53 protein-coding genes (1 of these 53 running past the window's edge) are annotated in these 57,671 nt (G+C 57.4%); 28 read left to right on the top strand and 25 right to left on the bottom strand.

The window, feature by feature from the left end:
- The first annotated feature begins 197 nt into the window (after positions 1 to 197).
- The 4 genes from lhpI (at position 198) to QRN55_RS21175 (ending at position 5,621) form a co-directional block, all read left to right on the top strand.
- Positions 198 to 1,145 carry a bifunctional Delta(1)-pyrroline-2-carboxylate/Delta(1)-piperideine-2-carboxylate reductase gene (gene lhpI, locus QRN55_RS21160; RefSeq protein WP_284778203.1) on the top strand — a complete coding sequence of 316 codons (948 nt, stop codon included), beginning with the start codon at positions 198 to 200 and terminating at the stop codon, positions 1,143 to 1,145.
- A 13-nt stretch (positions 1,146 to 1,158) separates the two neighbouring features.
- Positions 1,159 to 3,639 carry an ATP-dependent helicase HrpB gene (hrpB, locus tag QRN55_RS21165; protein WP_284778274.1) on the top strand — a complete coding sequence of 827 codons (2,481 nt, stop codon included), beginning with the start codon at positions 1,159 to 1,161 and terminating at the stop codon, positions 3,637 to 3,639.
- A gap of 14 nt (positions 3,640 to 3,653) precedes the next feature.
- Positions 3,654 to 4,961, top strand: coding sequence for an ActS/PrrB/RegB family redox-sensitive histidine kinase (locus QRN55_RS21170; protein ID WP_284778204.1), 1,308 nt, complete (start codon positions 3,654 to 3,656; stop codon positions 4,959 to 4,961).
- Between the two features lie 69 nt (positions 4,962 to 5,030).
- Positions 5,031 to 5,621 (top strand): ActR/PrrA/RegA family redox response regulator transcription factor, encoded by a 591-nt coding sequence (locus QRN55_RS21175; protein WP_284778205.1) that lies wholly within the window; start codon positions 5,031 to 5,033, stop codon positions 5,619 to 5,621.
- A gap of 3 nt (positions 5,622 to 5,624) precedes the next feature.
- Here QRN55_RS21175 and QRN55_RS21180 read toward each other — a convergent pair whose 3' ends face one another.
- Positions 5,625 to 6,110, bottom strand: a complete 486-nt coding sequence (locus tag QRN55_RS21180) for an MmcB family DNA repair protein (protein WP_111841250.1) — start codon at positions 6,108 to 6,110, stop codon at positions 5,625 to 5,627.
- Positions 6,111 to 6,295: 185 nt separating this feature from the next.
- Between QRN55_RS21180 and QRN55_RS21185 the strand changes: the two genes are divergently transcribed.
- The gene (locus QRN55_RS21185; RefSeq protein ID WP_284778206.1) at positions 6,296 to 6,982 is read left to right on the top strand and encodes a L,D-transpeptidase; all 687 of its coding nucleotides are present in this window, start codon (positions 6,296 to 6,298) and stop codon (positions 6,980 to 6,982) included.
- 73 nt (positions 6,983 to 7,055) lie between these two features.
- On the opposite strand, the gene QRN55_RS21190 is transcribed toward QRN55_RS21185, so the two are convergent.
- From QRN55_RS21190 to hslV, 4 genes are all read right to left on the bottom strand, one after another.
- Positions 7,056 to 9,224: a malate synthase G gene (locus QRN55_RS21190; protein WP_284778207.1), complete on the bottom strand. Its 2,169-nt coding sequence runs from the start codon at positions 9,222 to 9,224 to the stop codon at positions 7,056 to 7,058.
- 123 nt (positions 9,225 to 9,347) lie between these two features.
- Entirely contained in the window at positions 9,348 to 10,304 is a 957-nt protein-coding gene (locus tag QRN55_RS21195; protein WP_284778208.1) for a DUF1402 family protein, read from the bottom strand.
- A gap of 149 nt (positions 10,305 to 10,453) precedes the next feature.
- Positions 10,454 to 11,761 (bottom strand): ATP-dependent protease ATPase subunit HslU, encoded by a 1,308-nt coding sequence (gene hslU / locus QRN55_RS21200; RefSeq protein WP_111841254.1) that lies wholly within the window; start codon positions 11,759 to 11,761, stop codon positions 10,454 to 10,456.
- A gap of 76 nt (positions 11,762 to 11,837) precedes the next feature.
- Positions 11,838 to 12,362: an ATP-dependent protease subunit HslV gene (gene hslV / locus QRN55_RS21205; RefSeq protein WP_112501142.1), complete on the bottom strand. Its 525-nt coding sequence runs from the start codon at positions 12,360 to 12,362 to the stop codon at positions 11,838 to 11,840.
- A gap of 199 nt (positions 12,363 to 12,561) precedes the next feature.
- On the opposite strand from hslV, the gene hisB reads away from it, so the two are divergent.
- The 7 genes from hisB (at position 12,562) to coaA (ending at position 17,224) form a co-directional block, all read left to right on the top strand.
- Positions 12,562 to 13,158 carry an imidazoleglycerol-phosphate dehydratase HisB gene (gene hisB / locus QRN55_RS21210; RefSeq protein WP_112501141.1) on the top strand — a complete coding sequence of 199 codons (597 nt, stop codon included), beginning with the start codon at positions 12,562 to 12,564 and terminating at the stop codon, positions 13,156 to 13,158.
- A gap of 73 nt (positions 13,159 to 13,231) precedes the next feature.
- Complete coding sequence (locus tag QRN55_RS21215; protein ID WP_284778209.1) at positions 13,232 to 13,726, top strand: DUF2628 domain-containing protein; 495 nt, start codon at positions 13,232 to 13,234, stop codon at positions 13,724 to 13,726.
- A 1-nt stretch (position 13,727) separates the two neighbouring features.
- The gene (hisH, locus tag QRN55_RS21220) at positions 13,728 to 14,378 is read left to right on the top strand and encodes an imidazole glycerol phosphate synthase subunit HisH (RefSeq protein ID WP_284778210.1); all 651 of its coding nucleotides are present in this window, start codon (positions 13,728 to 13,730) and stop codon (positions 14,376 to 14,378) included.
- A gap of 1 nt (position 14,379) precedes the next feature.
- Positions 14,380 to 15,114, top strand: a complete 735-nt coding sequence (gene hisA / locus QRN55_RS21225) for a 1-(5-phosphoribosyl)-5-[(5-phosphoribosylamino)methylideneamino]imidazole-4-carboxamide isomerase (RefSeq protein ID WP_284778211.1) — start codon at positions 14,380 to 14,382, stop codon at positions 15,112 to 15,114.
- Entirely contained in the window at positions 15,111 to 15,887 is a 777-nt protein-coding gene (gene hisF, locus QRN55_RS21230; RefSeq protein WP_284778212.1) for an imidazole glycerol phosphate synthase subunit HisF, read from the top strand. The genes hisA and hisF overlap by 4 nt, the downstream gene beginning before the upstream one ends.
- Positions 15,888 to 15,902: 15 nt before the next feature.
- Positions 15,903 to 16,226, top strand: coding sequence for a phosphoribosyl-ATP diphosphatase (locus tag QRN55_RS21235; RefSeq protein ID WP_284778213.1), 324 nt, complete (start codon positions 15,903 to 15,905; stop codon positions 16,224 to 16,226).
- 14 nt (positions 16,227 to 16,240) lie between these two features.
- On the top strand, positions 16,241 to 17,224 hold the full coding sequence (gene coaA, locus QRN55_RS21240; RefSeq protein WP_233123521.1) for a type I pantothenate kinase: 984 nt from the start codon (positions 16,241 to 16,243) through the stop codon (positions 17,222 to 17,224).
- Here the strand turns inward: coaA and arfB are convergent.
- Together arfB and QRN55_RS21250 are read right to left on the bottom strand one after the other, a co-directional pair.
- Positions 17,221 to 17,655 carry an alternative ribosome rescue aminoacyl-tRNA hydrolase ArfB gene (gene arfB / locus QRN55_RS21245; RefSeq protein WP_111841263.1) on the bottom strand — a complete coding sequence of 145 codons (435 nt, stop codon included), beginning with the start codon at positions 17,653 to 17,655 and terminating at the stop codon, positions 17,221 to 17,223. The genes coaA and arfB overlap by 4 nt on opposite strands.
- A gap of 110 nt (positions 17,656 to 17,765) precedes the next feature.
- The gene (locus tag QRN55_RS21250) at positions 17,766 to 19,340 is read right to left on the bottom strand and encodes a phosphoenolpyruvate carboxykinase (protein ID WP_502871358.1); all 1,575 of its coding nucleotides are present in this window, start codon (positions 19,338 to 19,340) and stop codon (positions 17,766 to 17,768) included.
- Positions 19,341 to 19,716: 376 nt separating this feature from the next.
- On the opposite strand from QRN55_RS21250, the gene chvI reads away from it, so the two are divergent.
- The 12 genes from chvI to trxA all read left to right on the top strand — a co-directional run bounded on the left by chvI (position 19,717) and on the right by trxA (position 37,252).
- Positions 19,717 to 20,442: a two-component system response regulator ChvI gene (gene chvI / locus QRN55_RS21255; protein ID WP_103587306.1), complete on the top strand. Its 726-nt coding sequence runs from the start codon at positions 19,717 to 19,719 to the stop codon at positions 20,440 to 20,442.
- Positions 20,443 to 20,491: 49 nt separating this feature from the next.
- Complete coding sequence (locus QRN55_RS21260) at positions 20,492 to 22,282, top strand: sensor histidine kinase (RefSeq protein WP_233135619.1); 1,791 nt, start codon at positions 20,492 to 20,494, stop codon at positions 22,280 to 22,282.
- Positions 22,272 to 22,736 (top strand): HPr kinase/phosphorylase, encoded by a 465-nt coding sequence (locus tag QRN55_RS21265; protein ID WP_284778215.1) that lies wholly within the window; start codon positions 22,272 to 22,274, stop codon positions 22,734 to 22,736. The genes QRN55_RS21260 and QRN55_RS21265 overlap by 11 nt, the downstream gene beginning before the upstream one ends.
- A 125-nt stretch (positions 22,737 to 22,861) precedes the next feature.
- Positions 22,862 to 23,263 carry a PTS sugar transporter subunit IIA gene (locus tag QRN55_RS21270; RefSeq protein ID WP_112501134.1) on the top strand — a complete coding sequence of 134 codons (402 nt, stop codon included), beginning with the start codon at positions 22,862 to 22,864 and terminating at the stop codon, positions 23,261 to 23,263.
- Between the two features lie 14 nt (positions 23,264 to 23,277).
- Positions 23,278 to 23,553 (top strand): HPr family phosphocarrier protein, encoded by a 276-nt coding sequence (locus QRN55_RS21275; RefSeq protein ID WP_111841266.1) that lies wholly within the window; start codon positions 23,278 to 23,280, stop codon positions 23,551 to 23,553.
- A gap of 130 nt (positions 23,554 to 23,683) precedes the next feature.
- Positions 23,684 to 25,084, top strand: coding sequence for an adenosylhomocysteinase (ahcY, locus tag QRN55_RS21280; RefSeq protein ID WP_284778216.1), 1,401 nt, complete (start codon positions 23,684 to 23,686; stop codon positions 25,082 to 25,084).
- Positions 25,085 to 25,436: 352 nt separating this feature from the next.
- The gene (locus QRN55_RS21285) at positions 25,437 to 27,872 is read left to right on the top strand and encodes a sensor histidine kinase (protein ID WP_284778275.1); all 2,436 of its coding nucleotides are present in this window, start codon (positions 25,437 to 25,439) and stop codon (positions 27,870 to 27,872) included.
- Entirely contained in the window at positions 27,869 to 29,377 is a 1,509-nt protein-coding gene (gene tsaE, locus QRN55_RS21290; protein ID WP_284778217.1) for a tRNA (adenosine(37)-N6)-threonylcarbamoyltransferase complex ATPase subunit type 1 TsaE, read from the top strand. Before QRN55_RS21285 ends, tsaE begins: the two co-directional genes overlap by 4 nt.
- A 15-nt stretch (positions 29,378 to 29,392) precedes the next feature.
- Positions 29,393 to 30,124: a nucleotidyltransferase family protein gene (locus QRN55_RS21295; protein WP_284778218.1), complete on the top strand. Its 732-nt coding sequence runs from the start codon at positions 29,393 to 29,395 to the stop codon at positions 30,122 to 30,124.
- A 9-nt stretch (positions 30,125 to 30,133) separates the two neighbouring features.
- Positions 30,134 to 33,310, top strand: a complete 3,177-nt coding sequence (gene addB, locus QRN55_RS21300; RefSeq protein ID WP_284778219.1) for a double-strand break repair protein AddB — start codon at positions 30,134 to 30,136, stop codon at positions 33,308 to 33,310.
- Positions 33,300 to 36,854 carry a double-strand break repair helicase AddA gene (gene addA / locus QRN55_RS21305; protein ID WP_284778276.1) on the top strand — a complete coding sequence of 1,185 codons (3,555 nt, stop codon included), beginning with the start codon at positions 33,300 to 33,302 and terminating at the stop codon, positions 36,852 to 36,854. The genes addB and addA overlap by 11 nt, the downstream gene beginning before the upstream one ends.
- A gap of 77 nt (positions 36,855 to 36,931) precedes the next feature.
- Entirely contained in the window at positions 36,932 to 37,252 is a 321-nt protein-coding gene (gene trxA, locus QRN55_RS21310; RefSeq protein WP_111841273.1) for a thioredoxin, read from the top strand.
- 99 nt (positions 37,253 to 37,351) lie between these two features.
- Here the strand turns inward: trxA and QRN55_RS21315 are convergent, their stop codons facing one another.
- The 8 genes from QRN55_RS21315 to QRN55_RS21350 form a co-directional block, all read right to left on the bottom strand.
- Complete coding sequence (locus QRN55_RS21315) at positions 37,352 to 38,695, bottom strand: bifunctional folylpolyglutamate synthase/dihydrofolate synthase (protein ID WP_284778277.1); 1,344 nt, start codon at positions 38,693 to 38,695, stop codon at positions 37,352 to 37,354.
- A 33-nt stretch (positions 38,696 to 38,728) separates the two neighbouring features.
- A complete protein-coding gene (gene accD / locus QRN55_RS21320) occupies positions 38,729 to 39,622 on the bottom strand; it encodes an acetyl-CoA carboxylase, carboxyltransferase subunit beta (RefSeq protein ID WP_284778220.1) in 894 nt (297 codons plus the stop codon).
- Between the two features lie 37 nt (positions 39,623 to 39,659).
- Positions 39,660 to 40,499, bottom strand: a complete 840-nt coding sequence (trpA, locus tag QRN55_RS21325; RefSeq protein WP_284778221.1) for a tryptophan synthase subunit alpha — start codon at positions 40,497 to 40,499, stop codon at positions 39,660 to 39,662.
- A gap of 2 nt (positions 40,500 to 40,501) precedes the next feature.
- Positions 40,502 to 41,722, bottom strand: a complete 1,221-nt coding sequence (trpB, locus tag QRN55_RS21330) for a tryptophan synthase subunit beta (protein ID WP_284778222.1) — start codon at positions 41,720 to 41,722, stop codon at positions 40,502 to 40,504.
- A 2-nt stretch (positions 41,723 to 41,724) separates the two neighbouring features.
- Entirely contained in the window at positions 41,725 to 42,381 is a 657-nt protein-coding gene (locus QRN55_RS21335; protein ID WP_284778223.1) for a phosphoribosylanthranilate isomerase, read from the bottom strand.
- Between the two features lie 103 nt (positions 42,382 to 42,484).
- Positions 42,485 to 43,252: a M48 family metallopeptidase gene (locus QRN55_RS21340; protein ID WP_284778224.1), complete on the bottom strand. Its 768-nt coding sequence runs from the start codon at positions 43,250 to 43,252 to the stop codon at positions 42,485 to 42,487.
- Between the two features lie 45 nt (positions 43,253 to 43,297).
- Positions 43,298 to 44,533 carry a polyhydroxyalkanoate depolymerase gene (locus tag QRN55_RS21345; RefSeq protein WP_284778225.1) on the bottom strand — a complete coding sequence of 412 codons (1,236 nt, stop codon included), beginning with the start codon at positions 44,531 to 44,533 and terminating at the stop codon, positions 43,298 to 43,300.
- 435 nt (positions 44,534 to 44,968) lie between these two features.
- Positions 44,969 to 45,811, bottom strand: coding sequence for a fumarylacetoacetate hydrolase family protein (locus QRN55_RS21350; RefSeq protein WP_284778226.1), 843 nt, complete (start codon positions 45,809 to 45,811; stop codon positions 44,969 to 44,971).
- A gap of 193 nt (positions 45,812 to 46,004) precedes the next feature.
- On the opposite strand from QRN55_RS21350, the gene QRN55_RS21355 reads away from it, so the two are divergent.
- Entirely contained in the window at positions 46,005 to 46,607 is a 603-nt protein-coding gene (locus QRN55_RS21355) for a nitroreductase family protein (protein ID WP_284778227.1), read from the top strand.
- 114 nt (positions 46,608 to 46,721) lie between these two features.
- On the opposite strand, the gene gyrB is transcribed toward QRN55_RS21355, so the two are convergent.
- From gyrB to QRN55_RS21380, 5 genes are all read right to left on the bottom strand, one after another.
- On the bottom strand, positions 46,722 to 49,157 hold the full coding sequence (gene gyrB, locus QRN55_RS21360; protein WP_112501119.1) for a DNA topoisomerase (ATP-hydrolyzing) subunit B: 2,436 nt from the start codon (positions 49,155 to 49,157) through the stop codon (positions 46,722 to 46,724).
- A 158-nt stretch (positions 49,158 to 49,315) separates the two neighbouring features.
- Positions 49,316 to 49,681: a helix-turn-helix domain-containing protein gene (locus QRN55_RS21365; RefSeq protein WP_111841283.1), complete on the bottom strand. Its 366-nt coding sequence runs from the start codon at positions 49,679 to 49,681 to the stop codon at positions 49,316 to 49,318.
- Positions 49,678 to 50,247, bottom strand: a complete 570-nt coding sequence (locus QRN55_RS21370; RefSeq protein ID WP_233123517.1) for a Smr/MutS family protein — start codon at positions 50,245 to 50,247, stop codon at positions 49,678 to 49,680. Before QRN55_RS21370 ends, QRN55_RS21365 begins: the two co-directional genes overlap by 4 nt.
- Entirely contained in the window at positions 50,247 to 51,365 is a 1,119-nt protein-coding gene (mltA, locus tag QRN55_RS21375) for a murein transglycosylase A (RefSeq protein ID WP_284778228.1), read from the bottom strand. Before mltA ends, QRN55_RS21370 begins: the two co-directional genes overlap by 1 nt.
- A complete protein-coding gene (locus QRN55_RS21380) occupies positions 51,362 to 52,060 on the bottom strand; it encodes a Tim44/TimA family putative adaptor protein (RefSeq protein ID WP_284778229.1) in 699 nt (232 codons plus the stop codon). The genes mltA and QRN55_RS21380 overlap by 4 nt, the downstream gene beginning before the upstream one ends.
- Before the next feature lie 254 nt (positions 52,061 to 52,314).
- On the opposite strand from QRN55_RS21380, the gene QRN55_RS21385 reads away from it, so the two are divergent.
- Positions 52,315 to 52,827, top strand: a complete 513-nt coding sequence (locus QRN55_RS21385; RefSeq protein WP_111841286.1) for an FxsA family protein — start codon at positions 52,315 to 52,317, stop codon at positions 52,825 to 52,827.
- An 83-nt stretch (positions 52,828 to 52,910) separates the two neighbouring features.
- Entirely contained in the window at positions 52,911 to 53,393 is a 483-nt protein-coding gene (gene secB / locus QRN55_RS21390; RefSeq protein ID WP_111841287.1) for a protein-export chaperone SecB, read from the top strand.
- Positions 53,394 to 53,441: 48 nt separating this feature from the next.
- Here the strand turns inward: secB and dnaQ are convergent, their stop codons facing one another.
- The 5 genes from dnaQ to QRN55_RS21415 are packed head-to-tail and all read right to left on the bottom strand — an operon-like array spanning position 53,442 to position 57,045.
- Entirely contained in the window at positions 53,442 to 54,140 is a 699-nt protein-coding gene (dnaQ, locus tag QRN55_RS21395; RefSeq protein ID WP_284778230.1) for a DNA polymerase III subunit epsilon, read from the bottom strand.
- On the bottom strand, positions 54,133 to 54,738 hold the full coding sequence (gene coaE / locus QRN55_RS21400) for a dephospho-CoA kinase (protein ID WP_284778231.1): 606 nt from the start codon (positions 54,736 to 54,738) through the stop codon (positions 54,133 to 54,135). The genes dnaQ and coaE overlap by 8 nt, the downstream gene beginning before the upstream one ends.
- A complete protein-coding gene (locus QRN55_RS21405; RefSeq protein WP_284778232.1) occupies positions 54,735 to 55,598 on the bottom strand; it encodes a shikimate dehydrogenase in 864 nt (287 codons plus the stop codon). Before QRN55_RS21405 ends, coaE begins: the two co-directional genes overlap by 4 nt.
- Positions 55,591 to 56,190, bottom strand: a complete 600-nt coding sequence (locus tag QRN55_RS21410) for a Maf-like protein (protein WP_284778233.1) — start codon at positions 56,188 to 56,190, stop codon at positions 55,591 to 55,593. The genes QRN55_RS21405 and QRN55_RS21410 overlap by 8 nt, the downstream gene beginning before the upstream one ends.
- A gap of 33 nt (positions 56,191 to 56,223) precedes the next feature.
- Complete coding sequence (locus QRN55_RS21415) at positions 56,224 to 57,045, bottom strand: pyruvate, water dikinase regulatory protein (protein WP_111841346.1); 822 nt, start codon at positions 57,043 to 57,045, stop codon at positions 56,224 to 56,226.
- Positions 57,046 to 57,452: 407 nt separating this feature from the next.
- Here QRN55_RS21415 and hemE point away from each other — a divergent pair, with 407 nt between their 5' ends.
- Positions 57,453 to 57,671, top strand: the 5' portion of a protein-coding gene (gene hemE / locus QRN55_RS21420) for a uroporphyrinogen decarboxylase (RefSeq protein ID WP_284778234.1). It continues 816 nt past the right edge of the window; 219 of the gene's 1,035 nt are visible here — the first part of the coding sequence; its start codon is at positions 57,453 to 57,455; its stop codon lies off the right edge, out of view.

Here is a 57,671-nt window from a genome sequence, read left to right on the forward strand (position 1 = left end):
ACTCACGAAACAAGTCAACAGCACCCCAGTAAAAAAATCGACATATTTTGTAAGTAATTGTTTTCGCTAGAAAATTTGCAATCCAAAGCTATCAACGCCCCAAAACGCCCCGAATTACCCAGCGCAAACAACGCCGCCACTTCACCAGCAACCGCCACGTTGATAAACTCCCGCACATATAATCAACGGGAGCTCTCATGCTGGTCCTAAATGAAGAAGAAACACGCCGCGCCCTGCCCTGGCCCGAACTGATCGACGCCATGGAGGCGATGTTTCGCGAAGGCTGTGTTGTCCCCGTCAGGCACCACCACGACGTCGAGGTGCCGGGTGAGAATGCAGCGACCCTGTTGTTGATGCCTGCCTGGGTGCCAGGCTCCTATATGGGCGTGAAGATACTCTCGGTCTTTCCCGATAACAGCGTCCGGTCACTTCCCGCGATTTTTGGGACGTATCTCCTATCATCCGGCACAACAGGCGAAATGCTGGCTGCGATAGAAGGTGGCGAGCTGACGGCGCGGCGAACGGCAGCGACATCTGCACTGGCTGCAAAATATCTTGCCCGTGCGGATGCCGCATCCATGTTGATGGTCGGAACCGGACGTCTTTCCCTCAATCTGATGCAGGCCCATGCGGTCGTTCGGCCATTGACATCTTTCCATGTGTGGGGACGCAATGCTTCGGCAGCGGAGAAGACTGTGCAAGAGGCACGTAAGCTGGGCTTCGACGCGCGGGTTGCCGATAATCTGGAAGGCAGCGCGCGGGTTGCCGACATCATTTCCTGCGCAACGCTCTCCAACGAACCGCTGATCAAAGGAGAATGGTTGAAGCCGGGAGCGCATCTCGATCTGGTCGGTGCGTTCAAACCCACCATGCGCGAAAGCGACGATAACGCCGTCCAGCGGGCTCATGTCTTTGTCGATACATTCGAAGGCGCGCTGAAGGAAGGAGGCGATATCGTCCAGCCTCTGGCTTCAGGTCTGATAGATCGCCAACATATCCGCGCTGAAATGTCTGATCTTGTTTCAGGTCGGCATAACGGTCGAGAAAAGGATAGCGACATAACCCTGTTCAAGTCGGTGGGTGCGGCGCTGGAGGATCTGGCGGGTGCTATTCTTGCCTATGAAAGCCTGAAGGTGAAACGCTGAGCGCATGAGTGGCATGAAGACGATATTGCAGCGCATGCTTCCTCCCCTGCCCGTCACGGATGTGCTTGCAGACATTGGCGAGGCGTTGTCCAGCCGCAGGCGGGCCGTGCTTTCTGCTCCGCCGGGTGCCGGTAAAACCACGCTCGTTCCCCTCCACTTGCTGGATCAAGCGTGGCGTGGAAACGGCAAGATCATCTTGCTTGAGCCGCGACGGCTGGCTGCGCGCGCTGCCGCGAGCCGCATGGCATCGCTGTTTGGTGAGGCCGTTGGCGAGACGGTGGGTTACCGGATGCGCCTTGATAATCGCATTTCCGGCAAGACACGGATCGAAGTTGTTACCGAAGGCGTATTTGTGCGCATGGTTCTGGATGATCCAGAACTCAAAGGCGTAGCTGTCGTAATTTTCGATGAATTTCACGAGCGGTCCCTTGATGGCGATTTCGGTCTTGCCCTGGCTTTGGACGTGCAAACCGGCCTTCGAGACGATTTGCGGATTCTCGTCATGTCGGCGACGCTCGATGTCGAGCGGGTGACGGCGCTTCTGGATGGCGCGCCTGTCATCAAGAGTTTGGGCCGCAGCTTTCCCATCGATATTCGCTATGATGACCGCGCCGGACAGGAGCGCGTTGAAGACCGGGTGGCGCGCGCCATTGTGGAAGCCCACAAAGCCGAGGAGGGTTCGATACTGGCCTTCCTGCCGGGGCAAGGCGAGATATTGCGCAGCGTCGAGCGGTTGGAAGGACGCTTCGGGTCTGACACAGCAGTCATTCCGCTCTACGGCAACCTGTCCCAAAAGGAACAGGACGCCGCGATAAAGCCGACCGAGGACGGCAAGCGCAAGATCGTTCTTGCGACATCGATTGCCGAGACATCGATTACCATCGATGGCGTTCGCGTGGTCATCGACAGCGGTTTACAGCGCCTGCCGGTTTTCGAGCCATCGACAGGCATGACACGGCTGGAAACGGTGAAGGTCTCCCGCGCGTCTGCGGATCAGCGGGCTGGTCGTGCCGGTCGAACCGAACCGGGCATTGCCATCAGGCTGTGGCACGCGGGCCAGACAAATGCCCTCCCAGCCTTCACGCCACCGCAGATTCTGGCGAGCGATCTTTCCAGTCTTGTCCTGGATCTTGCGCATTGGGGTGTCGGCGATCCGGCATCCATGGCTTTTCTGGATCAGCCTCCTGAAGCCGCCTTTCACGAGGCGCGTCAATTGTTGATGAGCCTCGGTGCGCTGGATGCGACGGGAGGAATAACGCCGCGTGGTCGCAAGATGCGCGCGCTTGCCCTGCCGCCTCGCCTCTCCGCCATGGTGATCGCGGCGCAGGAGGCTGGCCATGGGCAAGAGGGAGCAATGCTCGCGGTTCTGCTGACGGAGCAAGGGCTCGGCGGCAGCGATATCGATCTGGAGGAGAGGTTGCGGCGCTTCCGGCAGGAAAAGGGCGAGCGCGCGACCGCCGCCAAGGGCCTCGCCCGGCGAATCGTATCTTCGCTCGATGACGGCGCGCGTAACGCGCCCGCGATCCCTGCTACGGCAGGTGAACTTCTGCTGCATGCTTTTCCAGACCGCATTGCCTTGCAGCGCGGCGGACGTGGGCGCTATGTCATGGCCAATGGGCGCGGAGCAGAACTGAGCGAGACGGAACGCCTTGCCACGGAAAAGATGCTGGTCGTTGCCGATGCCACGGGCCGCGCCGCACAGCCTCGTATTCTCGCCGCAGCCTCGATCAGTCGCGAGGATGTGGAAGAGCACATGCCGGACAGTATTCGCAAAGAGGACCAGTTGTTTTTCGATAAGGCCAGCGGACAGGTCCGCGCGCGCCGTGTCACGCGGATCGGTGCGATCATTCTGGACGAAACGCCCCTTGGGAAGCCGACTGGCGAAAAGGCCGCTCTGGGCCTTGCAAACGGCATCAGGGACCATGGTCTCGATATCGTGCCCTTTTCCAAGGAGGTGCGACAGTTGCGCCAACGCCTCGGCTTCCTCAACCGCACGATCGGTGAACCGTGGCCGGATATGGATGACGAAGCGCTCATCGCGCGGCTGGATGAATGGTTTGTCCCCTTCCAGCATGATGCCAAAAGCACGCAGGACATCAGGTCTTCAGGCATCATGGATGGGCTTCTGTCGCTGGTTCCGCACGCTGCCCAGCGCGAGTTGACGAAACTTCTGCCGACACATTTTCAGGCTCCGACCGGCCAAAGACACGCCATCAGCTACGATGGTGAAGAACCCACGCTGACGATCCGGGTTCAGGAACTCTTCGGTTTGAAACAGCACCCGGCCGTTGCAGGCGGCAAATTGCCACTGCTTCTGGAATTGACCTCGCCTGCGCACAGGCCGATACAGACGACGCGGGATCTTCCCGGTTTTTGGGCTGGGTCCTGGAAAGACGTGCGTGCAGACATGCGCGGGCGCTATCCGCGCCATCCCTGGCCGGAAGACCCGGCCTCGGCAGAACCGACAAATCGCGTGAAGCCACGCGGCACATAGACAGGAGACGGTGGATGGCGCCCCAGCCAGAAGAAAGCACACGATTTGGCCGCGCCAGCCGTCATATTCGTTTGCAAACCATCGTCTGGTTGCGATGGCTGGCAGTCGTTGGACAGACGGCGACGATCCTGATCGTCGCCTTCGGGCTCAATTTTCCGCTGCCACTGCTGACCTGCGCGGTGCTGATCGGTGCACTTGCCGTCGCAAACCTGTTTCTATCCGCCCGTTTTCCGGCGACCTATCGTCTTGAACCCTGGGAAGCGACACTTCTTCTGGCGTTCGATCTGTTGCAGTTGACGGCCCTGATCTACATCACCGGGGGGCTGTCCAATCCTTTCGTGCCCTTGATCTGCGTGCAGGTCATCATTGCCTTCGCCTCGCAACCCATGAAGCATTCGCTGATGTTGCTCGCCTTTGCACTGGCCTGCGTGACAGCCATTGCGTTTTCGCCCTTTCCTGTTCCCTGGTACCCGGGAGAGACCCTGCCGATCCAGCTCATCATCCATGTCGGCATCTGGTGCTCCATCGTTGCTATGATGCTGTTTGCAGCGTTTTATGCCTATCGCGTTTCGCATGAGGCGAACCAGCTCGCGGATGCACTGGCGGCGACGGAACTGGTTCTGGAACGTGAAAAGCACCTTTCACAGCTGGATGGCTTGGCAGCGGCGGCGGCACATGAGCTTGGCACCCCGCTTGCGACCATCAGCGTCGTCGCAAAGGAAATGGAGCGCGAGCTTGGAAATGACGAACGTTTTCGTGAGGATGTCGCCCTGTTGCGCAGCCAGAGCGAACGTTGTCGCGATATTCTGCGCCGGCTAACCTCTCTATCTGCGGAGGGGGACGAGCATTTGCGAACGTTGCCGCTTTCGTCCCTGATCGAAGAGGTCATGGCCCCACACCGCGAGTTTGGCATCAAGCTTCGGTTGGTGGAAAAGAGCGAGCGGAGTGGCGAGCCTGTCGGTTCCAGAAACGCCGGGATCATCTATGGTCTCGGCAACCTCCTGGAAAATGCAGTCGATTACGCCCGCGAATCCGTGACGGTGACGACGCAGCATGACCCACAGCAGGTCCAGGTGATCGTGGAAGACGATGGGCAGGGCTATGCACCTGATATACTGTCACGCATTGGCGAGCCCTATGTCACCAAGCGTCAGAACGAAGCGCGCGCGGGTGGGCTGGGGCTTGGTCTCTTCATCGCCAAGACATTGCTGGAACGTTCCGGCGCGACATTGACATTCGAGAACCGCGGGCCAGATGCCGCCGGAGCCAGAGTAACGGTCGTCTGGCCACGCGACATCATGGACGACAAGAGACACCAGTGACTTTATTGCGCGCTTGAAAGCAGTAAGGTCGAACTCATATGGCTGAGACAGACCGCCGGAGACCAAAGGATGAGTGACGACACACAAAAAAACGAGGCTGAAGCCATCGTATCCAACGAAGGTGATGCGATCGGGCCGGACAAGTCGCTTCTTATTGTCGATGACGACGGCCCGTTTTTGCGGCGCCTGGCGCGCGCCATGGAAACGCGCGGTTTTGTCGTGGATACGGCGGAATCGGTCAGCGAAGGCATCACCAAGTCGCGGCTGGCCCCTCCGAAATATGCGGTGGTCGATCTGCGCCTCGGCGACGGCAACGGTCTTGAAGTGATCGAAGCCATACGCCAGCATAGGGATGACACGCAGATCGTGGTGCTGACCGGCTATGGCAACATCGCCACGGCGGTGACGGCGGTCAAACTCGGCGCCCTCGACTATCTGGCCAAACCCGCCGACGCGGACGATGTCTTCAACGCCTTGACGCAGCGCGAAGGCGACAAGATGGACCTGCCGGAAAATCCGATGTCAGCGGACCGTGTCCGCTGGGAGCATATTCAGCGCGTCTACGAGATGTGCGAGCGCAATGTTTCCGAGACGGCGCGGCGCCTCAACATGCATCGTCGCACGCTTCAGCGCATTCTGGCCAAGCGGGCGCCGAAGTAAGGCTCAGTCGGTGTAGCTGTCGCCGGTGGACCACTCGGCCATCATCAAGCGCCGGGCTGCGGTGCGGGAAAAGTCGAGCATAACGGACTTTCGTGTCGCGGGCGGCAGCCTGTGTTCCGGCGCATCCCGCAGCATGTGCGCGCCATAGCCATCCGAAACGAACAGACCGCAGTCCTCGGGGAAGATATCGAGCGGCACGGCGGCATGCGTTGCAAAAAACAGGCGGTCGCAGTGCTGTCGATAATCAGGCCATTTGCGATCGACCTTGAAATCCTCGATGGAGGATTTGATCTCGATGATCCATATTTCGCCCTTGACCGACAGGCTGATCAGATCGGCGCGGCGACCGCTTGAAAGCGGCAGTTCAGGCAAAACAGAATGGCGCATTTCGTGGAGCAATATCTGCACACCACGTCGCACCAGCATGGCGTTTGCCGACTGCCGTCCGTCGATTAACGGATTATTGTTGATGATGGAAAGAATAGTCATGGATAAAACCGGGGTACGGACCCCCTTTCATGTTGCAAAAAGACCATGAAGCCGCAATTTCGCGCGCCGTATTCTCTTGCTGCGGTGCAACGGCTTGCCAACGCAAGATTAATCGAAAATAACCCATCTATTCAATAGATCTTCATGCATCGCCTGATTTGGGCGATATTTCCCGCGAGAAAATCATGCGCATTCGCACATCATTGACTGCCCTCGGCCTGTCTTCGGTACTTGCTTTGACCGGTTGCGCCTCCACGACGACTGAGACCTCCTCTGCTCGTCCGGTTGCTGCCCCCGTCGTCGTCGAAACCACCCAGATCTTCGGTGACGAAGTTTACGGTGCGACGACCGATGCAGGCTACGCTCTGCCAGCCATTCCGATCAACCGCGTCGACAAGCGCTTTCACCGTCAGGTCGTCAGCTTCGAGACCCCTGAAAAGCCAGGCACGGTGATCGTCAACACCCGTGAACGCTTCCTGTACTACATCCTGCCAGGCGGCAAGGCTGTGCGTTACGGTATCGGCGTTGGCAAGCAGGGCTTTGCATGGGCTGGTGAAGCCTATGTCGCCTGGAAGCAGGAATGGCCCATGTGGCATCCGCCAAAGGAAATGGCCGTTCGCAAGCCGGAAATCTCCAAATACGTCGACGCAGGCATGGGCCCGGGCCTCACCAACCCGCTGGGTGCACGCGCCATGTATCTCTTCAACGAAAAGGGTCAGGACACGCTGTTCCGCATCCATGGTTCGCCAGAATGGGCTTCCATCGGCACGGCTGCGTCTTCGGGCTGCATTCGCATGATCAATCAGGACGTTATCGACCTCTACAGCCGCGTCCGCCCGGGCCGCAGCTCCAAGGTCATCGTGATCCAGTAAGGGTCGCAGATACGACGAATAAAAAAGCCGCCGAGGATTATCCCGGCGGCTTTTTTGTTGGGTTGAGATCAGCTTACGCTGTCTGTTTCGCCTTCAGTTCCAGGCGACGGCGGTGGAGAACGGGCTCGGTGTAACCGTTCGGCTGCTCCCTGCCCTTCAAAACCAGCTCAAGCGCGGCCTGAAACGCGACTGATTCATCGAAGTTTCCGGCCATGGCCATATAGGCGTGGTCGCCAGCATTCTGGCCATCAACCACAGCCGCCATGCGCTTCATCGTCTCGACGATCTGCGCTTCCGTGACCACGCCGTGGCGCAGCCAGTTGGCCATGTGCTGGGCGGAAATCCGCAGCGTTGCGCGGTCTTCCATCAGGCCGACATTGTTGATGTCGGGTACTTTCGAGCAGCCGACGCCCTGATCGACCCAGCGCACGACATAACCCAGAATGCCCTGCGCATTGTTGTCCAGCTCACGCTGAATCTCCTCGGCGCTCCAGTTTGGCCGCACCGCGACGGGCACGGAGAGAATATCGCCAAGCTTTGCGCGTTCGCGGTGCTTCAACCCGCTCTGGACTTCGGCGACATCGACGCTGTGATAATGCGTGGCATGAAGCGTGGCTGCGGTGGGAGACGGAACCCAGGCCGTGTTCGCACCCGCCTTGGGATGGGCGATTTTCTGTTCCAGCATCGCGGCCATTAGATCCGGCATGGCCCACATGCCCTTGCCGATCTGCGCGTGGCCGGAGAGACCGCATTCCAGACCGATATCGACGTTCCAGTTCTCATAGGCTGCGATCCAGGAAGCCTGCTTCATGTCGCCCTTGCGAATCATCGGGCCTGCTTCCATCGAAGTGTGGATTTCATCACCAGTGCGATCGAGGAAGCCGGTATTGATGAAGACCACGCGATCCTTGGCAGCGCGGATACATTCCTTGAGATTGACCGTTGTGCGGCGTTCCTCATCCATGATGCCCATTTTGATGGTGTTGGGCGCCATGCCGATCAGTTTCTCGACGCGGGAGAAAATCTCCGACGCAAAGGCGACCTCTTCCGGGCCGTGCATCTTCGGCTTTACGACATACATGGACCCCGCGCGCGAATTCTGACGGCGCCCGCCGGGGCCGACGTCGTAAAGCGCAATCAGCCCCGTGACGACGGCATCCATAATGCCTTCCGGGATTTCGTTGCCGTCACGGTCGAGAATGGCAGGGTTGGTCATGAGATGCCCGACATTGCGGACCAGCATCAGCGAGCGTCCGGGCACCGTCAATGCAGAGCGGTCAGGGGCGGTGTAATTGCGGTCGGGATTGAGGCGGCGCGTGAAGGACTTTCCGCCCTTGGAAACCTCCTCCGTCAGATCGCCGCGCATAAGGCCCAGCCAGTTGCCATAGGCCACGACCTTGTCCTCGGCATCCACTGCGGCAACCGAATCCTCGCAGTCCATGATGGTGGTGAGCGCCGATTCCAGAAGGATATCCGAAATCCCGGCAGCGTCATTCGAGCCGATGGCCGTCGATGGATCGATGACGATCTCGACATGAAGGCCATTCTTGACCAGCAGCACCGTGTCCGGCTTGGACACATCACCACCGAACCCGGCAAATTGCGCAGGGTCCTTCAAGCCATTCCATGTGTCGCTAAGTCTGATTTGGAGCACGCCATCGACGATTTTGACACCGTTTGCGACAGACCAGCTGCCATTGTCCAAGGGTGCGGAACGATCCAGAAAATCGCGTGCCCAGGCTATGACCTTTTCGCCACGCTTTGGATTATAGCCCTTGCCCTTTTCAGCGCCGTCCGCTTCGGAGATCGCATCGGTGCCGTAGAGCGCATCGTAAAGCGAACCCCATCGAGCGTTCGCAGCATTCAGCGCATAGCGTGCGTTCATAACCGGGACGACGAGCTGTGGACCGGCAAGCTGCGCAATTTCGGGATCGACATTTTGCGTATCGACCTTGAAGGCACCACCTTCGGGCAACAGATATCCGATCTCGCGGAGAAACGCTTCGTAGGCATTGAGATCGACCGGCGCACCATGGGTGCGGTACCAGCTATCCAGTTTCTCCTGAAAGACATCGCGCTTGTGAAGAAGCTCGCGATTTTTTGGCGAAAGATCGTGCACGATGCTGGAGAAGCCTGCGAAGAAAGCATCGGGCTCAAGGCCGGTTTCCGGCAGAACGTCGTCCTTCAAAAAACGATAGAGTGTTTCATCAAGCGACAGACCATGCTCTTCAATGCGGCTCACCGGATATCTCCCTTGTCGGTTATGCTTTCGCCAAGAGTGGACGCTGAAACCCCGGCTCGTCAATCACAAGCCGGGGCTAAAGATGTTTTCTTTTTAAAAACAATCCAGCAGCCTGTTCTAAAATCAGAGAAGTTTCTGAAGCTCCGGCAGCTTTTCGTTCACCAGCCAGCCGTAATAATTTTCTTCCGGCCACACCGGCGACCCGCCGCTCTGGCGGTTTTTCTGGGCAAGAGCAGCCGCACGCTGTTGTGATCCGCCGAGATTATAGAGCGTGGAGGTCAGGCCTGGATTTTTCGAAATATCCATATCGGCAATCGACTTGTAATCGTCGATGGATTTGCGGATAGCAGCGGCCATATAAGCCAGCGAATGGTCCGGGTCCATGATGGCGTTATAGACCGCAGCGGCGTCATTCTCATCCAGTTTTTCATAGCCGGACACGCGCGCGACGGCATCCGACAGCATCAGCGCCGTCAGCGGATTGATCTGGCCCAGACCAAATGTCTGCCCGGCATAGAAAGGCTGGAAGAAGACGGAGCTGAAGCGATTGTCGGGATAGCTGACACCATCCACCTTCTTGCCGCGGAAACTGTCGTCCCAGACGTCTTCACGACAGGTCCAGAGGCTGGTGGAATCGCGCTTCGCCTGGCATTTGGAAAATTGCGAATGCGTCAAAAACTGCGCAATGCTCTCATCCTTGTAGCCGAAACGGAAGCTGTTTCCCGCATAGGACGCGGCCTTGACGTAGTAGGACTGCAATCGGTCATAGGCATCCACGTTGTAGGTGTGTTCACCCACGATGGCGCCAATCATGTGGATCGGGTCGATCCCGTAACGACTGGCGGTCGATTTGATTTTCGCAATCAACTGCTTGTCACCCGACAGCAGATCGAACACTTTCTGATACTTGCGGTCATAGGTGGAGTTGGAGCTTTTGGTCCGCCGTGCCGATGCGCCGGGCACGCCGGGCTGCTCGGCATTCCGGTTGCCCGGCGGAACGACCGATGCCGCTCGCGCGAATGACTGTGAGACCGCGCACAAGGCCATGACGGAGGCCAATGCCAGAAGAGTTTTACGCACGAGCGAATGCCTTTTCCTTGGTCGGCACTGTAACAGGACCATTCCGTTGAGCGCCATCAACGCTTTCATTAGCGAAAAGCGTGACCATATGTCGAGAGAAGGCAAGTAAAATAAGAGTGCGGCAACAATTGCCGCACTCGCTGGTCTATTTACAAAATATATCGCGACAGGTCTGTGTCGGCGGCGATATCGCCAACATGCTCCTTCACGTAGTCCTGATCGATCTTGACGGCAGAGCCGCCACGATCCGGCGCGTTGAACGAGATGTCATCCAGCACACGCTCCATCACCGTCTGCAAACGACGCGCGCCGATGTTCTCAACCGACGAATTCAGATGAACCGCAACGTCGGCCAAGGCGTCGATGGCGTCATCTGTGAATTCAAGGTTCAGCTCTTCGGTTGCCATCAGCGCGATATACTGACGGATGAGGCTGGCTTCGGTTTCGGTCAGGATGCGACGGAAGTCCTCCTTGGTCAGGGGTTTCAGCTCGACACGAATGGGCAGACGACCCTGAAGCTCCGGCAGGAGATCTGAGGGCTTCGACACGTGGAATGCGCCTGAGGCGATGAACAAGATATGGTCCGTTTTAACGGGACCGTATTTCGTGGACACCGTCGTCCCTTCCACCAGCGGAAGAAGGTCGCGCTGAACGCCTTCGCGTGAAACGCCTGCGCCCATGCCACCGTCGCGGGCTGCGATCTTGTCGATCTCATCGAGAAACACGATGCCGTCATTCTCGACGGATTTCACCGCCTCGCGCTGGATCAGTTCGTTATCCAGCAATTTGTCGGATTCGTCGCGAATAAGATCAGCATAGGATTTCTCGACCGTGGTGCGCACTTTCTTGCTGCGACCGCCCATGGCCTTGCCGAACATATCGGAAAGATTGAGAACACCGATATTGGCACCGGGCATGCCAGGGATGTCGAAACCGGGCATACCGCTGCTGGTATCGGCAATCTCGATATCGATTTCCTTGGTGTCCAACTCGCCGTCGCGCAGCTTCTTGCGGAAACTCTCACGGGTTCCAGGCGACGCGGTCGAGCCTACCAGTGCGTCCAATACGCGTTCTTCGGCGCTGGCATGGGCCTTCGCCTGAACTTCTAGCCGCTTCTTTTCCTTCACGAGGCCGATGCCGATTTCCACGAGATCGCGAATGATCTGCTCGACATCGCGTCCTACGTAACCGACTTCGGTGAATTTGGTGGCTTCGACTTTGATGAAGGGAGCGCCTGCCAGCTTGGCCAGACGGCGGGAGATTTCCGTCTTGCCAACGCCGGTCGGCCCGATCATCAGGATATTTTTCGGCATGACCTCGTCACGCAGACTGTCGTCCAGCTGCTGGCGGCGCCAGCGATTGCGCAACGCGATCGCCACGGCGCGCTTGGCATCGTGCTGGCCGATGATGTGACGGTCGAGTTCGGAAACGATCTCGCGGGGAGAAAAAGTCGTCATTTTATTCCTTTCGGCATCCTTACCGGCCAGCCGTTTCGGCCCGGCCCGCAGGACCCATCGCTTTGTGAGGCGCAGTCTACTCTGCGTCGAGCGTTTCAATCACGAGATTATGGTTGGTATAGACGCAGATATCGGCTGCGATATCCAAAGCCTGGCGCGCCACCTCTTCCGCTGATTTTTCAGAATCCATCAGTGCGCGGGCAGCAGCAAAGGCGTAATTTCCGCCCGAACCGATAGCGATTGCGCCATGTTCCGGCTCAAGCACATCGCCATTACCGGTGATGGCCAGAGTGATGGACTTGTCTGCCACCAGCATCATCGCTTCGAGATTGCGCAGATATTTGTCGGTGCGCCAGTCTTTGGCAAGCTCCACGGCCGCCCGCATCAGTTGCCCGGGATATTGCTCGAGCTTCTTTTCCAGACGGTCCAGCAATGTGAACGCATCAGCGGTGGCACCGGCAAATCCGGCGATGACGTCACCCTTGCCGATCCGGCGGACTTTGCGGGCGTTGCCTTTCATGACGGTCTGTCCGAGGCTGACCTGACCATCGCCAGCCATCACGACCTTGCCGCCCTTTCTCACAGTAATAATCGTTGTCATCAAACACCTGTTTGCCCCATCAGGGCGTTGCGCTGGGTCGCAAATGCTGACCCGTTCGCAATCTATGTAGGCCTCGATTTTGCGATTACAAATTCCAGCCACGGAAACGACCAAGACGGCATACCGCAACGCAATGTAATGGCTGGATATTTGTGGTTCTTGCTGATAAGGAACCCCGATATTCGTACGGAGCAGCCAGATGGCAGAGCGTAAAGCTGAGATTTCCCGCAAGACGAACGAAACGAGTGTTTCCGTTCGCGTGAACATCGATGGCAGCGGCAAGTCGAAAATTTCCACGGGCGTGGGTTTCTTCGATCATATGCTGGACCAGCTCAGCCGCCATTCGCTGATCGACATGGAGATCGACGTTGCAGGCGACCTGCATATCGATGACCACCATACGGTTGAAGATACCGGTATCGCCATCGGCCAGGCAATCTCTAGGGCACTCGGTGACCGTCGAGGGATCACCCGTTACGCTTCGCTTGATCTTGCCATGGATGAGACGATGACGAAGGCAGCGGTCGACATTTCCGGGCGGCCATTTCTGGTCTGGAACGTCAACTTCTCTGCCCCGAAGATCGGCACATTCGATACCGAACTGGTGCGTGAGTTCTTTCAGGCGCTGGCACAGAATGCCGGAATAACGCTGCATATTCTTAATCATTACGGCGCCAACAACCACCATATCGCCGAAACGTGCTTCAAGGCAGTCGCTCGCGTGTTGCGCACCGCAACAGAGATCGATCCACGGCAGGCCGATCGCGTTCCCTCGACAAAGGGCATGCTGGCCTGAGACAGATGAAATCGTAAGAGCAGCACCGAGGACATGCCCTCTACTGCCGCTCTCAACGTTGTCAGGAAAGCCAATGACATCCTATCTGGTTCTTGAAGCCCCCGGCGGACCGGACAGAGATCACCGGTCGACACGGTTCATCGCTGACCGCTTTTCGTGGCTTGCCCTTTTTTTCCCGTGGATCTGGTTTGTCGTTCATCGTCTGTGGTGGGTGGCCGCTTCCATCGTCGTGCTTCAGGTGGCAGCCGGTCAGATTTCGGGGATAGAGGGATACGGCATATCAGGCGCATTGTTTGCCGTGACTGCGGGATTGATAGCCGGCTTAGAGGGTCGCAACATTCTCGTCCGATATCTCGTGTTCAAGGGATGGGCAATCAAGACGATCGTCACCGCGCATGATCTGGCGACGGCGGAAGACATTTATTTCTCCAACCTGCCCGAAAGCGAAGCCGCAAACGCCAGCACGATTCCCCAGCCCGAGTGGAAGAAGGATCGCAAAGTCGGCACAGGTTTTTCGATGAACGATCCCGCCGGGTCGTTTCAATTCGATCTGAATGGAAGGCGCTGACATGCGTGTGGTAATTATCGATTATGGCTCCGGCAACCTTCGTTCGGCGACCAAGGCGTTTGAGCGCGCAGCAGCCGAAGCTGGCATTAACGCGACGATCGAACTGACCGACAAGCCGGACCATGTCGCCTCCGCAGATCGTATCGTTCTACCAGGCGTTGGCGCTTACGCCGATTGCCGCGCAGGCCTGGATGCCGTCACCGGCATGCATGAGGCAATGATCGAAGCGGTCGAAACCCACGGGCGTCCGTTCATGGGTATCTGCGTCGGCATGCAGTTGATGTCGTCGCGCGGGCTGGAAAAGACGACGAGCCAGGGCCTTGGCTGGATCGAAGGCGACGTGGTCGAAATGACCCCTTCCGATCCAGACCTGAAAATCCCGCAGATCGGCTGGAATACGCTTGACTTGCACCGCCCTCACCCGCTGTTTGATGGCATAAAGACTGGCGCGGATGGCCTGCACGCCTATTTCGTGCACTCCTATCACCTCGCCGCCAAACATGCAGACGATGTGATCGCCACCACCAATTACGGTGGCGCGATGACGGCATTCGTGGGTCGTGACAACAAGGTCGGGGCGCAATTCCACCCGGAAAAAAGCCAGACGCTCGGCCTTGCCCTTATTTCGAATTTCCTGCGCTGGAAGCCTTGATATGATCCTTTTTCCCGCAATCGACCTCAAAGATGGCCAGTGCGTTCGCCTCAAGCTTGGCGATATGGATCAGGCCACTGTCTACAACACAGACCCCGGCGCGCAGGCCAAAGCCTTCGAAGACCAAGGGTTCGAATGGCTGCATGTCGTGGATTTGAACGGGGCTTTCGCAGGCCAGACCGTCAATGGCGATGCCGTGGATGCCATTTTGAAGTCCACGAAAAATCCGGTTCAGCTTGGCGGCGGTATTCGCACGCTTGATCATATCGAGGCGTGGCTTTCGCGCGGTCTCGCCCGCGTTATTCTCGGCACGGTTGCCGTGCGTGATCCTGTTCTGGTCATCGAGGCCTGCAAGCGTTTTCCCGGGCAGGTCGCCGTCGGCATCGATGCCAAGGGCGGCAAGGTTGCGGTCGAGGGCTGGGCGGAAGCCTCCGAGCTTGGCGTGATCGAGCTTGCCCAGCGCTTCGAGGGTGCTGGCGTAGCGGCCATCATCTACACCGATATCGATCGCGATGGCATTCTGGCCGGTATCAATTGGGCCTCCACGCTGGAACTGGCGGATGCCGTTTCCATTCCGGTCATCGCCTCCGGCGGTCTTGCCTCGATGGACGACATCAAGCGCATGCTTGAGCCCGATGCGGTCAAGCTGGAAGGCGCCATCTCCGGTCGCGCCCTCTATGACGGCCGTATCGATCCGGTCGAAGCGCTCGCCATGATCAAGGAGGCACGCGCATGACGCTGAAAGCCCGTATCATTCCCTGTCTCGATGTTAAGGACGGACGCGTCGTCAAAGGCGTTAATTTCGTCGATCTCATCGACGCAGGTGATCCCGTAGAAGCGGCAAAGGCTTACGATGCAGCCGGTGCCGACGAGCTCTGCTTCCTCGACATTACGGCGTCCTCTGACAATCGTGATACGATTTTCGACGTCGTCTCGCGGACAGCAGACCACTGCTTCATGCCGGTGACGGTCGGCGGTGGCGTGCGCGCAGTTGGCGATATCCGCAAACTTCTGCTGTGTGGTGCTGACAAGGTTTCGATCAACTCTGCCGCCGTCAAAGACCCTGATTTTGTCGCGCGTGCTGCGGATAAATTCGGCAACCAGTGCATCGTGGTGTCGATCGACGCGAAAAAGGTTTCCACCAGCGACGAGGCTGACAGGTGGGAAATCTTCACCCATGGTGGTCGCCAGCCAACCGGCATCAATGCGGTGGAATTTGCGATTAGCATGGTCGAGCGCGGCGCAGGCGAATTGCTCATCACCTCTATGGACCGGGATGGCACCAAAAGCGGTTATGACATTGCGCTGACGCGCACTATTGCCGATCAGGTGCGTGTGCCCGTCATCGCATCTGGCGGCGTCGGCACGCTGGATGATCTCGTTGCCGGCGTGAAAGAAGGCCATGCTACCGCTGTGCTGGCAGCCTCCATCTTCCACTTCGGGACCTATTCCATCGGCGAAGCGAAAGCCTATATGGCAGACCATGGCATAGCCATGCGTCTCGATTGATCGGGGAAACGACCCATGACGAATTTTTCCCTTTCCGATCTCGAGCGTATCGTCGCGGACCGCGCCAGTGCCTCTCCCGACCAGTCCTGGACGGCCAAGCTTTATGCTGCAGGCCAGATGCGTGCGGCGAAAAAGCTCGGCGAAGAGGCGGTGGAAACGGTGATTGCCGCCATTTCCAACGACCGCAAAAACCTGACCGATGAGGCTGCGGACCTTTTGTACCACCTGCTGGTGGTGCTGAAGATCGCCGATATACCGCTTTCCGACGTGTTGTCCGAACTGGAACGTCGTACGGGACAATCAGGCATTCAGGAAAAGGAATCGAGGCCCGCACAATGACGACGTTGGCACGCATGGGAGGACAAGGCATGCCAAACACGCTCGATCATTTCCGACCCGATGAATATTCACCCTACCACTTCTTCAGCTCCGACGAATGGTCGAAGTTCCGCGCCGACACGCCCTTGACGCTGACGACGGATGAGCTGAAACGCCTGCGTTCGCTCAACGACCCCATCGATATCGATGAAGTCCGGCGTATCTATCTCTCGCTATCGCGCCTGCTCTCCACCCATGTCGAAGCATCGCAGCTTCTGTTCGACCAACGCAATCAGTTCCTCAACATGGAGGGCGTCGCCAAGACGCCCTTCGTTATCGGCATCGCCGGGTCTGTCGCGGTTGGAAAATCAACGACGGCCCGTATCCTGAAAGAGCTGCTGGCGCGCTGGCCTTCCAGCCCGAAAGTCGATCTCATCACTACGGACGGCTTCCTCTATCCCAACGAGGTGTTGAGACGCGACAATCTGATGGAGCGGAAGGGCTTTCCCGAAAGCTACGATATCGGCTCGCTGCTGCGCTTCCTGTCAGCCATCAAGGCCGGGCAACCGGATGTCAAAGCCCCCAGCTATTCGCACCTCACATACGACGTCATACCCAACGAATATACGACCATAGACAGGCCGGACATCCTGATTTTCGAAGGCATCAACGTGCTGCAATCGCGCGATTTGCCGGAGGGCGGGCGCATCGTGCCGATCGTTTCGGATTTCTTCGACTTCTCGATCTATATCGATGCGGATGAGGCGCTCATTCACAACTGGTACGTCAAACGCTTCATGAACCTGCGTCAAACCGCGTTTCGCGATCCCTCTTCCTACTTCAACCGCTACGCCTCGATTTCCGAGGAAGCGGCGCTGGCGATTGCCGAGGGTCTTTGGGAAAACATCAACCTGAAAAACCTGCGGCGCAATATCGTTCCGACACGGCCAAGGGCTGATCTCATTTTGCGCAAGGGCCAGAACCACCTGATCGACACGGTAGCATTGCGCAAGCTCTAATCGTTATCGGGCCTGCCGCGCATTTTCTTCACATCGGATCGCCCGGATTTGGCTTTAAGCCGTCTTTCGACCGAGCCTTTGGTCGGCTTGGTCGCCCGCCGCGTCGGTGGCGGTGGTTCGGCAGCTTTCAGAACCAGTTCTTTCAGTCGCTCTCGTGCATCTTCCCGGTTGCGCTCCTGCGTGCGAAACCGATTGGCTTCGATCATCAGGACGCCTTCTTTCGATACGCGTCTGCCGCCGAGTTTGATCACGTTCTCCTTGATACGGTCAGGCAGCGACGGCGAACCGGCCACGTCGAAGAATAGCTGAACGGCGGTGGAGACCTTGTTGACATTCTGCCCGCCGGGCCCGCCAGCCAGCACGAATTGCTCCGTCAGTTCCCATCCGGCAATCGTAATTCTGTTGCTGATCAATAGTGCGGCGCTGGCCATGTCTTTTCTCCGGCAGCGGTGATGCCACAGATTTCCACGAATGAAAACCATGCCCGTCAAACGAAAAACCCGGCACTAGGCCGGGTTTGTCAATTCATCAGTCGGATCGATTATTCTGCGGCGATCAGCAGGCCGGGAGCCGCATCGCGAACCTTGCTGTCCACATGGTCTTCGAACTTGGTGAAGTTCGTGACGAACATGGAAACGAGCTTCTTGGCCTGCGCATCGTAGGTGGCACCGTCTGCCCATGTCGAACGCGGATCGAGAATTGCGCTGTCGACACCTTCCAGTGCAGTTGGAACTGCGACACCAAAATTCGCATCGGTGCGGAACTGAGCGTTCTTCAACTCGCCTGTCAGCGCTGCGGTCAGCAGGGCGCGCGTCGCCTTAATGGGCATACGCTTGCCGATGCCGTAGGCGCCACCGGTCCAACCGGTGTTGACGAGCCAGCAATCCACGCCGTGCTTGCCGATGAGATCGCGCAGCAGATTACCGTATTCTGCCGGGTGGCGCGGCATGAACGGTGCGCCGAAGCAGGTGGAGAATGTCGCTTCCGGTTCCGTCACGCCTTTTTCAGTGCCCGCAACCTTTGCCGTGTAACCGGAGAGGAAGTGGTACATGGCCTGCTCAGGCGTCAATCGGGCGATTGGCGGCAGCACGCCGAAAGCATCCGCCGTCAACATGATGATCGTCTTGGGATGGCCAGCGATGCCTGTTTCCGAAGCATTCGGAATGAAGTGCAGCGGATAGGCACTGCGGGTGTTTTCCGTCAGCGAATTGTCGTTGAAATCCGGAACGCGGTTTTCATCGAGAACGACGTTTTCCAGCACCGTGCCGAAGCGGCGGGTTGCAGCATAAATCTCAGGCTCGGCTTCCGCCGAAAGCTTGATGGCCTTGGCGTAGCAGCCGCCTTCGAAGTTGAAGATGCCGTCGTCGCCCCAGCCATGTTCGTCATCACCGATCAGTGTGCGCGATGGGTCGGCAGACAATGTGGTCTTGCCGGTGCCCGACAGGCCGAAAAATACGGCCGCGTCACCATCAGGACCGACATTGGCAGAGCAATGCATCGGCATGACGCCCTTGGCAGGCAGCAGGTAATTGAGAACGGTGAAGACCGACTTCTTGTTTTCGCCGGCATAGGATGTGCCGCCAATCAGAACCAGACCCTTGGACAGATCGCAGGCGATCACGGTTTCAGTGCGCACACCGTGGCGGGCGGGATCGGCCTTGAAGCTCGGCAGGTTGATGATCGTCAGCTTCTGCTTGAAGGAGCCGAGTTTTTCGCGCGCAGGGCGGATCAGCAGGTTGCGGATGAACAGGCCGTGCCAGGCAAGTTCGGTCACAACGCGGGTTGGAAGCGCATTGTCTTCATCCGCGCCACCGATCAGGTCCTGCACGTAAAGCGTCTTGCCGGCAGCATGTGCCAGCATGTCCTTGTGGAGGATGTCGAAGTGTTCTGGCGACAGGGGCTTGTTGTTGTCCCACCAGATGCTGTCTTCCGTGGAGGCGTCGCGAACGACGAACTTGTCCTTGGGCGAACGGCCCGTATGCTGGCCGGTTACTGCACGCAAAGCGCCGTCTGCGGTGACATCGGCTTCGCCGTTGCGGATCGCCTCTTCGTACAATTCGCTCTCGATGAGGTTGTAGTGCACGACAGAAACGCCGGTCAAACCGAGTGCCGACACTCCATTTTCTGGATTATGTACTCCAAGTTCTTTCACGGGCACGTTCCTTTTTAAAGACGAAATGATCCAAATTTTCCCGGAAATTAATCCGCGTTTTAAAAAAACACAAGCCGAGAACATGGAATAATTCAACAATTTCAATATATTAATCGATTTAAAAGATTTTATTTCATTTTAAATCGGTTTAGTCGGCGTTCTAAACCGACAATGCGCCGGTTCAGGAAATTTACTGCCAAGGATTGCCGCCGGAATATCCGCATTTGCCCTTTGCCACAATTTGTTCCACCTTTATACTCAAGAGAAAGGCTCACGGCGCGCAACCTTGGCTGGGGTGGATGTCGGGAGTATAGATTAAATGACGATGGAGACCAATTTTATGCAAACAATTGCGCTTGTGGACGATGACCGAAATATTTTGACTTCGGTGTCGATCGCGCTGGAAGCAGAAGGTTATAAGGTCGAAACGTATACGGACGGAGCATCTGCTCTGGATGGGCTGGTCGCACGTCCACCGCAGCTGGCAATTTTCGATATCAAGATGCCGCGTATGGATGGCATGGAACTCCTGCGCCGCCTGCGCCAGAAATCCGATCTTCCCGTAATCTTCCTCACATCGAAGGACGAAGAGATAGACGAATTGTTCGGTCTCAAGATGGGTGCCGATGATTTCATCACCAAGCCTTTCTCGCAGCGCCTTCTCGTCGAGCGGGTCAAGGCGATCCTTCGCCGTGCCAGCAGTCGCGATGCCGCGGTTCCCGGTGCAAGCCCCCTCAAGCCGACGGCAGACCAGCAGGCGCGTACGCTGGAACGCGGACAGCTTGCCATGGATCAGGAACGTCATACCTGCACTTGGAAAGGTGAGCCTGTGACTTTGACGGTCACAGAGTTCCTCATCCTTCATTCGCTGGCACAGCGCCCCGGCGTCGTCAAAAGCCGCGATGCGCTGATGGATGCCGCCTATGACGAGCAGGTCTATGTGGACGACCGCACCATCGACAGCCACATCAAGCGCCTGCGCAAGAAGTTCAAGCTGGTCGATAACGACTTCGATATGATTGAAACGCTCTACGGTGTAGGATATCGCTTCCGCGAAGCAGCCTGATATCAGGCAAGGATAACGCCGCGACCATCAACGGCGCCGAGGGACAACGTTGCTGAACAAGACGCAGGAAAGCGTATCGGATCAAACCGATGCCGACGATCGTGAGAGCGGTCGCCGGTATCGTATTCATCCGTTGACGATTATCCGCCGTATCTTCGGCAATGCCGTCTTCTCCAGCCTGACGCGGCGCATCCTGTTCTTCAACGTTGCGGCAACCGTGGTTCTAGTCGGTGGTATTCTCTACCTCAACCAGTTCCGCGAAGGACTGATCGATGCGCGTGTCGAAAGTCTTCTGACCCAGGGCGAAATCATCGCGGGCGCGATATCCGCGTCTGCGTCTGTGGACACCAACTCCATCACCATCAATCCAGAAAAGCTGCTGGAGTTGCAGGCGGGCCAGAGCATCACGCCGGTTCCAAATGACGAGGATCTGAGTTTTCCGATCAACCCGGAGCGCGTGGCACCCGTCCTGCGACGGTTGATTTCCCCGACCCGTACCCGCGCCCGGCTTTTCGATGCAGACGCCAATATCCTGCTCGATTCGCGGCATCTTTACTCGCGCGGTCAGGTGCTGCGTTACGATCTGCCGCCCGTCACGCCTGAGACCCAGACCTGGGGCGAGTGGTTTGCCAGCGTTTTCAACCGTATGCTTCAGCCGAGCAGCCTGCCGCTCTACAAGGAAACGCCCGGCGGCGATGGCTCGATCTACCCTGAAGTCATGAACGCCCTGACCGGTGTGCGTGGTGCGGTGGTGCGCGTAACCGAGAAAGGCGAATTGATCGTTTCGGTCGCAGTCCCCGTGCAGCGTTTCCGTGCCGTCCTTGGCGTGTTGCTTCTGTCTACGCAGGCGGGCGACATCGACAAGATCGTCCACGCCGAACGTCTTGCCATCATGCGTGTGTTCGGCATTGCGACGCTGGTCAATATCGTCCTGTCCTTACTATTGTCGTCCACCATCGCCACGCCTCTGCGTCGCCTCTCTGCGGCAGCGATCCGTGTACGCCGTGGTGCCAAGGCACGTGAGGAAATCCCGGACTTTTCAGCGCGTCAGGATGAAATCGGCAACCTTTCCATCGCTCTTCGCGAGATGACCAATGCGCTCTACGACCGCATCGACGCCATTGAAAGCTTTGCCGCCGATGTCAGCCATGAGCTGAAGAACCCGCTGACATCGCTGCGCAGCGCCGTGGAAACCCTGCCGCGGGCCAAAACCGAAGAATCCAAGCAGCGTCTGACCGAGATCATTTTCCACGATGTCCGCCGTCTGGATCGTCTGATCAGCGACATCTCCGACGCGTCGCGTCTGGATGCAGAGCTTGCCCGCGTCGACGCTTCACCGGTCGATCTGGAGGTACTGTTAAGCAATCTGGTCGAGATTTCCCGCCAGATCAGTGCCAAGAAAAAAAGCGTCACCATCGATTATGTCGTGGACCATAAGCCCGGCACCAAGGTCAGCTATGTCGTCAACGGACATGATCTGCGGATCGGCCAGATCATCACCAACCTTATCGAGAATGCACGTTCTTTCGTCTCGCAGGATGGTGGACGGATCGTCGTGCATCTCCTACGCCAGAAAGACCGCTGCATCGTGCGGGTCGAGGACAACGGCCCCGGCATTCAGGCGGAAGATATCGATCGTATCTTCGAGCGCTTCTACACCGACCGTCCTGCAAGCGAAGGCTTCGGGCAGAATTCCGGCCTTGGCCTCTCCATCAGCCGCCAGATTGCCGAAGCCCATGGCGGCACGTTGAAGGCAGACAACATCATCGACAAATATGGCGTGATTTCCGGTGCGCGCTTCAGCCTGTCGCTTCCTGCCGCGCATAGTCATGAGCGCTGAGCGAACCAATATCCACGCCACCGCTATTGTCATCGGCAAGACGGGCCTGTTGTTCGTCGGTCCATCAGGCAGCGGGAAAAGCGAGCTCGCCTTCAGTTTCATGACGGAGGCGCAGCGATGCGGCCTCGAGACCGCGCTCATTGCAGACGATCAGGTTTTCATGACGTGCCGTGATGGGCGCGTGACCGTGGAGCGACCCGAGGCCATCGCGGGCCTTCTCGAACTGCGCAGCAGCGGCATCATCACCATGAAAAGCGTCGCATCCGCTGTGATGAACTACGCCGTGACCACCGAACCAAACCCAGAAATGCCCCGCTTGCCGCCGACAGGTGAGGTTTTTCAACTGGGCCTTAATGCGTCCCTGCCGTTGCTGCGCATTCCGCGCGACAGCATCATGCCCTATGGAAAATTTGCTGCACTTGCTCAGAATCTTTTCATAACCAAGGGAATGTGAACGAAAATCCAGCAATTTGGGGCTTGCGCTTCGGATTTTCCTCATCAAGATGTGGCCCCACCGATGGACATGATTGCGGCATTGCGATAGTCGGCAATCAAGGTGCGTGTGCAAGGGAGCATTTCATGATCGGACTAGTGCTTGTCACCCATGGCAAGCTGGCCGAGGAGTTTCGTCACGCTGTAGAGCATGTGGTCGGCCCTCAGAAATTGATCGAGACGGTCTGTATCGGTCCCGAAGATGACATGGACCAACGTCGCCAGGATATTCTGGACGCCGTCACGCGCGCAAATGACGGCAACGGTGTCATCATTCTGACTGACATGTTCGGTGGAACGCCCTCCAATCTGGCCATATCGGTGATGAACGGTGGCAGTGTCGAAGTCATCGCGGGTGTCAATCTTCCGATGCTGATCAAACTTGCGGGCATTCGCATGGAAGATAACATGGAGAAGGCCTTGCAGGAGGCCTCGGATGCTGGCAGAAAATATATCAACGTCGCCAGCCGCGTTCTCAGCGGCAAATAAAGAAAATAGCTGGAATGTCGCCTCTTTCGCGGGAATTGCTGATTGTTAACAAGCGTGGCCTCCACGCCCGCGCATCTGCGAAATTCGTTCAGATGGTCGACAGTTACGATGCCGCTATCACCGTGTCCAAGGATGGCATGACAGTCGGCGGCACATCCATCATGGGTCTCATGATGCTGGCAGCCAGCCCCGGCTGCACTGTGGTGGTCGAGGCTAGCGGAAATCAGGCAGCCGAAGCGCTGGCCGCACTCGAAGCACTGGTGGCAGACCGCTTCGGCGAAGAAGTTTGATAACCACGACATATAAAGACATAAAGACTTCTTTATATCCTTATTGCCAGATTAGCCTCAGCCTGCTACACCGCAGCCTATATTTTCGAGGCAGCGGCTGGCCCCTGCCATCTTTGAGCAGGAGACATCTATGAGCGCTGAAAAAGACTACATCGTCGCCGACATCAACCTTGCAGACTATGGCCGCAAGGAACTGGACATTGCCGAAACCGAAATGCCGGGCCTGATGTCCTGCCGCGAAGAATTCGGCCAGACCAAGCCTTTGAAGGGCGCACGGATTTCCGGTTCGCTTCACATGACGATTCAGACCGCCGTTCTGATCGAGACCCTTAAGGAACTGGGCGCCGACATTCGCTGGGCATCCTGCAACATTTTCTCCACGCAGGACCACGCCGCCGCTGCCATCGCTGCAACCGGCATTCCGGTTTTTGCCGTCAAGGGTGAGAGCCTGACCGAATACTGGGAATACACCGACAAGATCTTCCAGTGGGCCGATGGCGGCGTTTCCAACATGATCCTTGATGATGGCGGCGATGCCACCATGTACATCCTTCTTGGCGCACGCGCTGAAGCCGGTGAGGACGTTCTGTCCAAGCCAGATTCCGAGGAAGAAGAAATCCTTATTGCCCAGATCAAGAAGCGCCTCGCCGCTTCGCCAGGTTGGTTTACGAAGCAGCGCGATGCGATCAAGGGCGTCACCGAGGAAACCACGACGGGCGTTCACCGCCTCTACGACCTCAGCAAGAAGGGCCTTCTTCCCTTCCCTGCGATCAACGTCAATGACAGCGTCACCAAGTCGAAATTCGACAACAAGTACGGCTGCAAGGAATCGCTGGTCGACGGCATTCGTCGCGCCACCGACGTGATGATGGCCGGCAAGGTTGCCGTCGTCTGCGGTTACGGCGATGTGGGCAAGGGTTCCGCCGCTTCGCTTCAGGGCGCTGGCGCTCGCGTCAAGGTCACCGAAATCGACCCGATCTGCGCGCTTCAGGCTGCCATGGATGGTTTTGAAGTCGTTCGTCTGGAAGACGTCGTTGCTTCCGCTGACATCTTCATCACCACGACCGGCAACAAGGACGTGATCCGCATCGAGCATATGCGCGAGATGAAGGATATGGCCATCGTCGGCAATATCGGCCACTTCGACAATGAAATTCAGGTTGCTGCGCTCAAGAACCTGAAGTGGACCAACATCAAGCCGCAGGTCGATATGATCGAGTTCGCCAAGGGCAACCGCATGATCCTTCTGTCTGAGGGACGTCTGCTGAACCTCGGCAACGCCACGGGTCACCCATCCTTCGTCATGTCTGCATCCTTCACCAACCAGGTGCTGGGTCAGATCGAGCTGTTCACGAAGCAGGGCGAATACAAAAACGACGTTTACGTGCTGCCAAAGCACCTCGACGAGAAGGTCGCACGCCTGCATCTGGAGAAGCTGGGCGTGAAGCTGACAGAACTTTCTGAAGTTCAGGCTGATTATATCGGCGTGTCCAAGACCGGTCCGTTTAAGGCTGAACACTACAGATATTGATTGTATGGTTAATATCCACACATAATGCACTAGATATGGACATCGCGGACTTGACAAAGTCCGCGATTTCTTTTTAGCGCCCTCCCTTCCCGGTGGTTTCCTAAGGCGGTATTGTCACAAGACTTGATTCGTGCGCGGGCATGCGTGCGGAAATGGGATGTCTTGTCGAAGATGCGGCACATAGGACGGAGACAGACCGGGGATGACGGTAGACGATTCAAGCTCGCAAAAGCGGGCAAAAGACAACGTGCGGTCGGGTAGCAATGATGCGCCTGTGCCAGGACGTTTGACGACAACGCTGATCGGCACTGCGGGCTTTGTTCGCAGGAAGGCTGTCGCGTTTTCCGCTCTTATGGCGGGCACGATCCTGAGCGGTTTTGCGGCTGTGGCGCACGCCCAGCAAAATCTGGTTCTGCGCACGGGAGAGCGGCTTTTCTCCTCGTCGGAAACCATCATCTATTCCCTGTTCATCGGCATTGTCTCTGCGACGCTGTTTTCGATTGTCTGGCTCGTTCGCCAGCGTGGGAACATCGAGGCGGAAACCAGTGAGTATCGCGCCGCACTTGCGGAAGCAAACGCCAAGATTTCCAAATACGAAGCCCTGATTTCCGACAAGTCCAGACGGATCGTCATCTGGGAAAGCGCCAGCGACCGGCCTGAGTTCATCGGCCAGTTGCCGCCTGAAACAGGCATGCCGCAGGCTGATCAGGATTTCCTCGCCTTCGGGCGCTGGCTTCGGCCAACCTCAGCCTCCCCGTTGGAAAAGGCGATCGAGAAACTCCGCAGCCATGCGCAGAGCTTCGACCTGACGATTGAAACACAGCGCGGCGAAGTGATCGAAGTTCAGGGTCGGGTTTCGGGTGGAAAAGCCTTTGCCCGTTTTGTCGCGCTCAACAATCTGCGCGCAGAACTTGCCGAACTTCAGGTGGAGCGCGAGCGGCTTGTCTCCTCGATATCGACGTTCCAGGACCTTCTCGATTCCATCGAGCAGCCCGTCTGGCGGCGCAATTCCGATGGACAGCTCATATGGGTCAACCATGCCTATGCGCAGGGTGTGGATGCCCGCAGTCCAGAGCAGACGATCACCGAACAGCGTGAGCTGCTCAATACGGTCACGCGTCAGAAAATCCGCGCAAGTGCGACGCCTGAGTCTCCCTATCACGACCGCATTTCCACCGTGGTTTCCGGCAACAGAACATTCTTCGATGTCGTTGACATCAAGACGTCGGGCGGTTCCGCCGGTATCGCTATCGATACGACGGAAGCGGAGACGGTTCGCGAAGAGCTGAAACGCACGCTGAAAAGCCATGCCGAAACGCTGGATCATCTGGCAACGCCCGTCGCCATCTTCGACGGTCGGCAGCGGCTGCAATTCTATAATCAGGCTTTCGTCAGCCTCTGGGGATTGGATCTGGTTCTCCTGGAATCCAAGCCCGATAATTCGGAGCTTCTGGATCGCCTGCGGTCCCTTGGCAAGTTGCCGGAACAATTGAGCTGGAAGAGCTGGAAGGAAACCGCGCTCTCCGTCTATCGCTCCCTCGATACCAAGACCGATCTGTGGCACCTGCCCAACGGCCAGACCCTGCGCGTTATCGCGACCGCGCACCCGCAAGGTGGCGCAACCTGGGTGTTCGAAAACCTGACAGAGCAGGTCGATCTGCAGATGCGTTACAACACGCTGGTCAAGGTTCAGGGCGAAACCATCGACCATTTGGCCGAGGGCGTTGCCGTGTTCGGTGCCGATGGTCGAATCCGTCTGTCCAACCCGGCCTTCCGTGCGTTGTGGGCGATTACCGCCGATGAGGCTGCGGCGGGCAAACACATTCGCTCCATCGAAGACGTCTGCGCACAGTCCTACGACAAGCCAGATGGCTGGCGCGCCTTCAGCCAGTTTATCACCAGTTTCAATGACGAGCGTCTGTCCAAGCAGGGAACGCTTGAGCTTCTATCCGGTCTGGTGCTGGATTACGCGATCATTCCTTTGCCGGATTCGCAGACCATGCTGACCTTCGTCAATATGACGGACAGCGTGCGGGCCGAGCGGGCGCTTAAGGAAAAGAACGAGGCACTGCGCAAGGCCGACGAGCTCAAGAACGATTTCGTCCAGCATGTGTCCTACGAACTGCGCTCGCCATTGACCAATATCATCGGCTTTACCGATCTTCTCAAGACGCCCGGCATGGGTGATCTGTCCGAGCGGCAGGCGGAATATCTCGACCATATTTCCACGTCGTCCTCGGTTCTTTTGACCATCGTGAACGATATTCTCGACCTTGCGACCGTGGATGCCGGTATCATGCATCTCAACTACACCGAAAACGATCTGAACGAGCTTCTCGAAGACGTGTCGGTACAGATAACCGACCGCCTGCAAGAAAGTGGCGTTTCGCTTGAAATCGTGGCTCCGGCGCATCTGGGCGCCATTCTCGCGGATCATCAGCGCCTCAAACAAATCCTTCTCAAGCTGCTGACCAACGCGTCGAATTTCGCCCCAGAAGGCTCCGTGGTGACGCTTACGTGCAAGCGCACGGAAGGTGATTTCGTGTTCTCTGTTGCCGATCAGGGTCCGGGTATTCCCGAGGAGATGCTGAAAACGGTGTTCGATCGCTTCTCGACCCATGGGAATGGTGGCCGTCGCACCGGTGCAGGTCTTGGCCTTTCCATCGTGGAAAGCTTCGTCAGCCTGCACAGCGGCCAGGTCACAATCGACAGCCGCCCCGGTGAGGGTACGGTGGTTAGCTGCCGCATTCCATCCGGCGCGCACCCGCATGCCATCGCCGCAGAATGAACGACACGGTTTCTCCTCTGTCCATTTTTCTCGCCGGTGAAGCAGATACGATCAGGCTCGGCGAAGAGCTGGCGCTGACAGTGCGACCCGGCGATTGCATCGCGCTTGTCGGGGACTTGGGCGCTGGAAAATCCACTCTGGCACGCGCGCTTATTCGAGCCATCGCCGATGACGACCAGATGGAGGTCCCAAGCCCGACCTTCACCATCGTCCAGACCTATGCGCTGCGTTTTCCCGTCGCTCATCTCGACCTCTACAGACTGTCGGATGTTTCCGAACTGGATGAGCTCGGTATCGACGAAATGCTGTCGGATGGCGTCTGCCTGATCGAATGGCCGGAGATCGCCTCCAGCGAATTACCCAGCAACAGCACCATCATTCTGCGCCTCACGCATCAGGACGAAGGACGTGTCGCGACAGTCGAAGTGCCGCCGCGCCAGAAAGCCCGACTGGACAGGGTCCTTGCCATCCGCACGTTTCTGGAAGCTGCAGGTCAAACGGACGCGACACGACGATATTTCAGTGGCGATGCTGCATACCGAACCTACGAATCCCTGCGCAACGGCGATGAGCAGTATTTGCTGATGGACTGGCAACCGCCGCCAAGGGGCCCGATTATTCAGGACGGCAAGACCTATGCCGAAATCGTGCATCTCGCGCGTGAGGTGACGCCCTTTGTCGCGCTCGATCATTATCTCACGGAGAACGGGTTTTCGGCACCGGTTATCCTCGCGCAGGACTTGGAGAGTGGATTATTGCTCCTTGAGGACATGGGCCGTGAGGGCGTGCTGGACGGCGACGGAAAACCTATCGAGGACCGTTACCTCGAAAGCGTCGCCTGTCTGGCCAAACTACACGAGACCATCGCGCCCGGCCCGATTACAATGAGCAACGGCGCTGTCTACACCGTTCCCAATTTCGACCCTGCCGCCATGAAGATCGAGACATCTTTGTTGCTGGACTGGTATGTGCCACATATCCGCAACGATGCGATTGACGAGCGCGAACGGCAAAGGTTTTTCAAGGCTTGGGATCAATTGATCGAAAAGCTCTCGGACGCCGAAACCGGGCTTCTCCTGCGCGATTTCCATTCGCCCAACATTATCTGGCAACCCGATCAATCGGGAACATCTCGGGTCGGTCTGATAGATTTTCAGGACGCGATGATCGGGCCAACGGCCTATGATATGGCCTCGATTATACAGGATGCACGCGTTACGATTTCACCTGATTTGCAGGCCAGAATGATGGAGCGCTATCTTGGCATTCGCCGCAAAAATCCCGGTTTCGATGAAAAGTCGTTCCTGAAGGCCTTCGCCATCATGGCGGCCCAGCGCAATTGCAAGCTGGTCGGCATCTGGGTGCGGCTGATGAAGCGTGATGGCAAGCCGCATTACATGCAGCACATGCCGCGTACCTTTTCCTACCTGCGTTCCGCGCTTGCGCATCCAGAACTGGCGCCGCTGGGCGACTGGTTCACCGATGCAGGCATCGATCTTCATTAACAGCGAAGTGTTCCCATGACGATCAGACAAGCAATGGTGCTCGCCGCTGGCCTCGGCACCAGAATGCGCCCGATTACCGATACGATCCCGAAGCCTCTGGTGCGGATCGCCGGCAGACCTATGATCGATTACGTGCTCGATGCGCTGGTCGAAGCTGGTGTCGAAACTATCGTCGTCAATGTCCATCACCATGCCGAACAGATGATTGCCCATCTCGCAACGCGTAAGGACGTGGACATCAGGATTTCGGACGAGACTGCCCAACTGATGAATTCCGGTGGTGGACTTGCCAAAGGGCTGAAGCTTCTGGAGCCCGGCCCTGTGCTCGTCATGAATGCGGACCTGTTCTGGGTTGGTGAAATCGCCGGTCAACCCAGCAATCTGCACAGGCTTGCAGAATTTTTCGACCCCGCGATCATGGATATGGCCATGCTCTGTGTCGATATGGATCGCACGACCGGGCACAATGGCAAGAAGGACTTCAACCTCGCCGAGGATGGCCGCCTGACCCGCTACAACGAGGGTGAGCCGCATCCGGTCGTCTATGCCGGGGCCATCGCGATGGATACGCGTCTGCTCAATGACGCACCTGCCGATGCATTCAATCTCAACATCTATTTTGACCGTGCTATTTCAGATAACAGGCTTTTTGGTCTTTCGCTTGACGGTCAATGGATTACCGTCGGCACGCCGGATGCTATAGAGGATGCAGAGCGCACCATCGCGGCCACCAAAATCGACAAGTGAGACCACCCATTGGCGCATGCCAAGCGAATCCTGACCATCGCCCCCGGAACGCCATTTTTGAAAACGCTGGCGGAAAGCCTGTGCGATGGACGTCTGACGCCCGCCTTTCATTATGATGCTGCCGATCCGCTTTCGCTGGCAAAGGTCACGATCTACGTCCCGACCCGCCGCTCGGCCCGTGTCCTGCGCTCGGAATTCGTCGATCTCTTGGGTGGTCGTTCCGCCATCCTGCCGATCATAAGACCACTCGGCGAAACGGACGACGACAGCGGATATTTCGATATCGAAACACCCGCAACAATCGATCTCGCGCCACCGATTTCGAGCACGGCACGGCTGGTGGAGCTGGCGCGTCTCATTCTCGTTTGGCGCAACAGCCTGCCGGACGCCATCCGCGCCGTGCACTCCGATTCGCCTCTAGTTGCCCCCGCAAGCCCTGCCGATGCCATCTGGCTGGCGCGCGCGCTTGGCGAAGTCATCGACGCCATGGACACCGAGGACCGGGACTGGGATGCACTCGCGAAACTTGATACCGCAGACCATGCGCAGTGGTGGCAACTGACGGCAGACTTCCTCAAGATCGCCAGCATCTTCTGGCCCGCCCGCCTTGGGGAACTGAACAAATCGTCTGCCGGACGACACCGCAACGCGATTTTGCGCGCGGAGGCCGGGCGTCTCGCAAAGATCGGGTCTAGCGATCCCATCATCGTTGCAGGGTCCACCGGCTCCATTCCGGCAGCCGCCGATCTCATTGCCGCTGTCGCTGCCCTGCCGCAGGGCATCGTGGTGCTGCCCGGGCTCGATACGGAAATGCCGGAGGAGCAGTGGCAGGACATCAACGAAAGCCCTGATGACCCGTCCACCCGCACCCATTCGCAATATGGTCTCTTCGTCCTGCTGCAAAAGCTCGGTGTCTTGCGCGATGATGTCGAGCAGATAGGGACGGTGGATAGCGATCTGCAAAACCGCGCGGCGATCTTTTCCACAGCCCTTGCCCCTGCCAAGGCGACCAGCGAGTGGAATGAATGGCGGGGCGACAAGAGCGAGGTCTTCTTCGACGACGCGTTTTCTTCCGCAGCCATCATCGAGGCCGCCAATGAGCGGGAGGAAGCGACAGCAATTGCCATTGCGCTTCGCCTGGCACTCGAAAAACCCGGCAGCGGCCTCCAGTCGCAAGCTGCTCTGATTACGCCCGATCGCGGACTGGCGCGCCGTGTTGCGACAGAACTTGCCCGGTTCGGCATCGAGGCTGATGATTCTGCCGGTACTCCACTCTCTGCCACGCCGCAGGCAGGTCTTCTCCAGCTTGCCCTCGAGGCGATTTTACGCCCGGGCGATCCGGTGGCGGTCATGTCCCTGCTGAAACACCCGCTCTCGCGTTTCGGACTGGCGGTCGATGCCGTCCCCAACGCCGTTGCGGGTCTGGAGCTTCTGGCATTGCGGGGTGGCAGAACCGAAACTACGCTCGATACGCTGGACGTGCTGTTGCAGCAGCAACTGACCTTGCATAGAAAGGACCGGCACGCGCCGCAATGGCGTAAGGCTCTGTCACCGGATGTCGAGCAGGCTGCCGCCGATCTGGCCGGGCGCATAAAGCTGGCAATCGATCCGCTGGACTCTGCATTCATTCGCAAGGACCCGGTCAGCGGACGTCTGACCGAGCGCCTCACGCTGTCGGATTGGGCAGAGCGAACGGGCCGCGTGCTTGAATCCTTTTGCATGGATGAGCGCGGTGATCTCGCAAGCCTCTGGTCCGGCGAAGCGGGTGAAAAACTGTCTGGCCTGCTGACGGAACTGATGGACTGCGGCGGCGTTCTGGAAGCCGATGGCCCGCAGTGGATCGATATCATGACGGCTTTGATTGCAGGCGAATCGATCAAGCCGCGCGCCATGCGTCACCCGCGTGTGTTTATTTTCGGTGCTCTCGAAGCCCGTCTTCAGGCTGTCGATACGGTCATCATTGGCGGCCTGAACGAAGGTATCTGGCCCGGCCAGACCGCCAACAATCCGTTCCTGTCGCGCAATATGAAAACCGCAATCGGTCTGGAGCCGCCTGAGCGGCGGATCGGGCAACTGGCGCATGACTTCGAGATGGCAAACGGCACGCGACAGATATTCTACAGCCGCGCGCTGCGTCAGGGATCGACGCCCGCCGTTGCCTCACGATGGCTCCAACGCCTTCTGGCCCTCGGTGGCGAAACATTTGGAGAAACCTTGAAGGCACGCGGCGCGACCTACCGCCATTGGGCCGCCATGCTGGACGAGCGCGAGAGCCAACCGCCAGCCAAGCGCCCTGCCCCGACACCGCCCGCGGATTTGCAGCCGAAATCCTATTCTTTCAGCGAAGTCGGCAGGCTTCGCCGCGATCCCTACTCCATCTATGCGCGTCGCATTCTCAAACTCGATCCGCTGGATGAGTTCAATCGCGATCCCGGCGCCTCCGATCGGGGCACGCTGTATCACCGCATCATGGAAAATTATGCGCGCGAAGAGCACCTACCCGGTACACCCGCTGCCGAGGCCGCGATGTCTCGCGTGCTGCATGCTTGCTTCGACGCGGAAAAACTGCCCCCGCATATCGATGTCGTATGGAGACCCCGGTTCGAGGCGGTTGCGCGGGAGTTTCTGAAGTGGGAAACGGACAGACGCCAACTGATCAAGCGCAGCCACATCGAAGCGCGCGCCGGGCAGGAGATTGCCGAGGCGGGCATCCGCCTCACCGGCGTTGCCGACCGCATCGACATCAAGACATCCGGCAAGGCCGATATCATCGACTACAAAACCGGTCTTTCGCCCTCGGTCAAACAGGCCCGCTCCCTGCTCGACCCACAACTGTCGCTGGAAGCGGCGGCCTTGATGCGCGGTGCCTTCCGCGATACTGGATCGCCGGTGCCGGAGGACCTGATCTACGTTCGCCTGCGCCCGGGTGAACGATTCGGAACCGATACGATCAACAATGAACATGCCAAATCGACTGCCAAGACCGCGCCGAAATCGGCAGCGGAACTGGCGACGGACGCCATCGACCAGCTTTCCAAATTCGTGATCTCGCTGCGAGAAGGCAAAAACGGCTTCGTATCTCGACTGATACCCGAGGAGCAGCAAAGCTATGGCGGCGAATATGATCACCTTGCCCGCGTCTCCGAATGGTCCACCGCAGAACCGGGAGATGGCGATGCTGAATGACGTTATCGACCACGGTCCCGAGCGCGATGATCCGACGAGTTGGATCGACTGGACGAGCAGACAACAGACGAGGGCATCAGATCCGACAAGCTCTGCCTGGGTGTCGGCCAATGCCGGCTCCGGCAAGACGCACGTCCTGACGCAGCGTGTCATCCGCCTGCTATTGGCCGGATGTCGGCCATCCGCCATTCTCTGCCTGACCTACACCAAGGCGGCAGCGTCGGAAATGTCGAGCCGCGTGTTCGACCGTCTCGCAGACTGGGCAACGCTCTCCAATGCCGATCTCAGCCAGCGCATCGCTGCTATCGAAGGGCGCGTACCCGATCTTATCAAGCTGAAGGAAGCCAGACGCCTGTTTGCCAAGGCGCTGGAAACGCCCGGCGGATTGAAAATTCAGACTATTCACGCTTTTTGCGAAGCGCTTCTGCACCAGTTTCCATTGGAAGCCAATGTCGCCGGGCATTTTTCGGTGCTGGATGATCGCGCGGCAAGCACCATTTTGGCCGAGGCCCGGCGGACGCTTTTGACCGCTGTTTCCCTGGAGGTGGACCAGCCACTCGCCCAGGCGCTTGCCTATGTTCTCGATGCCGCCGACGAGACAGGCCTCGAATCTCTATTGAGCGCCATCGTCGCCAACCGGAATGCCATCCGCGGCTTTCTCGATACGGCCCGCAGCCATGGCGGCATCGACGCGACACTTCGCTCGCGCGCTGGCGTGGGCGCAGAGGAAACCGAACAGACGGCAGCGGCTTCCTATTGGCCCCTGCCCGGTCTTTCCGGCCTGTCGCTGGACACCTATCTAACGCTGGCTGACGAGGTTGGCGGATCACGTGTGATCGATGTCGCCTACGCGCTTCGCGAGGCAAGCCGTACCACGGATGTTTTCAAACGCGTCGACTTCATCGAAGTAGCACTGCTGACCTCGCAGGGTGCGCCGAAATCCGACACCTATGTCATCAACAAGGCCATGCAGAAATCCGCGCCCGGTCTGCTGGACGATCTGACGCTTGCACGCGCGCATGTCGTCGCCTGTCGTGATCGTTACCGCACACTTCGCATGCTAGAAGCGACGAAACACGCGCTGACCCTCGCTGAACGCCTGATCGGCGATTTCGAGGATTTGAAGAAGCAGCGCAGCCAGCTGGATTTCGAAGACCTGATCGAGCGTGCCGCCACGCTTCTCAACCGCGACACGGCAGGCGCCTGGGTTCATTACAAGCTGGATCAGGGCATCGACCACATTCTGGTGGACGAAGCACAGGATACGAGCCCGGTGCAATGGACGATCATCCAGTCGCTGGCAGCCGACTTCTTTCACGGAAACACCGCGCGTGAAGGTCGTCGCACTGTGTTTGCCGTGGGTGACGAAAAGCAGTCGATCTATTCGTTTCAGGGCGCCAGACCCGAACGCTTCTCCCAGGAAAGCCGGGAAACGCAGCAACGCGTCAGGGCCGTGGAACAGACGTTCCATTCCGTGCGTCTGCCCCTTTCATTTCGTTCCACCGACGACGTGCTGGCCGCCGTCGATCAGGTTTTCTCCGTTCCCGAACATGCCGAGGGCTTGAGCGCAGAAAACGAACCCGTCGAGCACCGCTCCAACCGCCAGGGACAGGCGGGTACCGTCGAGCTTTGGGATATGGTCGCAGCCGAGCCGGTGGAAAACGAAGGGGACTGGACGGCTCCCTTCGACGCCCTGCGGGAAAGCGCACCGCCCGCCATCGTAGCCCGCCGGATTGCGGCGCGGATCGCCGAAATGATCGGTACGGAAACGATTGTCGAAAAAGGCGTGGAGCGCGTCATCGAGGCAGGCGATATTCTCGTTCTGGTCAGAAAGCGCCACGCCTTTGTCAACGCGCTGACCCGCGAGTTGAAGCAGCGCAAAAACATTCCCGTCGCCGGTGCCGATCGGCTGCGGCTGACCGATCACATTGCCATTCAGGACCTGCTGGCGCTGGGTCGTTTCGTGCTGTTGCCGGAAGATGATCTATCACTGTCCGCCCTGCTCAAGAGCCCGCTTTTCAACCACACTGAAGACGACATTTTCGAATTGGCGGCACTGCGCGCAGCCGACACTAGTGTGTGGCAGCATTTGCAGGCCATCTCGACCGGAGAAGCCAACCGCTTCAAAGCGTCCGTTTCTCTGCTGACCCATTTCATAACCCTGTCGAAGACGCAGACCATCCATGATTTCTTCGCCGCTGTGCTGACACTGCACCAGGGGCGAGCGCGGTTTCTGGCCCGGCTGGGCAATGAGGCGAGCGATGTGCTTGACGAGTTCCTGTCCTTCGCGTTGGACCATGAGAAGACCGGCCTGCCCGGCCTGCAATCCTTCATTTCGGTCATGGAGACCGATGCACCAGAGATCAAGCGTGAGCAGGACAAGGAGCGCGGCGAAGTCCGCATCATGACCGTTCATGCGTCCAAGGGTCTGGAGGCACCTGTCGTGTTTCTGGTGGATGGCGGCTCCAAAGCCTTCATTCACAGCTACCTGCCCAAGCTGCGTTTCGTTGAGACAACCAATGCCGCCCTACCCATCTGGCTACCCGGCAAGGGTTTCGATAATGCACTGGTTTCCAAAGACGAGGACCGTCTGAAGCTTTCGTCGGAACAGGAATATCGACGCCTGCTCTATGTTGCGATGACGCGCGCCGCCGACCACCTGATCGTCTGCGGTTATCGCGGTCCTCGCGAAAATCCCGATTGCTGGCACGCCATGATCGCTCGTTCTCTCGCTGCCGACGAGACACGCTGCAAGCGGCAGGCGTTTGCGGCAGGCGGAGAAGAATGGGATGGCCTTCTCTGGCACTCCACCAGCCGGGAGACAAAGGCGGTCGGCAGGATCGCGCCACCTGAACTGCCGGTGCGTGACGCCCTGCCTGCATCCTTGATGACGCCATTGCCGCCGTCGCCTTCGCTGCCACGCCCACTCAGCCCCTCCGGTGCCGGTACGATCATCGATGATGGCTCCGAGGATTTGTTGGTCAGTTCACCGCTGTTTACAAAGCCCGAAGTGTCCTCTGGTCTGGCACTCCAGCGGGGCCGTCTGGTGCACCGAATGTTGCAGACACTGCCGGATTATCCGCCGGAAGAGCGTCCGACCGCTGCCCGACGATATGCAGAGCGTGCCGCGCGATTCTGGCCGGATTTGGAGCGAGAAAAGCTTATTGCCTCGACGCTCGCGGTTCTATCAGAGCCCGCGATCCAACCTGCCTTTGCGGCAAACAGCCGGGCGGAAATCTCCATCATGGGAACGTTGCGTCTGGGCAGACAGGACTTCGCCGTGTCAGGCCGGATAGACCGTCTGGCGGTGGAGGATGATCGGGTCATTCTCGTCGATTACAAGACCAACCGCGTACCGCCACCAAACGACGCGGCCATCCCCTTTGCACATAAGGCGCAGCTTGCAATCTACAAAAGCATTTTGGAGCCGCTCTACCCCGGCAAGACCTTTACCTGCGCGTTGATCTATACGGAAAACGCCTCCTTCATGCCATTGAGCGAGGAGGCGTTGCACGCGGCCCTTGCTGCAATCGAGACAAAGTGAGATACCGGGCATTGAAATTGCCCGCCGCCAGCATCACATGCTTGCCAACAAGATCTCTGACAAAAGGAGAGCCACCGATGGCTACCGTGAAAGTCGATACATCCAATTTTCAGTCTGAAGTTCTGGACTCCGCAGAGCCCGTCGTCGTTGATTTCTGGGCGGAATGGTGCGGCCCATGCAAGATGATTGCTCCAAGCCTTGAGGAAATTGCGACCGAACTTGCTGGCAAGGTCAAGGTTGTCAAGCTCAACATTGATGAAAATCCAGAGCTTGCAGCACAGTTCGGCGTTCGCTCGATCCCGACGCTTGCCATGTTCAAGGGCGGCGAAGTCGCCGACATCAAGGTTGGCGCCGCACCAAAGACGGCTCTCTCTGCCTGGATTTCTAGCGCAGCTTGATTTGAGCGAGACAGTAAAATGAGAAAAGCCCGGTTGTTACCGGGCTTTTTTCGTTTCACCCGGATCGTATCCACGGTGACAGTGGCGAGGTTATCGTTCCTACTTCGGAACCGTCCCGTTGAACGCAAGCGCATTGCCCGCCAGATATAGCGATCCACCGATCAGAATGCGCGGCGCTGGTTTGCCCGGTATGATGCGCTTCTTCAGCTCTTCCAGTGCTTCTTCGATGGACGACGTCGGGGCCGCGACCAGACCAGCATCGAACACCGCATGCGCCAGCACGACCGGATCGATTGCAGCGTCCGTGCCATGGATCGGCACGGTAAACACGTATTCGGCGATATCGGCGAAAGCCTTGAAGTAGCCGACCTGGTCTTTCGTATTGATCATGCCGGCGATGAGCACGAGCGGTCTCGCCTGCTTTTCCTCGAAACCCGCCATGGCCTCGGCAATCACCTCACCCGCGCCGGGATTGTGGCCGCCATCGATCCAAATCTCCGATCCCGGAGGCGCAAGATCGACAATGTGGCCGGTCTTGATGCGTTGCAGTCGGCCCGGCCATTCGACCGATGCCATGGCCGTCTCGATCATCTTGTCCGTCACTTCGAAGCCAGCGGCCTTGACGGCGCGAATGGCGGCAGCGGCGTTGGCGAGTTGATGGCGACCCGGAAGACGCGGCAGTGGCGCGTCTACGAGGCTGAATTCATCCTGATAAACCATACGGCCGAATTCTTCATGGGCGGAAAAATCCTGACCGTAAACGGCAGTTGGGCATCTCAGGCGCTCTGCCGTGTGCACCAGCACATCCAGCGCCGCGTCATATTCCTGATGCCCGATCACGACAGGTGATCCCGATTTCATGATCCCGGCTTTCTCGGCAGCGATCAGTTCGACGCTGTCACCGAGATAGGCCTGATGATCGAGCGAAATGGGCATGATGATTGACACAGCAGGATTGGCGATGACATTGGTCGCATCGAAACGACCACCCAGCCCGACCTCAAGGATCGTGACATCTGCTGGATGCTCTGCAAACAACACGAAGGTCACGGCCGTCAGGATTTCGAAAACGGTGATCATCTGGCCGTCATTGGCCTCGGCCACACGCTCTAGCGCGTCGGCCAGAACCGCATCCTCGACATAGCGCCCTTTTTCGCCTCTGACGCCGATGCGATAGCGTTCGTACCAGTTCACGAGATGCGGAGAGGTGTGGACATGGACGGCAAGGCCTGCCGCCTCAAGAATCGCGCGGCTGAACGCCGTTACCGATCCCTTGCCGTTCGTACCGGCCACATGGATGACCGGTGGCATCCTTTTATGGGGATTGCCCAGCTTCTCCAGAAGACGGGTTATTCTGTCGAGTGAGAGATCGAAGCCCTTGGGGTGGAGCCCCAAGAGCCTCTCGATAATCCGTTCGGCCTCGCTGGAAGCGGGCGTGGTCATATCCGTCATCCGCCCCTCCTGAGCCCGTTTCTATCAGGCGGACGCAGCCAACGGCAGGACGTCTTTCGACGCGTTCGCGGGCGCCTTTGTCATGATCTTCAGCAAGCTGGCCAGTGTATCGGGAATCTCGCGACGATCGATGACCATGTCGACCATGCCGTGATCCAGCAGATATTCCGATGTCTGGAAGCCCTCGGGCAGCTTTTCGCGGATCGTCTGTTCGATGACGCGCTTGCCTGCAAAACAAATCTCGGCACCGGGCTCGGCAATGTGCACATCGCCCAGCATGGCGTAAGAGGCCGTAACACCGCCCGTTGTCGGGTTGGTGAGCACGACGATGTATGGCATACCAGCTTCTTTGAGCATGTTGACCGCAACCGTTGTGCGCGGCAGCTGCATCAAAGACAGAATGCCTTCCTGCATGCGTGCGCCACCGGAGGCCGGGAACATCACGACAGGGCAACGCTCTGAAATGGCGCGCTCGAAGGCCTTGACAATGGCTTCGCCAGCGGCGATGCCGAGCGAACCGCCCATGAACTGGAACTCGTGCACGATGGCAACGATCTTCAAGCCCTGGAGCTTGCCGACGCCGGCCAGAATCGTGTCTTCTTGCTCGGTCTTCACGCGGCTGTCGCGCAGACGCTCGGAATATTTTTTGGAGTCGCGAAACTTCAGGGGGTCCTGAGCCACTTTCGGCTGGACCAGCGCTTCGTAGACCCCGCCGTCGAACAGGTCTTCAAGACGTGCTTTCGCAGGCATCTTCATGTGAAAACCGGAGGCCGGGATGACCCACTTGTTTTCTTCAAGGTCCTTGTGGAAGACCATCTCGCCCGTCTCGGGGCACTTGATCCAGAGGTTTTCCGGGGTCTCGCGGCGGCCAAGCATGGAGTTGATCCGAGGCCGTACGTAGTTGGTGATCCAATTCACGTCTAATACTCCTGACTAGCTGCGCTGAACCGAAGACTTACTCGGCAGCGGCAAGGCGCGATGCGCGCACACCTGTTGAAAGTCCCTTTACCAGTGTTGTCACCGAGGAAACAGTGTCGTTGGTGGCCTTCCCATCCTTGGTCAGGCTTCCGGCAATCTGGTTGACGATGGCAGAACCCACCACGACGCCATCGGCAACAGCGCCGATTGCGCGGGCATGATCCGCCGTCTTGACGCCGAAGCCGACACAGACTGGCAGGCCGGTATGCGATTTGATACGACCGACTGCGCCTGAAATCGTCGACGGATCGGGCAATGCCGAACCGGTGATACCATTCATCGAAACGTAGTAGACGAAGCCGGAGGTGTTTTTGAGAACCGCAGGCAGGCGCTTCTCATCCGTGGTCGGCGTTGCCAGACGAATGAAATTGATGCCGCGGGCCAGCGCAGGAACGCAAAGTTCATCATCCATCTCGGGCGGAAGATCAACGACGATCAATCCATCGATGCCAGCTGCAAGCGCATCATCCAGGAACTTTTCGACGCCGTAGATGTAGATGGGATTGTAGTAGCCCATCAACACGATCGGGGTGGTGTCGTCGCCCTTACGGAATTCGCGGGAGAGAGAGAGCGTCGTCTTCAACGTCTGCCCGCCCTTTAGGGCACGCTGGGCCGCCATCTGGATGGCCGGGCCGTCGGCCATCGGGTCGGAAAACGGCATGCCGAGTTCGATCACATCGGCACCGGCTTCCGGCAGCGACTTCATGATGCCCAACGACGTGTCGAAATCCGGATCGCCACCCATGAAATAGGTGATCAGTGCGGGGCGGTTTTCAGCGCGCAGATCAGCAAAGCGCTTGTCCATACGTGCAGTCATGATTACGCACCCATTTCCAGAAGTTTCGCTACGGTAAAGATGTCCTTGTCGCCACGGCCGCATAGGTTCATGACGATGATTTGGTCCTTGCCCATCTTCGGTGCGCGCTTGACGACTTCAGCCAGCGCGTGGGCAGGCTCAAGAGCTGGAATGATGCCCTCGGTGCGTGTCAGCAACTGGAAGGCATCCAGCGCCTCTGTGTCCATGATGGGGACATATTCGACGCGACCGGCGTCCTTCAGCCAGGAGTGCTCAGGGCCGATGCCGGGATAATCGAGACCGGCTGAGACCGAATGACCTTCCTTGATCTGGCCATCGCTGTCCTGCAACAGATAGGTGCGGTTGCCATGGAGAACGCCCGGCGCACCCGCCGTGAGCGACGCACAATGTTCTTCGCCCTCAAGGCCCTTGCCGCCCGCTTCGACGCCGACGATCTTGACGCTTGCATCATCGAGGAACGGGTGGAACAGGCCGATGGCATTGGAACCGCCGCCGACGGCTGCCACCAGCAAATCTGGAAGACGGCCTTCTGCGGCCATCATCTGCTCGCGCACTTCGTGGCCGATGACAGATTGGAAGTCGCGGACCATTTCCGGGTAGGGATGCGGACCTGCTGCTGTGCCGATCATATAATAGGTGTCATCGACATTGGTGACCCAATCGCGCAATGCCTCGTTCATGGCATCTTTCAGCGTGCCGTGGCCGGAGGTCACCGGAATGACTTCCGCGCCCAGAAGCTTCATGCGGAAAACGTTCGGCGCCTGACGCTCGACATCCGTCGCGCCCATATAGACCACGCAGGGGATGCCGAAGCGGGCAGCGACGGTTGCCGAGGCAACGCCATGCTGACCGGCACCGGTTTCCGCAATGATACGGGTCTTGCCCATGCGCTTGGCGAGCAGGATTTGGCCGAGGCAATTGTTGATCTTGTGCGAACCCGTATGGTTCAACTCATCGCGTTTGAAGTAAATCTTTGCGCCACCCAACTCCTGCGTCAGTCGCTCTGCGAAATAGAGTGGACTTGGACGGCCTGTATAATGGGTGTTGAGGTGGGTCAGCTCTGCCTGAAACGCTGGGTCGGTCTTTGCCTTGTTCCACTCGTCCTGAAGGTCAAGGATCAGCGGCATCAGCGTTTCGGCCACGAAGCGGCCTCCGTAGATACCGAAGCGACCGTCCTCATCGGGACCGGCGCGGAAAGAGTTGGGTTTCACCGTTTCGTTCACTCTCAAACTCCCTGCGTTCTGGCAGACCGTATCGCATCGAAGAATGCGTCGATCATGGCCAGATCCTTGACACCCGGTGCGCTTTCCACACCGGAAGATGCATCTATTGCCAAAGCGCCTGTCACGTCCAAGGCTTCGGCAATGTTGTCTTTGTTCAATCCCCCGGAAAGCATGTAATCCACACCCTCGTCAAGAGAGCGCAGCAAGGTCCAGTCGAAGGAGACGCCATTGCCGCCGGGCAGATCGGAACCCTTTGGCGGCTTGGCATCGAACAGAAATTTATCGGCAATCCCTATATAGGGATCAATTTTGGCGAGATCATCGCCATCGCGAATGGAAAACGCTTTTATGACGGGCAGTCCGTAAACGGCCTTGACGTTCAGAACCCGCTCTGGGCTTTCGCTACCATGAAGCTGCAGCATATCGGGCTTCAGCAGATCGATGATCTCATCCAGCTCGTCATTGTCGGCATCGACGGTAACAGCCACGATCTTGACGCTGCCACGCACGGCATCCGCCAGCTTGCCGGCAATATCGGGCTCGATATTGCGCGGGCTCTTTTCGAAAAAGATAAAGCCGATATGGCTCGCGCCGCGTCGAAAAGCTCGCTCGATGGCGTCAGCAGACTTCAATCCGCAAATCTTGATATCCGGTTTCATGACTTGGGAGGTGCCATGAAATAGCTGATGAGTCGAGCCAAATCGAATGTAACCCTAATACAGGCAGATGTTTCACGTGAATCCAAAATGGTTTTTTAAGGATTCACTCGAAATCGATGGCATGGAGTTGCGAGCCGTTGCGTTTGAGCCAGGCTTTAGAGGCTTCCGTGGTCGGGCAGAGTTTCTCACACAGCGCCCAGAATTTCGGGCCATGGTTCATCTCGCGCAGATGGGCGACCTCATGGGCGGCGAGATAATCGATGACGCTTTCCGGCGCCATGACGATGCGCCAGGAAAAGCTCAAGTTTCCCTCATGCGAGCACGAGCCCCAACGGCTTCGTGTGTCCTTCATGGAGATGGACCGTGCAGGCCTGCCAACTGATTTGGCGTGGTGAGCCACCAGCCTCTCAAGATCGGCCCTCGCCTCTTTCTTCAGAAAGGTCGAGATACGACGGCCAAGATGTTCCGGCAGACCGCTGACCCGCAGCACCGCCTCGCCGTCTTCGTTCGTCGCAAGATGCGTTACGCCGCGCAATGTGCCGGTGTGTTCGATGCGATGCGGCACGCCGCGGATGGAAATGCTGCCGCCATCGGCAACGCTGCCGCCTTCCGAAAACTTCGATAGCCTCGCTTTCAGCCAGCCATTGTGCCGGTCGAGAAAATCATCCACCTCGCGATGGTGGAGACCATAGGGAATGGTCATCTTCAGCGCTTTGCCGCCCGGCTCTATGCGCAGCGTGATGCGGGTGGCGCGCTGATTTTCCGTGATGGTGATGGGGACGCTGCGGCCACCGACATCCACCACGCGCTGAGACGGCACGGCCTTGGCAGGCGACGTGGATTTGAGGGACTTTCGAAGGAGCGAAAACATCGCCTTTCATAGCGATTCGCGCCGCAAAAAGCTATCCGGTCGCTTCTATACGGCACGCTCGTTTTTGCGGATAAAGTCCAGCATGCGCGGGACGATATCGCGACGGAATCGAGAACCGTTGAAGACGCCGTAGTGGCCGACATCCGGCTGCATGTAATGCTCGCGTTTCTCGGGCGGAATATTCGAGCAGAGATCATGTGCCGCCTTGGTCTGGCCGACGCCGGAAATGTCGTCATTTTCGCCCTCGACGGTGAACAGCGCTGTACGCTTAACGGAGGACGGGTCCACCGCCCTGCCCCTGTGCAGCATCGTCCCCTTGGGAAGCGCATGTTCGATGAACACGGTTTCCACGGTCTGGAGATAAAATTCTGCCGTCAAATCCATGACTGCCAGATACTCATCGTAGAACTCGCGGTGCTTCTCCGCCGTCTCACCGTCGTTCTTCACGAGGTTCATGTAGAAATCCTTGTGCGCCGTCATGTGCTTGTCGAGGTTCATCGACATGAAGCCGGTGAGTTGCAGGAAGCCGGGATAGACCGCGCGGCCAAAACCGGGCTGCGGCCACGGCACATGCATGATGACATTGTCCCTGAACCACTCGATTGGCTTACCTTTAGCCATCTCGTTGACCGCGGTGGGGTTGATCCGTGTATCGATCGGCCCACCCATCAGGGTCATGGAGGCGGGTGCGCATGTGTCATCGTCGGCTTCCATCAGCGAAACGGCGGCTAGCACCGGCACCGACGGCTGACAAACGGCCACGACATGCACGCCCTCGCCAATATGGTGGATCATGTCGATGAGATAATCGATGTAATCATCGAGATCGAAACGGCCATCCGTTAGCGCCACGGTGCGCGCATCCAGCCAGTCCGTGATGTAGAGATCGGCAGATGGGAGAAGCGCCTCGACCGTACCGCGCAGCAAGGTCGCGTAATGGCCGGACATGGGTGCGACCAGCAGGACTTTCGGATCTGGTGCTTGGCCGACAGGGAGATCGCGTTTGAAATGGATGAGATTGCAGAACGGCAGCGACCAGACAATCTCTTCGCTGACCCCAACTGATTTTCCGCCGATCACCGTCTCCGAGAGATCGAATTGCGGCTTGCCGTAGCGACGTGTCAGCCGCTCGAACACTTCAAAGCCCGCGTCGAGGCTTCGTCCGAAGGCTGTATTGGACAGAGGATTGACGGGATTGTTGAAGGCCTGCCGCATCATATCGGCGCTGGCCCTGAGCGGCATCATGGCCGCGTGGTTCATTTCATAAAACTGATAGAACATGGATGAACGCCTCCCGTCGTTTATCGACTTCTTTTCGTCATGATAGCATCTTTTCGCACATGCACAAAATCAGGCTGTCATTTTGGGAGCTGGTTGCTGTCTCGACGCTTAGTTTTTGAGGATTTACGGAGTCTGAGTCCGATGAAGATCAAGGAAGCGATCATTGCCAAAGCTAATGAAAACATCGGGCCCGTGATCAGGAGCACAATCCAAGGACAGGCAACGTCCTCGCATTTATAAAGGCCGTTTAAACCTGCCTGAAAAGCCAGCCAATACCCTAGGATGATACAAGCGCCTGCGATGCAGAGGACTGCCAATACTATCTTTATTATTCTCACAACTACCCCCGCAGCGAGGTAGCAGCTTGTCACACGCTGACGCGAAAGGGCAAGCCAAAGCCTGCCCTTTTTCATTACGCACTGTTCAATATTAGCCTCAGACGTCGGCCACGAATGTCTGCTTCTGTGTGCCGAGACCTTCGATGCCGAGCTCGACCACGTCGCCTGCTTTCAAGAAGCGCTGTGGCTTCATGCCGAGACCGACGCCGGGAGGCGTGCCGGTGGAGATGATGTCGCCGGGATGCAGGGACATGAACTGGCTGAGGTAGGAGACGACATGGGCAACGCCATAGACCATGGTCTTGCTGGAGCCGTTCTGCATCGTCTCGCCATTGACCTTCAGCCACATGCCGAGGTTTTGCGGATCAGCGACTTCGTCCTTGGTGACGAGCCATGGGCCGACCGGACCGAAGGTGTCGCAGGACTTGCCCTTGGTCCATTGTCCCTGGCGCTCAGACTGAAAGGCGCGCTCCGACACATCATGCGAAACACAGTAACCGGCGACGTAATCCAGAGCATCGGCTTCGGAGACATATTTCGCCGTCTTGCCGATGACGACGCCGAGTTCGACTTCCCAGTCCGTCTTTTCCGAACCGCGCGGGATAACCACATTGTCGTTCGGCCCGACGATAGCCGATGTGGCCTTCATGAAAATCACCGGCTCCGGTGGCACAGTGGCGCCGGTTTCGGCTGCGTGATCGGAGAAATTGAGACCGATACAAATGAATTTGCCGGTGCCAGACACGCAAGCGCCGATACGGTCGTCACTCAGAACCGGAAGCGAAGCCAAATCGATGGCTGCAATCTTCTTGAGACTTTCGGGAGAAATGGCATCGCCACCGATGTCTTTCACATGCGCGGACAGATCGCGCACCTTTCCTTCAGCATCGAGGATAGCTGGCTTTTCCTGGCCCGGTTGGCCTACGCGTAACAATTTCATGACATTTCTCCCATTGTCCGACATGTTCCTGCATATATGAACGAACTATTTATCCGTGTCACCCCTGCTAGCAATTCAAAACATCGCTCTTCGGATTGTAGGAGGCATTTTCCTCAGCGGGGTGTATGACATGTCTTTAGGGCCTCACGGTGCGCCTATGCATCATGACGTCAAACAGTGTCGAGGAGATGATATGACCTACGCCAATTCACGCCAGTCCGAGTATCCGGTCGATCCCATATTTCTGGATCGCTGGTCGCCACGTGCGTTTGACGGGAAGGGAATGCCCCGGGAGCATCTGCTGACGATCCTCGACGCTGCACATTGGGCTCCGTCTTCATCCAACCAGCAGCCATGGCGTTTCGTCTTTGCCCATAAGGGCACTAACCAATGGGATACGTTTGTCAGCCTGTTGATGGAAGGCAATCAGGTATGGGCGAAAAATGCCGCCGTTCTGCTTTTCGTCATTTCACGCGACTTTACGATTTCCCGCGATGGTGAGAAGAAACCGGCAACGACCCATTCCTTCGATGCCGGTGCTGCCTGGATGTCTCTTGCATTGCAATCCCATATGCTCGGCTACCACGCCCACGGCATGGCTGGCATCTTCAAGGACAAGATTGTCGAGACACTGGACATTCCGGCCGGGTTCATCGTCGAGGCCGCCGTCGCGATCGGGACTATGGCCGACAAATCCACCCTATCGCCAGAGCTTGCAGAGCGGGAAATCCCGAGCGACAGATTGCCACTCTCCGACGTCGCCTTCGAAGGCAAGTTTACCGGCAAGGCCGAATAGACCCTGTTTCATCTGTATGAGATCAAACAAAAGGCCCGAGGAAGAATATCCCTCGGGCCTTTTGTTAAGAATGCGTTTCACGTGAATCGTCTGACGCGACAATCCACCTAAAAATCAGATGTCGAGATTGGCGACGTTCAGCGCGTTTTCCTGAATGAAGTCACGGCGAGGCTCGACCTCGTCGCCCATCAGGCGGGCAAACAGGCTGTCGGCGTCGGTTGCATCGGGAATTTTCACCTGAAGCAGCGAGCGCACGTTTGCGTCGAGCGTGGTTTCCCACAGCTGCTCGGCATTCATCTCACCGAGACCCTTGTAACGCTGCATCGACAAGCCCTTGCGGCCTGCTGCAAAGATGGCATCGAGAAGCGAGCGGGGGCCTGAAATCGTCAGCGTTCCGTCCTTGCGTTGCAGCACCGGCGGCGTCTTGTAGATATCACCCATGCGAGTGGCCAGCTGGTCGATGTGTCGCGCGTCTGCCGAACCCATCAGGCCCATATCCAGCGTGGAGACTTCTTTCACGCCGCGCACCATGCGCCAGAAGCGCAAACCGCCATCATCAAGAACTTCGCCGGTCCAGCCGCGTTCGGTTTCTTCTGCGATCATGTCCAGACGACGCGCAACCTCGGCAACGGTGGCTTCAGCCTTGCTGGCATCGGCAGACAGTTCCGGGTTCATCGCGCCTGCAATAGCTGCCTGCTCAACAATCGAGCGGCTGTAGCGCGAATGCAGATTGTCGATCAGCGTGCGCATGCGTACCGCATCGAGAATGACCTCACGCAAATCCTGGCCGACACGGACTTCACCGGAGCCCAATGTCAGCGACGCCTCTTCGATACCCATGGAAATCAGATAGTCTTCCAGCGCCTTTTCGTCCTTCAGATACTGAACGGACTTGCCGCGCGTGACCTTATAGAGCGGTGGCTGAGCGATGTAGAGATGGCCGCGCTCGATCAGTTCCGGCATCTGGCGGAAGAAGAACGTCAACAGCAGCGTGCGAATATGCGCGCCGTCGACGTCAGCGTCGGTCATGATGATGATCTTGTGGTAGCGCAACTTGTCGGCGTTGAACTCGTCCTTGCCGATGGAGGTGCCGAGCGCCGTAATCAGCGTACCGATTTCCTGGCTGGACAGCATCTTGTCGAAACGCGCACGTTCGACGTTCAGAATCTTACCGCGCAATGGCAAAATGGCCTGCGTTTCACGCGAACGGCCCTGCTTTGCAGAACCACCGGCGGAATCACCCTCGACGAGGAAGACTTCGGATTTGGCCGGATCACGCTCCGAGCAATCGGCAAGCTTGCCGGGCAAGGAGGAGATATCGAGTGCGCCCTTGCGGCGGGTCAGTTCACGGGCCTTGCGGGCGGCTTCACGCGCAATCGCGGCTTCGACGACCTTGCCGACGAGGATTTTGGCTTCGGTCGGATGTTCTTCGAACCAGGTGCTGAGCGCTTCGTTGACGAGATTTTCGACAACGGGCCGCACTTCGGACGACACCAGCTTGTCTTTGGTCTGGGACGAGAATTTCGGGTCGGGAACCTTGACCGAGAGAACAGCGGTCAGACCTTCGCGGCAATCTTCGCCCTGAAGGGAAACCTTTTCGCGCTTGGTAATACCGGAGCTATCGGCATAGGAGGTCACCTGGCGCGTCAACGCACCACGGAAACCGGCCATATGCGTGCCGCCATCGCGCTGAGGGATGTTGTTGGTAAAGCACAGCATGTTTTCGTGGTAGGTGTCGTTCCACCACATGGCGACTTCAACGGTAATTCCGTCTTTTTCGCCAATGATGTAAACAGGCTTGTCGACGAGCGGCTTCTTGGAGCGATCGAGATACCGCACGAAGGCTGCAAGACCGCCATCATAGAGCATCTCTTCCTGCTTGATGTCGGAATGGCGCTTGTCGGTCAGAAGAATGCGCACACCCGAATTCAGGAAGGCCAGTTCGCGCAGCCGGTGTTCCAGCGTCGCGTAGGTGTATTCCGTCATCGTGAAGGTTTCGGTGCTGGCGAGGAAGGTGACTTCCGTGCCGGAGCGGCCTTCATACTCACCCACGATCTTCAGCGGACCATCGGCCACGCCGTGTGTGAAGGAAATCTCGTGGATTTTGCCGTTGCGGCGAATGCGCAGCTTCAGCCAGACCGACAGCGCGTTCACGACCGAAACGCCCACGCCGTGCAGACCGCCTGAGACCTTATAGGAGTTCTGGTCAAACTTACCGCCTGCGTGAAGCTGGGTCATGATAACTTCGGCAGCCGAGACGCCTTCACCGGTGTGGATGTCGGTGGGAATGCCGCGTCCATTGTCTGTCACCGAAACCGAACCATCGGCATTCAGCGTTACCGTCACCAGATCGGCATGACCGGCAAGCGCTTCATCGATGGCGTTGTCGACGACTTCGTAGACCATGTGGTGCAGACCGGAACCATCGTCGGTATCGCCGATATACATGCCGGGACGTTTGCGCACCGCGTCAAGGCCCTTCAAGACCTTGATCGAGTCGGCTCCATAGGCTGCACTGGCGGCGTTTTCGCTCGACGGAGTTTCAGTCATAAGCACTCTTTCCAAATGTATCTGTCGCAGCGCATCTGTTTGCGGACGGCGCGACAGCGAATCACTTTAAATCTGACGTGTGACTATAGAAATTCCGCCTCGATATCCAAAGTCCACGAGCGTCAAAACCCTGCATAAAGCGGGGGATAGCGCGGGTTTCAATCGTAAGAACGGCTTTTTTGCAGCACCTCTGCCAATTCGTCTATCACAGTTGGCGGCAGCTTGCGAATATTCCGCGCCAAACCATTGGCCAAAGCGGTATATTCCTGCGGCAAACCGCTGGTATCGATCACCACCCTTGGATCGGAAACGCCTGCGAGGGAGAACAATTCCTCCGCCTCATCCCAGATGATGTTGAAATAACCCGCAATACGCTGAAGAAGATTGAAGCTCGGCTTGCCACGTTTGCCGTGCTCCAGCGCCGAGAGATAGGCAGGCGACACACCGATCGCCAGTGCCATCTCTTTTTGCGTCACGCCCTTTTTCTCGCGAAGCATCCGCACCGCCTGTGCGAAGGGTGTCATGACCGATCTCCACCACGACGGGCTAACCGCACGTAGAGAGCACCGTCCCCCCCATGGTTCATGGAGGCATCTTCGTAGGACGAAATGAGGTACCGATATTCCGGTTTGGAAAACCACATCGGCACAGCCCGCTTCAACGCACCTTCGCTACCCATGGACCGGCCCTTGCCGGTAATGACCAGAACGTGGCGCAGACCCCGCTCATGCGCGCGGATCAGAAAGTCCAGAAGCACAGCGTGGGCCTCGCTCTGGAACATGCCATGAAGGTCGATGCGCGCTTCCAGCGCCAGCCGTCCCCGTGTCAGCTTGCGCTTGACCGGCTTTTCAAGCGGATGATGGATGCGATCCTTTTTCGGCGTCGGCAGCAAGGTATCGACAACGGGTTCGATGATCATCCTTGGAAAGGGTGGCGGTGGTTTCGGCGTCTTGACATCAGGCACGGGCGGCGGCTCGACCTCTTCCAGATCGTCCAGATCCTCGATTTTTCCAGAGATCACACGGGTCGTTCGGGCGACTTTTCCCCAGAGAACCCGCTCGTCTCTGCCGAGTTTGCGGCCACCTTTCATCACCGATACCTTTCCGCTGCTCCACGGGGTATCAGTATATAAAAATCGGCGACGTTGCGCACGGTTCCTGCACGTTCTCCGGCCTCATCCCCCGAGCCGGTGAAAATGTCGCCTCTCGCAGGTCCAACGATCGCAGATCCGGTATCGAGCGCCAGCATCAACCGGCCAAAGGGCTGGCCGTCATCGAGATGCGTAAGACTGGGCGCGCTGATGTAGAACGGAAATCCAAATGTATGGATCAACCTATCGACCGCGAGCGAGCGGCCCGCAATCAATGGAACCTTGGCCGCAGCAATCGGTCCCAGGTCCAGTCGCTCCACATCCGCCTCGCGAAAGAAGATGTAGGACCTGTTGTGCCAGAGAACCTCGTCGACCTGATCGGGGTGCGCTTCAAGCCACGCACGGATTGTCTGCATGGATATGGTGGTTGGGTCCAACTCCCCTCTGTCCAGAAGGAGCCGCCCGATCGGCGAAAACGGATGTCCGGCTTTTGCCGCATATGTGATGCGCTTGATGGCGCCATCGGCATAGCGGAGCTTCGCCGCGCCCTGCACATGAACGAAGAACAGATCGATTTTAGATTTTGCCCAGGCAATTTCGAGCCCGCGCCCGGCCAGATATCCGCGGTCGATTTCCCCTCTGTCTGGATAGTGCGTGATCGCACCATCGCGGTTCAGCGCAAAGGCATAATAGGGATCGATGCCTGTTGGCCGATTACTGTCATCGAGATCGATGAGATCGTCGGGGCGACGATAAATCGGATATTTCCAGATATCGTCTGGCGCATCCGACACTGAGATTTCTGGCTCATAGAAAGCCGTGACGAAGCCGCCTTTACCTGTCGACGGCTCGATCTGAAACGGAATGCAGTGATCTTCGAAAAACCTTCGTGCCGTGATGGCGTCGACAAAATCTGCGGTTTCTGCCTTTTGTAAAAACTCCGACAGTTCATCGGCACCAAGCCCCAGCGCGCCGGTGCGATAGGGCTTTCGATTTTCAAGATGCGTTAAAATGGACCGCATGGCAGGTAACAGCGGCGTCGGGTCGTCTGCCTGCCAACCGGGCAGTTGCGCAAACGACACCTGTTTGAGTTCGAAGTCCCTGCCCTTGCCGGTCATTGCTCGGATTCGGTCGCAATCAGTTTCCAGTTCGGATCGCGCGAGCGGATGTCGCGGGAGAATGTCCAGATGTCATCGACTTCCGACACGGCCTCCGGGTCACCGTCGATCAGCTTGCCATCCTTGTCGAAGGTCGCGGAAATCAGCTGGCTGATAATGCGCAGCGTGATCTGCTCTTCGGAATCGCGAATGCTGGCATGGGTGATGTCGATCTTCTCCGTGCCGACGAATGTCGATTTGACAACTTCACCACGCGTCTCACGCTCGGTGATTGCCGCATCGAAACCGTCATAGACGTCCTTGGACAGAAGATTTTTGAGCGTCTTGCGATCACCATCTGCAAAGGCCGTGACGATCATCTCGTAGGCCATGCGCGCACCGTTGATGAATTCCTTTGGACGGAATGTCGGATCGCTCTTCGTCAGTTCGCGCAGCGAATCATTGACAGCAGAGCCAACAGGCGCAACGGCATCGATTTCGGCATAGGGGTTTTCATCCTCATCGTCGCCACGGCGAGGCAAGGTAACGACCTTGTTATCGTCGGCTGCCGGGGTTTTCGCCACATCGCGTGGGCTATAGGGGTCCACAGGAGGCTTTTCATTGCCAGTACGGCGGCCAAGCACGCTTCGCAACTGAAGAAAAATCAGCACGGCAGCCACCAGGAAAAACAATGTTATAAAGTCGCTTGAGCCCATCTTTTACCGAAACCACCATTTAAATCTAATTTTCTACACATCATATAGTCTGCATCTGCTCATCATTCAAACAGGCAGATGCAATCGCTGGTCTCTAAAGGCAGGCAAATTGACGACATGCTTCGTCATTGAGCATTTGGATCAACCCAAACAACGCCTCTGCGTTAGTGTCCAGCATCTGATTTCTGTCCGTGAATACGTCTCGATCACCGTTAAGGACGTGCAGCGCTTCAACACCACGCAAGGCTAACAAAATGCGTTTCTCATTCCTGCCCATCATCGTCCTCGCAATGCCGATCCTTGAGATCGCCGGATTTATCATTGTCGGAAAAGCGCTTGGCCTCTGGCTGACGATGGGCCTCATTTTTCTGACATCGTTTTTGGGCCTGGTCATTTTACGGACCGGGGGTCTGAGCATGGTGCGCGATTTACAAAATGCCAGCAGGACCGGTGCTGAACCCGCAAAGGCCATGATCAGCGGTGGCATGCGGGTGATTGCAGGCATCCTGCTGTTCGTGCCTGGCTTCATTACTGACGTCATAGGGCTTCTGTTGCTTGTCCCGGCCTTCAGGGCTTTCATGTGGAAGGCCATCGGTCCACGCATCGTCGTTGCCGGCTCGTTCAAAGGTCCAGGTTTCCGCCCAGGCCCGCAGTCGAACGGCTCCTCCAAAGTGGTGGATCTGGACGAGGACGACTTTCACCGCGATGGTCCAAAGAACTCGCCATGGTCGCCCGGCAAGGACGGTCATGATCTGCCAAAACCCTGACCTTCCCTTGAGATCAAAGGGTTGTAAGCCATAATTTGAAATGATAGACGGGCTTCCAAGAATTCAATCCGCGAGGACATAGTATGACCACTGAAAACGGTGCGCAGGAAGGGGCAAACCCTTCGCTCAACATTCTAACCCAGTACACCAAGGATTTGTCGTTCGAAAATCCCGGTGCACCGCGTTCGCTTCAGGCCCGTGATGGCGCACCTGCCATCAATATCAATGTCAACGTCAACGCGAACCCGATTTCCGGGTCCGACTTCGACGTCGTCCTGACATTGAATGCCGAAGCGAAGGATGGCGACAAGGTTTTGTTCGTGGCCGAACTGGTTTACGGCGGCGTTTTCCGCATCACCGGTTTTCCTCAGGAGCATATGCTGCCGGTTCTCTTTATCGAGTGCCCGCGCCTGCTGTTCCCGTTTGCTCGCCAGATCATTGCAGACGTGACCCGCAATGGCGGCTTCCCGCCACTGATGATCGACCCGATCGATTTCTCGCAGATGTTTGCGCAGCGTGTTGCTGAAGAACAGGCCCGCGCCAAGGTTCAGGCTGTTCCGAACTAAGTTTCTTTGCAAAGATAAAATACGAACCCGGGTCAAGGCCCGGGTTTTTTAATGCGCGTATTTGTTCCAGATCGCCTTGTCACCCATGGCGAGGACGAGTTTTCCATGCGCTGCTGCCGTATCCGCATCGAGCCTCGGCGGCAGAGCGCGAGGACGAGCAACAACTTCGATCGGCCCTTCATCAACGACTTCATTGACCTGGGTTTTCGCGACGGCACCAAAGCCAAGCGCTGTCTGACGTCCGCCGATCATCTCGATATAGACTTCGGCCAGAAGTTCGGAGTCGAGCAATGCTCCATGCTTGGTGCGATGGGAATTATCTATCCCATAACGGCGGCAGAGCGCATCGAGGGAATTCGGTCCCATCGGATGTTTGCGCCGCGCCATGGACAGCGTATCCGTCACCAACTCTGGTGGAACCGCTTCTATTCCAAGACGGCTGAATTCTGCGTTGATGAAACCCATATCGAAAGTCGCATTATGCGCAACCCAGCGGGCACCCTCGAAGAAATTCCTGATCTCTTGGACAACTTCGCCGAACTTCGGCTTGTCTTTCAAAAAGTCATCTGTGATCCCATGGACCGCCAAAGCGTCAGGGTGAACTTTTCTGTCCTCGGGATTGATGAACAGATGAATGGTGCGCCCGGTTGGAAAATGATTGAAGAGCTCGATGCCGCCGATTTCGATGATACGATCGACCTTCGATTCCAGACCTGTTGTTTCCGTATCGAAAATGATCTCACGCATTGTCTTTTCCTTCTCGCTCGGTGCTCAATGCAGCAAGCACAGACTTCACCTGCTGATGTGCATCGACAATTCCGCGGCTCGTGTCGATGATAAAATCTGCGCGACGTCTCTTTTCCTCATCCGGCATCTGCCGCGCCAGGATCATCTGGAATTTCTCTTCCGTCATGCCCGGTCGGGCCAACACTCTCTGCCTTTGTATATCAGCAGGGCAACTCACGACAACAATGGTGTCGACACGGCCTTCCGCCCCAGTTTCAAAAAGCAGCGGGATATCGAGGACAGCGAGTGCCGCGCCTGCATTTCGCTGATCTTCCATAAACTCTTCCTGTTTCCTTCGAACCAAGGGGTGAACGATTTTTTCGAGACGCGCAAAATTAGCCGGATTCTGACGGAGTGTTTCACCGAGTTTTTCACGGTCTACGGTCCCATCGCGCGTGGTGCCGTTGAAGGCATCCTCAATCAAAGGCACGGCTTCGCTCTGATAAAGTTGATGAACAACCGCGTCTGAATCGCATACGGCGATGCCCTCGGCAACGAACAGCTCTGCTGTCGTCGACTTGCCCATTCCAATCGATCCCGTCAGCCCCAGGATGATCATCCTTGTTTCCCAATATCGGCTATGATGAGATTTCTGAGTTCATCATTCACGACGGGAGACTGCCCGAACCATCGTTCAAAGCCAGGCTTCGCCTGATGAAGCAACATGCCCAACCCATCGACAGTCGCAAACCCCTGCTCTTCCGCCATCGCGAGAATGGGGGTTTTGAGCGGTACATAAACAAGATCGGTGACGACTGCGCCGGTTTGAAGAGGTGAGAAATCAAGGTAGGGGGTATCGCTCCCCTCCATTCCCAAAGACGTCGTATTGACGAAAAGGCCTGCACCTTCCATAACCTCGTGGAGTGCGGGCATCGGGTGGGCGAAAATTTTGTCACCAAACCTGTCGCGCAATTCCTTCGCACGCCCGACGGTCCTATTGACGACATTAATTTCGGAAATGCCACGATTGCGCAAAGCCTGGACAATCGCCCTGCTCGCCCCGCCAGCGCCGAGAACAACGGCTCTGTCCATTTTATCCCACCCCGGCTGCTGCGCGTCGAGATTTGATATAAAACCGTAACCATCGCTGTTGGTCGCATGTATCAGGCCATCTTCCAGCCAGATCGTATTCGCCGCCCCCAATTCCCGCGCAATGTCGTCAGGCTGGTCGGCAAATCGATAGGCGGATTCCTTATGGGGAATCGTTACGTTTCCCCCGACGAAACCACCATTCTGTCCAGCTTTCAGATCAGCAATGAATGTGCGAAAGTTTTCAGGCGCTACTTCCAGTGCTTCGTACGAGCCCAGGATGCCGAAACTCTTCAACCAGTGACCATGGATCAATGGTGAGCGGGAGTGCTTTATCGGGTAGCCGGTAACGAAGGCTTTGATGGTTAATGTTTCACGTGAATCAACCATCACTTATTCCGAGTTCGCGAAGTTTCGTTAATAAAGGTAACAGCGGCAATCCCAGGATCGTGAAATAATCACCGTCTATCTGACTGAATAGCTGGATTCCCTCGCCTTCCAACTGATAGGCGCCAACACTCGACAGCACGCCTTCACCGACGCGCTGGAGGTGACGCTCTACAAATTCGGCATCGAATATGCGCATCGTCATGTCGGCAATCGTCACGACATCCCAGAGGATTTCACCGTTTTGCGCCAATGCTGCGCCGCAGTTCAGGCGATGGGTTTGCCCTGCCAGAGAGAGGAGGTTCGCATGGGCTTCAGTCATATCTTTTGGTTTGTGAAAAATCCGCGTTCCCAGAGACATTGTCTGATCACAGCCCAGAACAATCGCCCCGGGCATGATGGCGCTGACAGCAAGCGCTTTTGCTTTTGCCAATTCCACCGCAATTCGGTCAGGTGTAGCGCCTTCTGCTTCAAGACGAGCATCGATGGCGCGCTCATCGACAGCGGCGGGCATTGCCGTGAATGTCAGCCCAGCATTGCGCATCAGCATCTGGCGTGATGCGCTGGAAGAGGCAAGGATCAGCTCTGGTCTCATCAACCACGGTCTCCGAACAAGAATGCGAAGGAATTAACGCGTCCTTTGGCGAAGAGCAAGAATGGCAGCAGCCGTCTCCTCAATCGAGCGACGCGTGACATCGATTACGGGCCAGTTGTTGCGGGCGCAGAGGGAGCGCGCATATTTCAGCTCCTCCATGATCGTTGCCCGGTCAATATATTGTCCGCGGTCAAAACCACCGGTGACGCCCAGTTCGCGATTTTCACGAACCTGCGATATCCGATCCGACGTCGCCACCAGACCAACGATCAAAGGCTTGGTTGCCTTATAGAGACTATCTGGCAGCGGAACGTCTGGCACCACAGGAATATTGGCCGTCTTAATCCCTCTGTTAGCGAGATAGATGCTCGTCGGTGTCTTTGAGGTGCGACTGATGCCTATGATGACGACGTCAGCATCATCGTAATTTTCCGGCATCTGCCCGTCATCATGGTCCATCGCGAAATTCAGGGCTTCAATCCGCGCAAAATAGTCTGCGTTCAACGCGTGCTGCGCACCCACGCGGCGTCGTGATGCCGTGCCGAGATAGGTCTGAAAGATGCCGATGACCGGTTCCAGCACATTGACGCAGGGAACGCCGATGGCATGACACCGAAGATCGAGGTACTCAGCCAGTTGTTCATCCACGATTGTATAGAGCACGATTCCCGGCTCTTCATCGATGCTATCAATCACCTTTTGAAGCTGCTTCTGGTTTCGGATCATCGGGTAGACGTGCTCAAGCGGCATCGCCGCATGAAATTGTGCCGACACCGCCCTGCCCGCAGACATCAGAGTCTCACCGGTGGAGTCAGAAATCAGATGAAGATGGAAGAAGCTTTTTTGGTTCTCCACGTTGTTTTCGGCTCCCTGTTGATAAAGGTGCACAAACCTCGCATTCGGGTCCGGCACCGGGTCACGGCCTGCATAACTGCCGTTTTATCCACAATCGGCGATCCGGTGTAGCAAGCAAACACGTCCCTGTGAATTCTGTGGAGAAATGAAATCCATTAAAAACGATCAGCCCCTTATCCACAGGCTGCAGCAAATGCGAATGCGTCTCAAGCCTTTGAATCGTTAAGGAGATATGGGGATATGACCGAATTTTTCCCAAACTATGGATTCGATCAAAGCTGAAATCTGTGTTTCAGCCCGATGCGGCATTTCCGCCGGATAGATTTTAATCCTTGCTACTCACAGACTCTAAGAAATAGAAAATCATTTAGATCTCTTAGATTTTATTTTTTAGAAAAGATGAGCCCATGTCAGAGCGTCGTGTTATCAAGGTTTTGAACGGGGAAACGTTGGGCCCTCCTCCGATCTGGCTTATGAGACAGGCAGGACGTTACCTGCCGGAGTACCGGGAAACGCGGAAGGCAGCAGGAAGTTTCCTCGATCTCTGTTACAATCCTGAACTTGCGACCGAAGTGACCTTGCAGCCGATCCGACGTTTCGGCCTGGATGCCGCCATTCTGTTTTCC

Origin of the sequence: Agrobacterium sp. lyk4-40-TYG-31 (genome assembly GCF_030209855.1) — a bacterium.
GTDB classification, from domain to species: Bacteria; Pseudomonadota; Alphaproteobacteria; order Rhizobiales; family Rhizobiaceae; genus Agrobacterium; species Agrobacterium vaccinii.

Excerpts from the sequence above, each read along its gene's own strand:
- lhpI (WP_284778203.1), top strand. The coding sequence starts at position 198 with ATGCTGGTCCTAAATGAAGAAGAAACACGCCGCGCCCTGCCCTGGCCC.
- hrpB (WP_284778274.1), top strand. The coding sequence starts at position 1,159 with ATGAAGACGATATTGCAGCGCATGCTTCCTCCCCTGCCCGTCACGGAT.
- QRN55_RS21170 (WP_284778204.1), top strand. The coding sequence starts at position 3,654 with ATGGCGCCCCAGCCAGAAGAAAGCACACGATTTGGCCGCGCCAGCCGT.
- QRN55_RS21175 (WP_284778205.1), top strand. The coding sequence starts at position 5,031 with ATGAGTGACGACACACAAAAAAACGAGGCTGAAGCCATCGTATCCAAC.
- QRN55_RS21180 (WP_111841250.1), bottom strand. The coding sequence starts at position 6,110 with ATGACTATTCTTTCCATCATCAACAATAATCCGTTAATCGACGGACGG.
- QRN55_RS21185 (WP_284778206.1), top strand. The coding sequence starts at position 6,296 with ATGCGCATTCGCACATCATTGACTGCCCTCGGCCTGTCTTCGGTACTT.
- hslU (WP_111841254.1), bottom strand. The coding sequence starts at position 11,761 with ATGACGACTTTTTCTCCCCGCGAGATCGTTTCCGAACTCGACCGTCAC.
- hslV (WP_112501142.1), bottom strand. The coding sequence starts at position 12,362 with ATGACAACGATTATTACTGTGAGAAAGGGCGGCAAGGTCGTGATGGCT.
- hisB (WP_112501141.1), top strand. The coding sequence starts at position 12,562 with ATGGCAGAGCGTAAAGCTGAGATTTCCCGCAAGACGAACGAAACGAGT.
- QRN55_RS21215 (WP_284778209.1), top strand. The coding sequence starts at position 13,232 with ATGACATCCTATCTGGTTCTTGAAGCCCCCGGCGGACCGGACAGAGAT.
- hisH (WP_284778210.1), top strand. The coding sequence starts at position 13,728 with ATGCGTGTGGTAATTATCGATTATGGCTCCGGCAACCTTCGTTCGGCG.
- hisA (WP_284778211.1), top strand. The coding sequence starts at position 14,380 with ATGATCCTTTTTCCCGCAATCGACCTCAAAGATGGCCAGTGCGTTCGC.
- hisF (WP_284778212.1), top strand. The coding sequence starts at position 15,111 with ATGACGCTGAAAGCCCGTATCATTCCCTGTCTCGATGTTAAGGACGGA.
- QRN55_RS21235 (WP_284778213.1), top strand. The coding sequence starts at position 15,903 with ATGACGAATTTTTCCCTTTCCGATCTCGAGCGTATCGTCGCGGACCGC.
- coaA (WP_233123521.1), top strand. The coding sequence starts at position 16,241 with ATGGGAGGACAAGGCATGCCAAACACGCTCGATCATTTCCGACCCGAT.
- arfB (WP_111841263.1), bottom strand. The coding sequence starts at position 17,655 with ATGGCCAGCGCCGCACTATTGATCAGCAACAGAATTACGATTGCCGGA.
- chvI (WP_103587306.1), top strand. The coding sequence starts at position 19,717 with ATGCAAACAATTGCGCTTGTGGACGATGACCGAAATATTTTGACTTCG.
- QRN55_RS21265 (WP_284778215.1), top strand. The coding sequence starts at position 22,272 with ATGAGCGCTGAGCGAACCAATATCCACGCCACCGCTATTGTCATCGGC.
- QRN55_RS21270 (WP_112501134.1), top strand. The coding sequence starts at position 22,862 with ATGATCGGACTAGTGCTTGTCACCCATGGCAAGCTGGCCGAGGAGTTT.
- QRN55_RS21275 (WP_111841266.1), top strand. The coding sequence starts at position 23,278 with ATGTCGCCTCTTTCGCGGGAATTGCTGATTGTTAACAAGCGTGGCCTC.
- ahcY (WP_284778216.1), top strand. The coding sequence starts at position 23,684 with ATGAGCGCTGAAAAAGACTACATCGTCGCCGACATCAACCTTGCAGAC.
- QRN55_RS21285 (WP_284778275.1), top strand. The coding sequence starts at position 25,437 with ATGGCGGGCACGATCCTGAGCGGTTTTGCGGCTGTGGCGCACGCCCAG.
- tsaE (WP_284778217.1), top strand. The coding sequence starts at position 27,869 with ATGAACGACACGGTTTCTCCTCTGTCCATTTTTCTCGCCGGTGAAGCA.
- QRN55_RS21295 (WP_284778218.1), top strand. The coding sequence starts at position 29,393 with ATGACGATCAGACAAGCAATGGTGCTCGCCGCTGGCCTCGGCACCAGA.
- addA (WP_284778276.1), top strand. The coding sequence starts at position 33,300 with ATGCTGAATGACGTTATCGACCACGGTCCCGAGCGCGATGATCCGACG.
- trxA (WP_111841273.1), top strand. The coding sequence starts at position 36,932 with ATGGCTACCGTGAAAGTCGATACATCCAATTTTCAGTCTGAAGTTCTG.
- QRN55_RS21315 (WP_284778277.1), bottom strand. The coding sequence starts at position 38,695 with ATGACCACGCCCGCTTCCAGCGAGGCCGAACGGATTATCGAGAGGCTC.
- trpA (WP_284778221.1), bottom strand. The coding sequence starts at position 40,499 with ATGACTGCACGTATGGACAAGCGCTTTGCTGATCTGCGCGCTGAAAAC.
- QRN55_RS21335 (WP_284778223.1), bottom strand. The coding sequence starts at position 42,381 with ATGAAACCGGATATCAAGATTTGCGGATTGAAGTCTGCTGACGCCATC.
- QRN55_RS21340 (WP_284778224.1), bottom strand. The coding sequence starts at position 43,252 with ATGTTTTCGCTCCTTCGAAAGTCCCTCAAATCCACGTCGCCTGCCAAG.
- QRN55_RS21345 (WP_284778225.1), bottom strand. The coding sequence starts at position 44,533 with ATGTTCTATCAGTTTTATGAAATGAACCACGCGGCCATGATGCCGCTC.
- QRN55_RS21350 (WP_284778226.1), bottom strand. The coding sequence starts at position 45,811 with ATGAAATTGTTACGCGTAGGCCAACCGGGCCAGGAAAAGCCAGCTATC.
- QRN55_RS21355 (WP_284778227.1), top strand. The coding sequence starts at position 46,005 with ATGACCTACGCCAATTCACGCCAGTCCGAGTATCCGGTCGATCCCATA.
- gyrB (WP_112501119.1), bottom strand. The coding sequence starts at position 49,157 with ATGACTGAAACTCCGTCGAGCGAAAACGCCGCCAGTGCAGCCTATGGA.
- QRN55_RS21365 (WP_111841283.1), bottom strand. The coding sequence starts at position 49,681 with ATGACACCCTTCGCACAGGCGGTGCGGATGCTTCGCGAGAAAAAGGGC.
- QRN55_RS21370 (WP_233123517.1), bottom strand. The coding sequence starts at position 50,247 with ATGAAAGGTGGCCGCAAACTCGGCAGAGACGAGCGGGTTCTCTGGGGA.
- mltA (WP_284778228.1), bottom strand. The coding sequence starts at position 51,365 with ATGACCGGCAAGGGCAGGGACTTCGAACTCAAACAGGTGTCGTTTGCG.
- QRN55_RS21380 (WP_284778229.1), bottom strand. The coding sequence starts at position 52,060 with ATGGGCTCAAGCGACTTTATAACATTGTTTTTCCTGGTGGCTGCCGTG.
- QRN55_RS21385 (WP_111841286.1), top strand. The coding sequence starts at position 52,315 with ATGCGTTTCTCATTCCTGCCCATCATCGTCCTCGCAATGCCGATCCTT.
- secB (WP_111841287.1), top strand. The coding sequence starts at position 52,911 with ATGACCACTGAAAACGGTGCGCAGGAAGGGGCAAACCCTTCGCTCAAC.
- dnaQ (WP_284778230.1), bottom strand. The coding sequence starts at position 54,140 with ATGCGTGAGATCATTTTCGATACGGAAACAACAGGTCTGGAATCGAAG.
- coaE (WP_284778231.1), bottom strand. The coding sequence starts at position 54,738 with ATGATCATCCTGGGGCTGACGGGATCGATTGGAATGGGCAAGTCGACG.
- QRN55_RS21405 (WP_284778232.1), bottom strand. The coding sequence starts at position 55,598 with ATGGTTGATTCACGTGAAACATTAACCATCAAAGCCTTCGTTACCGGC.
- QRN55_RS21410 (WP_284778233.1), bottom strand. The coding sequence starts at position 56,190 with ATGAGACCAGAGCTGATCCTTGCCTCTTCCAGCGCATCACGCCAGATG.